This window comes from Nonomuraea sp. KM88 (assembly GCF_052245635.1).
Classification (GTDB): domain Bacteria; phylum Actinomycetota; class Actinomycetes; order Streptosporangiales; family Streptosporangiaceae; genus Nonomuraea.
This window is the reverse complement of sequence record NZ_JBQQCC010000006.1, coordinates 168,799-225,342: the sequence shown is the minus strand read 5'-3', so window position 1 is coordinate 225,342 and position 56,544 is coordinate 168,799. Positions and strand designations below refer to the sequence as shown.

49 protein-coding genes (1 of these 49 only partly in view) are annotated in these 56,544 nt (G+C 71.4%); 31 read left to right on the top strand and 18 right to left on the bottom strand.

The features are described from left to right. Positions 1-10: 10 nt before the first annotated feature. The 3 genes from ACTWPV_RS20415 to ACTWPV_RS20405 all read left to right on the top strand — a co-directional run bounded on the left by ACTWPV_RS20415 (position 11) and on the right by ACTWPV_RS20405 (position 4,706). Positions 11-1,153, top strand: a complete 1,143-nt coding sequence (locus ACTWPV_RS20415) for an RNA-guided endonuclease InsQ/TnpB family protein (RefSeq protein ID WP_443153003.1) — start codon at positions 11-13, stop codon at positions 1,151-1,153. A gap of 187 nt (positions 1,154-1,340) precedes the next feature. Continuing rightward, on the top strand, positions 1,341-1,877 hold the full coding sequence (locus ACTWPV_RS20410) for a DoxX family protein (RefSeq protein WP_443153002.1): 537 nt from the start codon (positions 1,341-1,343) through the stop codon (positions 1,875-1,877). Between the two features lie 171 nt (positions 1,878-2,048). Then, positions 2,049-4,706, top strand: coding sequence for a cellulose binding domain-containing protein (locus ACTWPV_RS20405; protein WP_347646677.1), 2,658 nt, complete (start codon positions 2,049-2,051; stop codon positions 4,704-4,706). A 57-nt stretch (positions 4,707-4,763) separates the two neighbouring features. Here the strand turns inward: ACTWPV_RS20405 and ACTWPV_RS20400 are convergent, their stop codons facing one another. The 3 genes from ACTWPV_RS20400 to ACTWPV_RS20390 form a co-directional block, all read right to left on the bottom strand. Next, positions 4,764-5,870: an NAD(P)/FAD-dependent oxidoreductase gene (locus tag ACTWPV_RS20400; RefSeq protein ID WP_443153001.1), complete on the bottom strand. Its 1,107-nt coding sequence runs from the start codon at positions 5,868-5,870 to the stop codon at positions 4,764-4,766. Positions 5,871-5,943: 73 nt separating this feature from the next. After that, on the bottom strand, positions 5,944-6,849 hold the full coding sequence (gene sigJ, locus ACTWPV_RS20395) for an RNA polymerase sigma factor SigJ (RefSeq protein ID WP_347646679.1): 906 nt from the start codon (positions 6,847-6,849) through the stop codon (positions 5,944-5,946). A gap of 63 nt (positions 6,850-6,912) precedes the next feature. Further along, a complete protein-coding gene (locus ACTWPV_RS20390; RefSeq protein WP_347646680.1) occupies positions 6,913-7,392 on the bottom strand; it encodes a GNAT family N-acetyltransferase in 480 nt (159 codons plus the stop codon). Positions 7,393-7,628: 236 nt separating this feature from the next. On the opposite strand from ACTWPV_RS20390, the gene ACTWPV_RS20385 reads away from it, so the two are divergent. Next, positions 7,629-8,204 (top strand): DUF6506 family protein, encoded by a 576-nt coding sequence (locus tag ACTWPV_RS20385; protein ID WP_347646681.1) that lies wholly within the window; start codon positions 7,629-7,631, stop codon positions 8,202-8,204. A 12-nt stretch (positions 8,205-8,216) separates the two neighbouring features. Here the strand turns inward: ACTWPV_RS20385 and ACTWPV_RS20380 are convergent, their stop codons facing one another. The 3 genes from ACTWPV_RS20380 to ACTWPV_RS20370 form a co-directional block, all read right to left on the bottom strand. Then, positions 8,217-9,221 (bottom strand): LacI family DNA-binding transcriptional regulator, encoded by a 1,005-nt coding sequence (locus ACTWPV_RS20380; protein ID WP_347646682.1) that lies wholly within the window; start codon positions 9,219-9,221, stop codon positions 8,217-8,219. Beyond that, a complete protein-coding gene (locus ACTWPV_RS20375; protein ID WP_443153145.1) occupies positions 9,218-12,016 on the bottom strand; it encodes a glycoside hydrolase family 3 C-terminal domain-containing protein in 2,799 nt (932 codons plus the stop codon). Before ACTWPV_RS20375 ends, ACTWPV_RS20380 begins: the two co-directional genes overlap by 4 nt. 104 nt (positions 12,017-12,120) lie before the next feature. Further along, on the bottom strand, positions 12,121-13,332 hold the full coding sequence (locus ACTWPV_RS20370) for an ROK family protein (protein ID WP_443153000.1): 1,212 nt from the start codon (positions 13,330-13,332) through the stop codon (positions 12,121-12,123). Between the two features lie 223 nt (positions 13,333-13,555). On the opposite strand from ACTWPV_RS20370, the gene ACTWPV_RS20365 reads away from it, so the two are divergent. The 4 genes from ACTWPV_RS20365 to ACTWPV_RS20350 are packed head-to-tail and all read left to right on the top strand — an operon-like array spanning position 13,556 to position 17,458. After that, complete coding sequence (locus ACTWPV_RS20365) at positions 13,556-15,196, top strand: extracellular solute-binding protein (protein ID WP_443152999.1); 1,641 nt, start codon at positions 13,556-13,558, stop codon at positions 15,194-15,196. Positions 15,197-15,221: 25 nt separating this feature from the next. Next, complete coding sequence (locus ACTWPV_RS20360; RefSeq protein WP_443152998.1) at positions 15,222-16,208, top strand: ABC transporter permease; 987 nt, start codon at positions 15,222-15,224, stop codon at positions 16,206-16,208. After that, positions 16,205-17,128: a carbohydrate ABC transporter permease gene (locus ACTWPV_RS20355; protein ID WP_443152997.1), complete on the top strand. Its 924-nt coding sequence runs from the start codon at positions 16,205-16,207 to the stop codon at positions 17,126-17,128. The genes ACTWPV_RS20360 and ACTWPV_RS20355 overlap by 4 nt, the downstream gene beginning before the upstream one ends. A 21-nt stretch (positions 17,129-17,149) precedes the next feature. Beyond that, the gene (locus ACTWPV_RS20350) at positions 17,150-17,458 is read left to right on the top strand and encodes a hypothetical protein (protein WP_443152996.1); all 309 of its coding nucleotides are present in this window, start codon (positions 17,150-17,152) and stop codon (positions 17,456-17,458) included. Here the strand turns inward: ACTWPV_RS20350 and ACTWPV_RS20345 are convergent. The 6 genes from ACTWPV_RS20345 to ACTWPV_RS20320 all read right to left on the bottom strand — a co-directional run bounded on the left by ACTWPV_RS20345 (position 17,431) and on the right by ACTWPV_RS20320 (position 23,531). Then, the gene (locus tag ACTWPV_RS20345; protein ID WP_443152995.1) at positions 17,431-17,991 is read right to left on the bottom strand and encodes a GNAT family N-acetyltransferase; all 561 of its coding nucleotides are present in this window, start codon (positions 17,989-17,991) and stop codon (positions 17,431-17,433) included. The genes ACTWPV_RS20350 and ACTWPV_RS20345 overlap by 28 nt on opposite strands. Positions 17,992-18,072: 81 nt before the next feature. Beyond that, the gene (locus tag ACTWPV_RS20340) at positions 18,073-18,675 is read right to left on the bottom strand and encodes a histidine phosphatase family protein (protein ID WP_443152994.1); all 603 of its coding nucleotides are present in this window, start codon (positions 18,673-18,675) and stop codon (positions 18,073-18,075) included. A gap of 45 nt (positions 18,676-18,720) precedes the next feature. After that, complete coding sequence (locus ACTWPV_RS20335) at positions 18,721-19,230, bottom strand: AAA family ATPase (protein WP_443152993.1); 510 nt, start codon at positions 19,228-19,230, stop codon at positions 18,721-18,723. A 253-nt stretch (positions 19,231-19,483) separates the two neighbouring features. Continuing rightward, positions 19,484-20,737, bottom strand: a complete 1,254-nt coding sequence (locus tag ACTWPV_RS20330) for a hypothetical protein (protein ID WP_443152992.1) — start codon at positions 20,735-20,737, stop codon at positions 19,484-19,486. Between the two features lie 288 nt (positions 20,738-21,025). Beyond that, positions 21,026-22,777 carry an acetyl/propionyl/methylcrotonyl-CoA carboxylase subunit alpha gene (locus ACTWPV_RS20325; protein ID WP_443152991.1) on the bottom strand — a complete coding sequence of 584 codons (1,752 nt, stop codon included), beginning with the start codon at positions 22,775-22,777 and terminating at the stop codon, positions 21,026-21,028. Positions 22,778-22,811: 34 nt separating this feature from the next. After that, entirely contained in the window at positions 22,812-23,531 is a 720-nt protein-coding gene (locus ACTWPV_RS20320; protein WP_347646693.1) for an SDR family NAD(P)-dependent oxidoreductase, read from the bottom strand. Between the two features lie 129 nt (positions 23,532-23,660). Here ACTWPV_RS20320 and ACTWPV_RS20315 point away from each other — a divergent pair, with 129 nt between their 5' ends. From ACTWPV_RS20315 to ACTWPV_RS20305, 3 genes are all read left to right on the top strand, one after another. Further along, positions 23,661-23,933 carry a WXG100 family type VII secretion target gene (locus ACTWPV_RS20315; protein ID WP_165960088.1) on the top strand — a complete coding sequence of 91 codons (273 nt, stop codon included), beginning with the start codon at positions 23,661-23,663 and terminating at the stop codon, positions 23,931-23,933. Positions 23,934-24,094: 161 nt separating this feature from the next. Continuing rightward, positions 24,095-25,240 (top strand): type VII secretion-associated serine protease mycosin, encoded by a 1,146-nt coding sequence (gene mycP / locus ACTWPV_RS20310; protein WP_443152990.1) that lies wholly within the window; start codon positions 24,095-24,097, stop codon positions 25,238-25,240. A gap of 95 nt (positions 25,241-25,335) precedes the next feature. Then, positions 25,336-27,483 carry a serine/threonine protein kinase gene (locus tag ACTWPV_RS20305; RefSeq protein ID WP_443152989.1) on the top strand — a complete coding sequence of 716 codons (2,148 nt, stop codon included), beginning with the start codon at positions 25,336-25,338 and terminating at the stop codon, positions 27,481-27,483. Positions 27,484-27,525: 42 nt separating this feature from the next. Here the strand turns inward: ACTWPV_RS20305 and ACTWPV_RS20300 are convergent, their stop codons facing one another. Genes ACTWPV_RS20300 through eccCa form a run of 3 tightly spaced genes read right to left on the bottom strand, consistent with a single transcriptional unit; the run spans position 27,526 to position 32,871 of the window. Next, positions 27,526-28,602: a transglycosylase SLT domain-containing protein gene (locus ACTWPV_RS20300; RefSeq protein ID WP_443152988.1), complete on the bottom strand. Its 1,077-nt coding sequence runs from the start codon at positions 28,600-28,602 to the stop codon at positions 27,526-27,528. Beyond that, positions 28,599-28,883, bottom strand: coding sequence for a hypothetical protein (locus tag ACTWPV_RS20295; protein ID WP_347646697.1), 285 nt, complete (start codon positions 28,881-28,883; stop codon positions 28,599-28,601). Before ACTWPV_RS20295 ends, ACTWPV_RS20300 begins: the two co-directional genes overlap by 4 nt. Before the next feature lies 1 nt (position 28,884). Continuing rightward, on the bottom strand, positions 28,885-32,871 hold the full coding sequence (gene eccCa / locus ACTWPV_RS20290; RefSeq protein ID WP_443152987.1) for a type VII secretion protein EccCa: 3,987 nt from the start codon (positions 32,869-32,871) through the stop codon (positions 28,885-28,887). 103 nt (positions 32,872-32,974) lie between these two features. Here eccCa and eccD point away from each other — a divergent pair, with 103 nt between their 5' ends. The 10 genes from eccD (at position 32,975) to ACTWPV_RS20240 (ending at position 40,994) form a co-directional block, all read left to right on the top strand. Then, positions 32,975-34,411 carry a type VII secretion integral membrane protein EccD gene (eccD, locus tag ACTWPV_RS20285; protein ID WP_443152986.1) on the top strand — a complete coding sequence of 479 codons (1,437 nt, stop codon included), beginning with the start codon at positions 32,975-32,977 and terminating at the stop codon, positions 34,409-34,411. A gap of 65 nt (positions 34,412-34,476) precedes the next feature. After that, on the top strand, positions 34,477-34,920 hold the full coding sequence (locus ACTWPV_RS20280; RefSeq protein ID WP_443152985.1) for a YbaB/EbfC family nucleoid-associated protein: 444 nt from the start codon (positions 34,477-34,479) through the stop codon (positions 34,918-34,920). Between the two features lie 110 nt (positions 34,921-35,030). Continuing rightward, a complete protein-coding gene (locus ACTWPV_RS20275; protein ID WP_347646701.1) occupies positions 35,031-35,357 on the top strand; it encodes a WXG100 family type VII secretion target in 327 nt (108 codons plus the stop codon). A 4-nt stretch (positions 35,358-35,361) separates the two neighbouring features. Next, complete coding sequence (locus tag ACTWPV_RS20270) at positions 35,362-35,676, top strand: WXG100 family type VII secretion target (RefSeq protein ID WP_347646702.1); 315 nt, start codon at positions 35,362-35,364, stop codon at positions 35,674-35,676. A gap of 65 nt (positions 35,677-35,741) precedes the next feature. Then, entirely contained in the window at positions 35,742-36,149 is a 408-nt protein-coding gene (locus ACTWPV_RS20265) for a hypothetical protein (RefSeq protein WP_443152984.1), read from the top strand. Between the two features lie 5 nt (positions 36,150-36,154). Then, the gene (locus ACTWPV_RS20260) at positions 36,155-37,354 is read left to right on the top strand and encodes a hypothetical protein (protein WP_443152983.1); all 1,200 of its coding nucleotides are present in this window, start codon (positions 36,155-36,157) and stop codon (positions 37,352-37,354) included. A 10-nt stretch (positions 37,355-37,364) separates the two neighbouring features. After that, complete coding sequence (locus ACTWPV_RS20255; protein WP_443152982.1) at positions 37,365-37,838, top strand: hypothetical protein; 474 nt, start codon at positions 37,365-37,367, stop codon at positions 37,836-37,838. 15 nt (positions 37,839-37,853) lie between these two features. Then, the gene (locus tag ACTWPV_RS20250) at positions 37,854-39,095 is read left to right on the top strand and encodes a hypothetical protein (protein WP_443152981.1); all 1,242 of its coding nucleotides are present in this window, start codon (positions 37,854-37,856) and stop codon (positions 39,093-39,095) included. Between the two features lie 85 nt (positions 39,096-39,180). Then, a complete protein-coding gene (locus ACTWPV_RS20245; protein WP_443152980.1) occupies positions 39,181-40,188 on the top strand; it encodes a hypothetical protein in 1,008 nt (335 codons plus the stop codon). A gap of 77 nt (positions 40,189-40,265) precedes the next feature. Further along, entirely contained in the window at positions 40,266-40,994 is a 729-nt protein-coding gene (locus ACTWPV_RS20240; protein ID WP_443152979.1) for a hypothetical protein, read from the top strand. Positions 40,995-41,003: 9 nt separating this feature from the next. On the opposite strand, the gene eccB is transcribed toward ACTWPV_RS20240, so the two are convergent. Continuing rightward, the gene (gene eccB, locus ACTWPV_RS20235; RefSeq protein WP_443152978.1) at positions 41,004-42,410 is read right to left on the bottom strand and encodes a type VII secretion protein EccB; all 1,407 of its coding nucleotides are present in this window, start codon (positions 42,408-42,410) and stop codon (positions 41,004-41,006) included. Between the two features lie 95 nt (positions 42,411-42,505). Further along, positions 42,506-43,924, bottom strand: coding sequence for an alpha/beta hydrolase family protein (locus ACTWPV_RS20230; RefSeq protein ID WP_443152977.1), 1,419 nt, complete (start codon positions 43,922-43,924; stop codon positions 42,506-42,508). Between the two features lie 79 nt (positions 43,925-44,003). Here ACTWPV_RS20230 and ACTWPV_RS20225 point away from each other — a divergent pair, with 79 nt between their 5' ends. After that, on the top strand, positions 44,004-44,576 hold the full coding sequence (locus ACTWPV_RS20225) for an ArsR/SmtB family transcription factor (protein ID WP_443152976.1): 573 nt from the start codon (positions 44,004-44,006) through the stop codon (positions 44,574-44,576). A 736-nt stretch (positions 44,577-45,312) separates the two neighbouring features. Next, positions 45,313-45,864, top strand: coding sequence for a hypothetical protein (locus ACTWPV_RS20220; protein ID WP_443152975.1), 552 nt, complete (start codon positions 45,313-45,315; stop codon positions 45,862-45,864). 458 nt (positions 45,865-46,322) lie between these two features. Here ACTWPV_RS20220 and ACTWPV_RS20215 read toward each other — a convergent pair whose 3' ends face one another. Beyond that, positions 46,323-50,999 carry an FtsK/SpoIIIE domain-containing protein gene (locus ACTWPV_RS20215; protein ID WP_443152974.1) on the bottom strand — a complete coding sequence of 1,559 codons (4,677 nt, stop codon included), beginning with the start codon at positions 50,997-50,999 and terminating at the stop codon, positions 46,323-46,325. A gap of 335 nt (positions 51,000-51,334) precedes the next feature. On the opposite strand from ACTWPV_RS20215, the gene ACTWPV_RS20210 reads away from it, so the two are divergent. The 8 genes in view from ACTWPV_RS20210 to ACTWPV_RS20175 are tightly spaced (at most 2 nt apart) and all read left to right on the top strand, a layout consistent with a single transcriptional unit that may run on beyond the window. Then, the gene (locus tag ACTWPV_RS20210; protein ID WP_347646713.1) at positions 51,335-52,003 is read left to right on the top strand and encodes an SAF domain-containing protein; all 669 of its coding nucleotides are present in this window, start codon (positions 51,335-51,337) and stop codon (positions 52,001-52,003) included. Position 52,004: 1 nt separating this feature from the next. Then, positions 52,005-52,721 (top strand): hypothetical protein, encoded by a 717-nt coding sequence (locus ACTWPV_RS20205; RefSeq protein ID WP_443152973.1) that lies wholly within the window; start codon positions 52,005-52,007, stop codon positions 52,719-52,721. Next, entirely contained in the window at positions 52,718-54,013 is a 1,296-nt protein-coding gene (locus tag ACTWPV_RS20200) for a CpaF family protein (protein ID WP_443152972.1), read from the top strand. Before ACTWPV_RS20205 ends, ACTWPV_RS20200 begins: the two co-directional genes overlap by 4 nt. A 2-nt stretch (positions 54,014-54,015) precedes the next feature. After that, complete coding sequence (locus tag ACTWPV_RS20195; RefSeq protein WP_443152971.1) at positions 54,016-54,867, top strand: type II secretion system F family protein; 852 nt, start codon at positions 54,016-54,018, stop codon at positions 54,865-54,867. After that, on the top strand, positions 54,860-55,780 hold the full coding sequence (locus tag ACTWPV_RS20190) for a type II secretion system F family protein (protein ID WP_443152970.1): 921 nt from the start codon (positions 54,860-54,862) through the stop codon (positions 55,778-55,780). The genes ACTWPV_RS20195 and ACTWPV_RS20190 overlap by 8 nt, the downstream gene beginning before the upstream one ends. Then, on the top strand, positions 55,777-56,013 hold the full coding sequence (locus ACTWPV_RS20185) for a hypothetical protein (protein WP_246083657.1): 237 nt from the start codon (positions 55,777-55,779) through the stop codon (positions 56,011-56,013). Before ACTWPV_RS20190 ends, ACTWPV_RS20185 begins: the two co-directional genes overlap by 4 nt. Beyond that, complete coding sequence (locus ACTWPV_RS20180) at positions 55,994-56,431, top strand: TadE family protein (RefSeq protein ID WP_347646717.1); 438 nt, start codon at positions 55,994-55,996, stop codon at positions 56,429-56,431. Before ACTWPV_RS20185 ends, ACTWPV_RS20180 begins: the two co-directional genes overlap by 20 nt. Next, positions 56,428-56,544 carry the 5' end (the start) of a TadE/TadG family type IV pilus assembly protein gene (locus ACTWPV_RS20175; RefSeq protein ID WP_443152969.1) on the top strand. 276 nt of this gene lie beyond the right edge of the window, so only the first 117 of its 393 coding nucleotides appear in the window; it begins with the start codon at positions 56,428-56,430; its stop codon lies beyond the right edge, outside the window. The genes ACTWPV_RS20180 and ACTWPV_RS20175 overlap by 4 nt, the downstream gene beginning before the upstream one ends.

Below are 56,544 nucleotides of genomic sequence, written 5' to 3'. Positions count from 1 at the left end.
GTGTTCGACTATGCGGCTGGTGGTGCAGGTGAAGCTGCTGCCGACACCCGAACAGGCGGCGGCCCTGGAAACCACACTGCACGCCGCCAACCGGGCCGCGAACCTGGTCGCCCGTACCGCTTTCGAGCAACGCTGCTTCCGCAACTTCGACCTGCGCAAGCACACCTACGAGCAGGTCAGAGCCAGCTTTGGGCTGGCCGCGCAGGCCGCCCAGCATGTGATCAAAAAGGTCTGCGACACCTACCGCACGCTGCACGCCAACCTGGCCGCCGGAAACCTGGGCAAGCCTGGATCGAAGCGGCGCGTCCAGGCGGAAAGCAAACCGATCGTCTTCCGCCCTCTTGCGGCCCACCCGTATGACGACCGGTGTCTATCGTGGCAGTACCAGGCGCGGACGGTGTCGATCTGGACGACCGCCGGGCGGCTGCGCGGCATCGCCTTCACCGGCTCAGCCGACCAGCTGGCGCTGCTGGCCGCGCAACGCAAGGGCGAATCGGATCTGGTGTGGCGCGATGGCATGTGGTTCCTGCACGCCACGGTCGAACTACCGGAAAAGCCGGTGACGGCACCGGATGGGTTCCTCGGGGTGGATCTGGGGATCGCCAACATCGCCACCACCTGTGATGGGATCCGCCACAGCGGCAAGGGCCTGAACGCGGTCCGGCACCGCAATCGTGAGCTGCGCCGACGGCTGCAGGCCAAAGCCACCAAGTCGGCCAAACGGCTGCTGAAGCGGCGTCGCCGCAAGGAGGCCCGCTTCGCCGCGAACGTCAATCATGTGATCGCCAAGCAGATCGTGACCGAGGCAGAACGCACCGGCCGCGGCATCGCCCTGGAAGATCTGGGCGGTATCCGCGACCGGGTACGGCTTCGCAAGCCCCAGCGGGTCACCCTGCACTCATGGAGCTTCCACCAGCTGGGCGGCTTCATCGCCTACAAGGCGGCCAGGGCCGGGGTCGCGGTGATCTTTGTCGACCCTGCCTACACCTCCCAGGAGTGTTCGGCCTGCGGGCATGTGGACAAGGCCAACCGGCCCGACCAGGCCACCTTCTCCTGTACGTCGTGCGGCTTCGCTGAGCATGCCGACGTCAACGCAGCCGGTGTCGTCTCCTCACGGGGCGAGATCGGCTGGGCAGTGAGTCACGCTGCCTGACGCGGACCGACCCGTCGAAGCCATCGACGGCAACGAGCTGCAAGCTCGGTCGTTTAGTTTACGACCGAGAAGCTGACGGGTGACCTGCGGATCAGGGACTTCGCGTTCACCGGTTAGGCGACCGTCTTGTTGGATAGCGCTATTATCCATTCTGTGGGATAGTGGTGCTATCCAAAGGAGGACGCATATGACTGTGATCGTGTTGCTGGTCGCCACGCTGGCGTTCCGGCTGCTGGGAGCACTGGGGGTGCGGCGCTTCGCCACGTGGCGGGTCAGTGCGGCCCACGGCCTGGCCGTCATGCTGGTCATGACCGCCAGCGCGCACTTCGTGCCGGCCGGAGTGACCGTCATGCCGAACCACGCCGACCTGCTGGCCATGGTGCCGCCGTTCGTGCCGTTCCCCGCGCTGATGGTCTACCTGACCGGCGTGCTGGAGCTGGCCGGGGCCGCCGGCCTCGTGCTGGCCGGCACCCGCGAGGCCGCGGGGGTTTGCCTGGCGCTGCTCTTCGTGGCCATGCTGCCGGCCAACGTCCACGCGGCCCTCGCCGACGTGCCGTTCGCCGGCGGGGAGGCCTCGCCGTTGTGGCAGCGGATCCCGGAGCAGGTGCTCTACATCGGGATCGCGCTCTGGGCCGCGCAGCGCCCGGCGGTTCTGCGCAGGCTCGCCGCTCGGCCGCGGGCGGGCGGCGTACAGCCGGTGACCAGGGGTGCCGGGCGGCTTTAATTCGTTGTCTATCCAAACTATTGACCATCGGCTCGGGCGTGTGTGAGCCTTCTGGTGAGCTCATGCGCGAAGGCGCGGCGACGGTCAGGGTCCTGCACTCTGCTCGTGCATGGCGGGTCATCTGAAGCCCTCGGGGCGCCTGCCGGCGTGCCCGGAAAGGAAGAGCCGCGCATGCGAAGAAGACTGTTCGTCATGCTCGCGACCGCCGCCGTCCTGCTCGTGGCGGCGGTCGTGCGGATGTCACCGGTGTCGGCCGTCGCCTCCGATCCGTACGCGTACAAGAACGTCAGGATCGACGGCGGCGGCTTCGTCCCCGGCATCATCTTCAACCCGTCGGAGCGGAACCTCATCTACGCCCGCACCGACATCGGCGGGGCCTACCGCTGGAACCAGTCCACCAGGTCGTGGACCCCCTTGCTCGACTGGGTGGGCTGGGACAAGTGGGGCTACAACGGCGTGATCAGCCTGGCCACCGACCCCGTCGACACCGACCGCGTGTACGCCGCCGTCGGCATGTACACCAACAGCTGGGATCCCAACAACGGAGCCATCCTGCGCTCGGCCGACAGGGGCGACAGCTGGCAGGTCACGCCGCTGCCGTTCAAGCTCGGCGGCAACATGCCCGGCCGCGGCATGGGCGAGGCGCTGTCCGTCGACCCCAACGACAACAGCGTGCTCTACTTCGGCGCCCCCAACGGCAACGGGTTGTGGCGCAGCACCGACCACGGCGCGACCTGGTCGGAGGTGACGAGCTTCCCCAACCCCGGCAACTACGCCCAGGATCCGAACGACCCCAACGGCTACCTCAGCCACGAGCCCGGCGTGCTCTGGGTGACCTACGACCCGCGCTCGTCAGCCGAGGGCAGCGCCACCAGGACCATCTACGTCGGCGTCGCCGACAAGGACAACAGCGTCTACCGCACCACGGACGCGGGCGCCACCTGGCAGCGCGTGGCCGGCCAGCCCACCGGCTACCTGCCGCACAAGGGCGTGCTCGACACGGAGAACGGCTACCTGTACATCGCCACGAGCGACACCGGCGGGCCGTACGACGGGGCCAAGGGCGACGTGTGGCGGTACGCCACCGAGACGGGCGCCTGGACGCAGATCAGCCCCATCCCGTCCTCCAGCGAGGACGACTACTTCGGCTACAGCGGGCTCACCATCGACCGGCAGAACCCGTCCACGATCATGGTGGCCACCCAGATCTCCTGGTGGCCGGACGTGATCTTCTTCCGGTCCACGGACTCCGGCGCCACCTGGACGCGCGTGTGGGACTGGTCGTCGTACCCGAACCGCACCTTCCGCTACACGATGGACATCTCGGAGAACCCGTGGCTGACGTTCGGCGGTAACCCGCAGCCCCCCGAGACCGCGCCGAAGCTCGGCTGGATGACCGAGTCGCTGGAGATCGACCCGTTCGACTCCGACAGGATGATGTACGGCACCGGCGCCACCATCTACGGCACCGAGAACCTCACCCGCTGGGACACCGGCGGGCAGTTCACCATCGAACCCGTGGCCAGGGGCCTGGAGGAGACGGCCGTCCTCGACCTCATCAGCCCGCCGAGCGGCGCGCCCCTGATCAGCGGTCTCGGCGACATCGCCGGCTTCCGCCACACCGACCTCGACGCCGTGCCGCCGATGATGTTCACCTCGCCGACGTTCACCTCCACCACCAGCCTCGACTACGCCGAGCGGAACCCGTCGGTCATGGTGCGGGCCGGCAACTTCACCGACGCCGACCGGCCGAACGACAGCCACGTGGCCTTCTCCACGGACGGCGGCGCCAACTGGTTCCAGGGCACCGAGCCGGGCGGCGTCAACGAGGGCGGCACGGTCGCTGCGGCGGCCGACGGCTCCCGCTTCGTCTGGGCGCCCAAGGGCGTGGCGCCGGTCTACTCGGTCGGCTACGGCAACTCCTGGCAGTCCGCCTCAGGCCTGCCCACGGACGCCGTCGTCGAGTCCGACCGGGTCGACCCGATGACGTTCTACGGCCTGAGCGGCGGCCGCCTCTACCGCAGCACCGACGGCGGCGCCACGTTCGCCGCCACCGCCGCGACCGGCCTGCCGGCCGGCGGCAAGTTCAAGGCGGTGCCCGGCCGCCAGGGCGACCTGTGGCTGGCCGGCGACGGCGGCCTGTGGCACTCCACGGACGGCGGGGCGTCCTTCTCCAAGGTGCCCGGCATCACCAGGTCGGTGAACGTCGGCTTCGGCAAGGCCGCGCCCGGCGGGACGTACATGGCGGTCTTCGCCGTGGCCACCCTCGACGGCGTCACCGGCCTGTACCGCTCGGACGACGCCGGAGCGAGCTGGCTCAGGATCAACGACGACGAGCACCAGTGGGGCAACATGGGCGAGGCCCTCACCGGCGACCCGCGCGTCTACGGCCGCGTCTACCTCGGGACCAACGGCCGCGGCATCATCTACGGCGACCGCACGGGCCCGCCCGTCACCGTCACCCCGACCGTCACGCCCACGGTCACGCCCACGGTGACGCCGACCGTCACGCCCACGGCGAGCGGGGGCTGCACGGCCACGTACAAGGCGGGCAACCAGTGGCCGGGCGGCTTCCAGGCGGAGGTGGCGGTCAAGAACACCGGCGCGTCCGCGATCAACGGCTGGACGGTCACCTGGACGTGGGCGGGTGACGAGAAGATCACCCAGCTCTGGAACGGCACCGTCACCCAGACGGGCGCCGGCGTGAGCGTCGGGAACGCCGGCTACAACGGCAACCTCTCCCCGAACGGGACCGCGTCGTTCGGCTTCAACGGCAGCTCCGGCGCCACCCACACCCCACCCGCCACCCTCACCTGCACGCCGGCGTGACCCGCGAGGCGCCCGCTCCCCGCGGAGGGGCGGGCGCCTCGCCGGCCGTCCGGGCCGTCAGAGCCAGGGGCCGGGATGGCGCATGGCCGAGACGGTGCCGCGGATGATGCTCTCCTTGAACGCGGCGGAGGCACGGCCGGTGAGCACGACGTCCAGCGGGCTGTCGTCGGCGCGGGTCACCTGGGTGACGCCGTCGCGGCGGCCCAGGCTGACGTTGCGCCAGACGTGGCGGAACCTGGCCGGCCCCGGCTCCCGCCCGGCCACCAGGCCGGCCACGGCGTCGCCCGTGCACAGGCCCATGGGCAGCCCGGTCTGGCACGACATCCGCGACCGCTCGCCGGGCGGCGCCGCAGCGTCGCCGACGCCGAACACCTCGGGATGCGACACCGAGCGCAGCGACCGGTCGACGACCATGCGGCCCTCCCCGTCGGTGCGCAGCCCCGACGCGGCGGCCAGCGGGGAGACGCGGAACCCGCCCGCCCACACCACCGTCCTTGCGGGCACCTCGTCGCCGCCCTCCAGCAGGACGCCGTCGGGGCCGACCTTGGCGACGGGTTCGTGCTCGCGGACCGCGACGCCCAGGCGGGCGAAGGCCCGATGGACGTGGCGGCGGGCCCGTACGGACAGGCCCGGCGCGACGGGGCCGGCGCAGAGCAGCTCGACCCGCAGCTCCGGGCGGGTCTCGGCGAGCTCCGCCGCCGTCTCGATCCCGGTGAGCCCGCCACCCACCACGGTCACCGCTCCCGGCCCTGCCAGCCGTGCCCGCAGCCGTACGGCGTCGCCCTCCGTCGCGATCGGGCACGCGTGCTCGCGCACCCCTGGCACGGTGTCCAGGTCGGCGGCGCTGCCGAGGGCGTAGACCAGCACGTCGTAGCTCAGCGTGTACGGCGACCCGTCCAGCTGGACCGTCCGCGCCCGAAGGTCGAGGCCCGTCACCTGGGCCACCACCAGCTCGACGCCGGTGCCGTCGAGCAGGCCGGCCAGCGGCAGGTCGGGCAGCCGCTGCCCGGCCGCGAGCTGGTGCAGCCGCACCCGCTCGACGAACCGGTCGGCCGCGTTGACCAGCGTCACCCGTACGCCCGTCGAGCGCAGGCGGCGGGCGGCGCGCTTGGCCGCCCCCAGCCCGGCGTATCCGGCTCCCAGCACCACGATGTGGTTCGTCATGGTTCCTCCGATCGAGTCCCCACCTGAACCGGCGAGCCGGGCCGTTCGTGACACCGCTGGCCTGTGACGGTGCTCACATGAGCTGCGTGGCGGCGAAGGCGAGCTTGGCCGGGCTCACGATGGTCCTGACCGCGGAGACCCGCCCGTCCGCGACCTCCACGGCGAAGACCGCGAGCAGGCCGCCGCCGGCGTCACGCACGACCACGGCGGGCTCGGCGTTGACGTCCACGATGTCCCACGCGATCCCGGCCGCCTCCGGCCGGTCGGCGAGCCCGCGCAGGTAACGCAGCACCCTCGCCCGCCCGTACACAGGGCGGCGGGCGGCGGTCGCGGTGCCGCCGCCGTCGGCCCAGGCCACCACGTCGTCGGCGAGCAGCTGCTCCAGCGCCGCCACGTCGCCGCCGAGCGTCGCCCGCAGGAACCCCCGCACGATCCGGCGATGGTGCTCGCGGTCGCTCTCGAACCGTTTGCGCGGCTCGCCGACGTGCGCCCTGGCCCGGCGGTGCAGCTGGCGGGAGTGCTCCTCGGTGATGCCGAGGATGCCGGCGACCTCGGCGTGGGCGTACCCGAACGCCTCCCTCAGCACGAACACCGCCCGCTCCACCGGCGTCAGCCGCTCCAGCAGGATGAGCACGCCCAGCGACACCGACTCGCGCTGCTCGACGGTCTCCAGCGGACCGAGGGCCCCGTCGCCGGTCAGCACCGGCTCGGGCAGCCAGGGCCCCGCGTAGCTCTCCCGCCGCCGCCGAGCCGAGGTGAGCTGGCTCAGGCACAGGTTGGTGACCACCCTGGTCAGCCAGGCCGCCGGCACCTCGACCGGCCCGGCCTGGCTCCAGCGCATGTACGCCTCCTGGACCATGTCCTCGGCCTCGGCGGCCGAGCCGAGCAGGCGGTAGGCCAGCGCGAACAGCCGCGGCCGCTGCTCCTCGAACACGGCCACGGGCGCCGGGCGCCGCTCCTCCGCGCCGGGAACCTCCACGCACCCGATGCTAGGACGTCGCCCGGTCGCCGTCCCGAGCGGGAGAGCCGGTGGGGCCGGTCGTCAGGCGGTGCGGTAGCGCACGGTCTCGGCGTCGGCGCTCCACCGCCGCAGCCCCGCCTTCTCCAGCACGCGGATGGAGGCGGGGTTGGACAGCTCGGCGGTGGCGTGGACGGCGTGCACCTCCGGCGCGGTCAGCGCGTGCGTGACGAGGGCCCGGGTGGCCTCCGGCGCGTAACCGCGGCCGCGCCGGGAGGGCACGACGCCGTACCCGATCTCGATGGCGCCTTCGGCGGGCGGCCAGAACAGGCCGATGGAGCCGACCACCCGGCCGCTCTCGCGTTCGACGATCACGCGATGGCCGTGGTCGCCGAGCAGTTCGGGTTGTCCGTCGAGGATGCCGGCGATCACGCGGTCGCCCTCGGCGGGGAAGTCGTCCGCCCAGTGCTCGAGCCGCTCGCCGCCGAGGACGGCGGCGATCTCGCCGGTGGCCCATGGGCGCAGCACGAGCCGGTCAGTGGTCAGAATGGTGTTGGAAGACACGCGACACTCCTGGTCGTCGGTGGGACGACCGGGCCGCGGGCGCTACGCTCGCGCGACCCGGTCAAGGGCATGCTGACGAAGGCCGTGGCGGGCCATATTCATCAACCTCCCCGTCCGGGTGCCGACCGTTCGCGAGCCAGGTTACCCGGTGTGGCGGATCAAGTTGTCGGCGGGGGTTGACCTGAACTTTGGTTGAGGTAGCAGAGTGGAGGGACCGAAAGAAAGGGAGCAGTGCCATGCCGAAGGACACAGTGGTCATTTACGAGGAGACCGGCGCCGACCCGGAAACCGACGTGCTGGTGATCCGGAACGCGAGCGGACGCACCCGCGTACGCGCTGTCGGGGACCCCGCCCAGATGGCGGAGCTGGTGACCGGTCTGGTGGCGGAGGGAGTGGACCAGGTCGAGCTCTGCGGCGGCTTCGGCGCCCTCTGGCACGCGGAGGCCGTCAGAGCCTCCGGCGGGAGGGTGCCGGTGGGGGCGATCTACTACGGGTTCGAGTCGCTGGCCGGCGTGGCGTCCTTCAAGGCCAGGTACGAGGCCGGAGAGGCGTTGTCCGAGGCGTTCATCATCGTGCACGAAGGGGCGGACCCCGAGGCCGACCGGGTCGTGTTCGCCAAGGACGGCGGCGGCAGCACCACCGTGGTCGGGGTGCCGGACACCGCGGCCGCCGCAGAACTGGCCGGGAAGATGGCGGCCGACCTGCAGCTGATCGAGCTCTTCGGAACGCCGGGGCCGTACGCGGCCGAGCCGGTCATCCGCGCCGTGGACCCCGACGCGCTCCCCGTAGGCGTCATCGCCCACCGCCGCTGACAGGACGCGGGCTCAGGTGCTGGCGCGGACGGCGAGTAGCGGGGTGAGCAGGGTGGAGTCGGGCACCGCGCGGCCCTCCAGCTTGTCCATGACCAGGCGGACGGCCTCTCTGCCCACCTCCTCCGCCGGGATCAGCACCGAGGTCAGCGGCGGGCTGGCGCGCTCGGCCACGTCGTCGGGGCAGATCGCCACCACGGCCACGTCGTGCGGCACCCGCCGGTCCAGCTGGCGCAGCGCGGCGAGCACGTGCCCGACCGCGGCCTCGTTGTGCACGACCAGCCCCGACAGACCGGGCTGGTCGAGGAGCAGGTCGCGGACGGTCTCGTACACCTCGTCGAACGTCTCCTCGCAGGCCAGCGCCACCCCCTTGAGCCCGTGGGCGTCCACCGCCTCCACGAACCCCTCCCGGGTGCGCCGGGCGAAGCCGGTGCCCCGCTCGTAGACCACGGACGGCGCCCCCAGCAGGGCGATCTCGTCGTGGCCGCGCTCGGCCAGGTGCTCGACGCAGCGCGCCCCGGCCGCGGCGAAGTCGAGGTCCACGCACGTCAGCCCGGCGGGTTCGGCGGGAAAACCGATGAGCACGCTCGGCTCGGCCAGCTCGCGCAGCAGCGGCACCCGGCGGTCGTCCAGCTCGACGTCCATGAGGACGAGCGCGTCCACCAGCGCGCTGGCCGCCACCCGCCGGATGCCGGCCGTGCCCTCGTCGGCGGTCAGCAGCAGCACGTCGTGGTCGAAGCGGCGGGCGGCGGTGACGACCGCGCTGGCGAAGCGCATGAGGACGGGCACGTGCATGCCGGCCCGCAGCGGCAGCACCAGCGCGATCACGTTGGAGCGCCTGCTGGCCAGGGCGCGGGCGCCGGCGTTCGGGTGGTAGCCGAGGGCGTTGATGCTGTCGAGCACCCGCCGCCTGGTGTCGGCCGAGATCGTCCGCTTGCCGCTGAGCACGTAGGAGACCGTGCTGACGGCCACGCCCGCGTGCTTGGCGACCTCGGAGATCGTGACCGCGCGCCCGCTCAAGCCCCGGCTCCGAAGTCGAGCCGGGACAGCCGCACCCCGTCGTTCTCGAACACGACATAAAGATCGTGCACGCCGTCCGCGTCCGCAAGGGGAGCCGTGACGGCGTGGTAGGTGTAGCGGCCGGTCCGCGGCACGGGAAGCGTGGCCAGGGCGGAGCCGTAGAGCGGGTCGTCGCGGCGGATGGTGATCATGCCGCCTTCCGCGCTGCCCGCCGTCGCCACGCAGGACACGCTGTCGGTCAGATCGACCTGCCGGAACAGGATCCAGGCGCCCTCCGCGTCGGACCGCACGGCGTCGCCGTCCTCCTTCGTCTCGTCCACGAACGTGATCGCGTCGTACTCGTCGTGGCAGGCCGCGCGCAGCGGCCCCGACTGGGGCGGGATGGTCTCGCCCTCGACCTCGAAGGGGGCGCTCAGGCGCAGGTCGGTGGCGCTGCGGCCGACCATGAGCCGGTGCGGCGCGTGCTCCACGACGAACCTGCTCCTGGTCACGTCCCAGAAGGCCAGCTCGGAGACGGGCAGCGCCAGGCCGACCGTACGGCTCTCGCCGGGCGCGAGGTGCGCCTTCTCGAAGCCGCGCAGGCGGCGCAGCGGCTGCTTGACGCGGGAGCGCTGCTGGTGGGTGTAGAACTGCACGACCTCGACGCCGGGCCGCGTGCCCGTGTTGGTGACCGTGACCTCGGCGCGCAGCACGTCACCGTCGAGGCGCACGCGCAGGTCGGCGTAGCCGAACGTGGTGTAGCTGAGGCCGTGGCCGAACGGGTGCAGCGGCACCCCGCGGAAATACTGGTAGGTGGCGTCGGAGGCGATGATGTCGTAGTCGAGCAGGTCGGGCAGCTCCTGCTCCGAGCGGTACCACGTCTGGGTGAGGCGGCCCTCCGGGTCGGCGTCGCCGAAGAGCACGTCGGCCAGGGCGTGTCCGTACTCCTGGCCGCCGTGGGCCGACCACACCACGGCGGGCACGTCCCCGTCGGTCCAGGTGAGCGGGTAGCCGCTGGTGATGACCATGACGGTGCGGGGGTTCGCCGCGCGCACGGCCCGCACCACGGCGTCCTGGGCGGGGGCGAGCGCCAGCGTCATGCGGTCCTCGGTCTCCCTGCCGTTGACGAGGGGATGGTCGCCGACCACGACGACGGCGACGTCCGCGCCCGCGGCGAGCCTCGCGGCCTCCTCCGCGCCGCTCCTGACGACGTCCATGGCCAGCCAGACGGCCTGGTCGGCGTCGTCGACCAGGCGCAGCACGCCGTCGGCTCCCGCGCCGACGTAGCAGCCGGTCGAGATGTGGCGCAGGGCGAGGGTGCCGCGCGGGCGCTCCTCCATGCGGAACGTCTGGCGCACCTCCCACCCGTTCGGCCCCGGCTGGTCGTTGACCAGCGTCTGGCCGTCCACCGACACGAACCGCCCGGTCGCCACGGCCCGCAGCGCGTAGGCTCCGCCACCCCAGTCGAACAGGTCGAACCGGCCCGCGTCCACCACCATCGGCACCCCCGTCGGCGCCACCGTCGGCGCGCCGCCCACGCTGAGCGGCCCGCCGGCGGGGTCGGCGGCGACGGGCCCGGCCTCGGCGGTCAGCGTCACCCGGTCCACGGCCTCGCAGAACACCGTCCGGCAGCGCTCGGCCAGCCCGGCGCGCGCGGTGACGGCGTAGGGCAGGGTGCCGCTGTACCAGTCCTCCATGAGCGCGTCGCCGAGTTGGCCGATCACCGCGACCGTGCCGGTCCCGTCCAGCGGGAGCAGGCCGTCGTTGCGCAGCAACACGAACGAGCGCCGCGCCGCCTCCCTGGCCAGCGCCTGGTGCCCGGGGCAGTTGACCACGTTGTCGGTGATGCCGTCGTACGGCGTCGCGGGGTCGAACTCGCCGAGCCGGAACCGGATGGACAGCGCGTGGCGTGCGGCGCCGTCGACGTCCTCCTCCGTGAGCAGGCCGAGCCGCAGCGCCTCGCGCAGGTGCCCGAGCGTGGCTTCCGCGCGGTCGTCGTCCTGGGTGAAGCTGTCGATCCCGGCCTTGACCGCGTGCGCGTACGCCTCGGGCGGCGTGTCGTGGTAGCCCTGCAGCGCGGTGAGGTTGCCCGGCGCGTACGCGTCGCTGACCACCAGCAGGTCGCCGGGCGCCCAGGCGCGCAGCACCTGCCCGATCAGCGGGCTGAGATGCGCGGGACGCCCGTTGACCAGGTTGTACGACGGCATGACGGCCACCGCGGCGCCCTGCTCGATGGCGGGCCTGAAGGCGGGCAGCTCGTACTCGCGCAGCACCCGGGGCGGCAGGCTGCTGGAGGTGGTGCAGCGGTCGGTCTCGTTGTTGTAGGCGAGGAAGTGCTTGAGGGTGGGGGCGGTCTTCAGCGTTTCGGGAGCGCTCCCACGCAGCCCGAGCGCGAACGCCGTGGCCGTGACGCCGGTCAGCCACGGGTCCTCGGAGTAGCCCTCCTCGTTCCGCCCCCACCGGGGGTCGCGCAGCGGGTTGACCACGGGGGCCCACACGTTGAGCCCCGCGCCGGCCGGATCCTTGTGGTGGAAGGCCAGCACCTCGTCGCCGACGGCCTCGCCCACCCTGCGGACGAGGTCGAGGTCCCAGGTCGAGGCCAGCCCGACGGCCTGGGGGAACACGGTGGCCGGGCCGAGCCAGGCCAGGCCGTGCAGCGCCTCGGTGCCGGTGCGGAACGCCCCGACGCCCAGCCGTTCGACCGGGGCCTGGTACTGGTGGAGCAGGCCCGTCTTCTCCTCGAGGGTGAGCCTGCGCATCAGGTCGTCGATCCTGGCGGAGAGGGGGAGCGCTGGGTCGCGGAAGGGTTGGTGCATGGTCATCCCTCGGAGAGTGTCGAAGCGCTTCGACGACCGGCCTGGCGAAGTTACGCGGACATTTCGGTGGGTTGACTGAAGGGTGCACGTCCCGGTGACCAAGGTCAAGGGATTCGCGACAATCCTCCGGGCAATCTTCCCGAATCGATGGAGTCGAGCACCCGCGCCGCGCCCCCGAGCGCCGCCGCGTCGTGACCCAGCGTCGAGGCCACGACCTGGCATCCGCCGCCCTCGACCGCGATGACGCGCTCGCCCATCTCGCCGTGCACCGCCGGCAGCAGCCAGGGCGCCAGCGGCACGTAGTAACCTCCCAGAACCACCACCTCGGAGTTGAGGAGGTTCGCCAGGATGGACACGCCCTTGCCGAGGTTCCTGCCCACCGCGTCGAGCGTGGCCAGGGTGCCGGGGTCGCCGGCGCGGGCGAGCCGCACCGCCTCCTCGATCTCCATCTGCACCTCGGCGGGAGACACGTCCTTGCGCAGCACGGCGCCGATGCCCGCCATGACCTCCAGGCAACCGCGCCGCCCGCAGGGGCACGCGGGACCGTCGGGATCGAGTTGCACGTGGCCGATCTCGCCGCTGTAGCCGAGGCGCCCCCTGCGCAGCCGACCGTCGAGGATGATGCCCGCCCCCACGCCGATCTCGCCGGTGAGATAGACCAGGTCGGAGGCTCCGGCATGCGCGCCGAAGCGCTGCTCGGCCAGCGCCGCGAGGTTGGCGTCGTTGTCGACCTGGATGGGAAAGCCGGGGTCGCGCAGCACCTTGGCCAGGTCGCCGCCGATGTCGGCGTCACGCCAGCCCAGGTTGGGCGCGATGCGGACGGTGCCCTGCACGTCGACCAGGCCCGGCACGGCCACGGCCAGGCCCAGCACCTGGCGTTCCTCCTTGGTCATGCGGCCGACCACGCGCCTGATGATCGCTCCGACGCCGGCCATGCCCTGGATGACCGAGCCGCCTCCGGCGAACCCGCGCCGCCATGTCAGCAGCCGCTCGCCCGCCAGGCCGGTGGCCACGGCCGACACGTGGTCGACGTTGATCTCGACGCCGATGGCGGCGTACGGGGAGCCGTCGAGCACGAGCATCGTGGCCGGCCTGCCGACCCGGTTCTCCGTCAGGCCCGTCTCGCGTACGAGCCGCCGGTCGATGAGGTCGGCGACGAGGCTCGACACCGTCGCCTTGTTCAACCCGGTGGAGGCCGCGATGTCGGCCCGCGAGCACGGCGCGTGCTCGCGGACGAAGCGCAGCACGACCGCGAGGTTGGTGGCGCGCACGTCGGCGAAGTCGGCCGGCTGCGGGCCGGTCGTAGAAGTGATCAATATCAGCCCCGTTCCCAGATGACCCCAGCATGCCGCATCGCGGGCTCCCTTCCCTAACGAGGAACCCGCTCGCGGGAGGCGCCGCCGCGTAGCACGTTTCCCATCAGTGCCAACCTGTGACCGTCCCGATCCTTGTGGCCTATGCTGACAGTCTACTAATTTGTTTGGCTGAAATACCAACTAATTATGAGGCCCATCCCTCACTCGGAGAAGGGAGCGAGCCATGCCAACCACCACAACGCGCCGCGGGTTTCTCGGCCTGGTCGGAGCGAGTGTTCTGGTAGCGGGCTGCGCCGAGAAGAAAGCGACCTCCAAAGGCACCGCCGTGGCGGCCGACAAGCTCAAGAGCCTGGTGCCGACCCGCGTCCCGTTCGAGATCCCCGGGCTCAAGCCCGACCTGCCCGGCAGCGAGTTCGTCGCGCCCGGCTTCCTGACCCGCCCCGCCACCATGGTCCAGGCCGTCACCACCAAGCCGCTGACCAGCGGCAAGGAGGTGACCGCGATGACGCCGCTCTGGGGCACGGTGCCGCCCGGCCTGGGCGACAACTCCTACTACGACGCCGTCAACGAACGCCTCGGCGGGACCGTGCGCTTCAACATCTCCGACGGCAACACCTACGGGCAGAAGGTCAGCACCCTGCTGGCCAGTGGCGACGTGCCGGAGATGATCCAGATCCCGGGCTGGGAGATCATCACGATCGCGCGGTTCACGGAAGCGGCCAACAAGCTCTTCGCCGACCTGTCCCCCTACCTGGCCGGCGACAAGGCCAAGGAGTTCCCGCTGCTGGCCAACTACGACACGGCGGCCTGGCAGTACGGCGTCTTCGGCGGCATCCTGCAGGGCATCCCCTGGCAGAACGAGCCCTTCCCGTTCGCCACCTTCGTGCGCCAGGACATCCTGGAGGAGCTGGGCCTGGAGCAGCCCAGGAGCGGCGACGACCTGGTCACGCTCGGCAAGGCCATCACCGACGCCAAGAAGAAGCGCTGGGCGTTCGGCGGCGGCATGGAGCAGGAGATGCAGCGGGCCTTCGGCGCGCCGCGCGAGTGGCGCAAGAAGAGCGACGGCACGCTCGAGTACAAGTACGAGACCGCCGAGTTCGCCGCGTCGGTCGAGTTCATGGTCAAGCTCTTCGAGGCCGGCTACGTGCACCCCGACATCGTCGCGAACAAGGACGCCGACAACAAAGGCATCTTCGGCAGCGGGCAGATGATCATCTATCGCGACGGGCCAGGTGCCTGGCACGAGAGCCTCGGCCGGTTCCTGCCCGACAACCCCACGTTCGACATGCAGGCCGTCGACCCCTACCCGGCCAAGCCCGGCGGCAAGGCGATCATGTGGCGCAACGAGCCGGCCGGCATGTTCTGCTTCATCAGGAAGGGCCTCGGCGACGCCCGCACCCGCGAGCTGCTCGCGCTGGCCAACTGGTGCTCGGGGCCGTTCGGCACGCAGGAGTACGAGCTGGTCAACAACGGCGTCGAGGGCGAGCACTACGACGTCGAGGACGGCAAGGTCAAGCAGACCGCGCTCGGGCGCAAGGAGATCGCGCCCACGTACATGTTCCTGTCGGGCCGCCCGCCGGCCAACTCCATGAGCCAGTACGACGGCCTGGTCCAGGCCCAGCACGACTGGCAGACGAAGGCCGCCGCGATCCTCGACAACGACCCGTTCGTGGGGATCCGGGTGGAGACCCCCTCCAAGATGGCGGGCCTGGCGACGCCCACCGAGGACAAGATGAACGAGGTCTTCCGCGGCAAGCGGCCGCTCTCCGAATGGCCCAAGATCGTCAAGGAGTGGCAGGACCAGGGTGGCAACGAGGCGCGCGAGTTCTACATGAAGGTCGCCCGCGAGAACGGCAGGCTGTGACATTCGTGGGCGCTAAGGACCTCCCATGGGGGCCATGACGGCCAAGCGGCCCGTCCGGCGCGGCGCCCGGCGACCGGGGCACGCCGCACCGCCGCACCGGCTGTCCTGGCGGGCCAAGGCGCGCAGGGACTGGCCGCTGCTGGTGATGAACCTGCCGATGTTGCTGGTCGTCCTGGCCTTCTGGTGGATCCCCGCGCTCGGCAACGTCATCGCGTTCCAGGACTACAACCCCTACACCGGCGGCATCACCGGCAGCCCGATCATCGGCTTCACCAACTTCGCGCTGCTCTTCCAGGACCCGCAGTTCCTGCGCGCCATCCTGAACACCCTGTCGATCACCGCCTTCCAGCTCGTCTTCTACTTCCCTGTGCCGATCATGCTGGCGCTGCTGCTCAACAGCATCGTCTCGGCCCGGCTGAGGGCGTTCGTGCAGGGCGTGGTCTACATGCCGTACTTCTTCTCCTGGGTGCTGGTCGTCGCCATCTTCCAGCAGATGTTCGGCGGCGCCGGGCTGCTGGCGCAGATCCTGCGGGACAACGGGCGCGAGGCCGTCGACTGGATGACCGACTCCGACACGTTCATCCTGCTCATCACCTCGCAGACGATCTGGAAGGACGCCGGCTGGGGCGCGATCATCTTCCTGGCCGCGCTCAGCACCATCGACCCCAACCTGTACGAGGCCGCCGCCGTGGACGGCGCCCGCCGGTGGCGGCGCATGTGGCACATCACCCTGCCAGGACTGCGGCCGGTCATCGTGCTGCTGCTCATCCTGCGGCTGGGCGACGCGCTCAACGTCGGATTCGAGCAGTTCATGCTGCAGCGCAGCGCCGTCGGCAGCGAGGCGTCCGAAGTGTTCGACACGTTCGTCTACTGGTCGGGCCTGCGCACCGGCGACCTCGGGTACGGCGCCGCGGCCGGGCTGTTCAAGGGCCTGGTGGGCCTGCTGCTCATCCTGGCGGCCAACCGGGTGGCGCACGCGCTCGGCGAGCGAGGAGTGTATTCACGATCATGACAGTGCTGACGTCCAGACGCCGCAGGGGCGCGCCCGCCAGGCTGGCGCCCTGGGAGGAGCGGCCCTCGCCGGCCGCCCGGCTCGGCAAGGGCACGCTGGTGACCCTGATCGTCCTGGCCGTGCTCGGCCCGCTCTACACGATCGTGCTGACCAGCCTCAGCTCGTCGGCCACCGTCAACCGGGTCGGCGGGCTCGTGCTGGTGCCCGACGGCATCACGTTCGAGGCGTACCGGCAGATCTTCTCCGACACCGTGGTCAGCAGGGCCGTGCTCGTCAGCACCTTCGTGACCGTCGCCGGCACGCTGATCAGCACCGGGGTGAGCGTGCTGGGGGCGTACTCGCTCTCGCGGCCCGGCTCGTTCCTGCACCGGCCGTTGCTGTTCAGCGTGCTGCTGATGTTCGTGTTCTTCCCCGGCATCATCCCCGTCTACCTGATGGTGAGCGGGCTCGGGCTGAAGGACAGCTACTGGTCGCTGATCCTGCCGACGGCCGTCTCGGCGTTCAACGTGGTGGTGCTCCGCTCGTTCTTCATGAACATCCCCGGCGAGATCCTCGACAGCGCGCGCATCGACGGGGCGGGCGAGTTCCGCATCCTGTGGCGGATCGTCCTGCCCATGTCCAGGGCGGTCACGGCGGTCGTCGCGATGTTCTACGCGGTCGGCTACTGGAACGCCTGGTTCAACGCGATGCTCTACATCGACGACACCCGCAAGTGGCCGCTCGCGCTCATCCTGCGGCAGTACGTCGTCGACTCCAACCCGCTGCCCAGCGCCACGGCGGGGGTGACGGGCGACGCACCGCCGACACTGGCGATCAAGATGGCCATCGTGGTGATCGCCGTGGTGCCCGCCCTGATCATCTACCCGCTGGTGCAGCGCCACTTCACCAAGGGCGTCATCGTGGGGGCCATCAAGGGCTGAGCCAGGGGTAGCACCCCGTTCATGCACACCATCGTGAAGAGCCTGGTCGCGGGCGCCGCCGGGACCAGCGCGCTCGGCGCGCTCACCGGCTACGTGACCGGCGCGGGGGCGGCCCTCTGCTACGGGCTGCTCTCGTCGCGGCGCCGGCCCTCCTGGACGGCCGGGGTGGGCGCGCTCACGGCACTCGCCATGGCCGGCTCCAACGTGCCGATGACGGTGCTGGGCGTCACCGACCCGCGCGAATGGCCGGCGTCGTCCTGGATCTCGGACGTCGTCCCGCACCTCGCGTACGGGATCGCCGCCTACGTGGCGTACGAGCTGCTGTCCTGACCCGCCGTCTCCGCGGTGATGGCCCAGCGCTCGTGGTCCCTCCACGCCCCGTCGATGAACTGGAACTTCGGCGAGAACCCCTCGCGCTCGAACCCCAGACGCCTGATCAGCCGCAGGGAGGGCGCGTTCGACGGCTGGATGTTCGCCTCCAGCCGGTGCAACTCCATCTCGCCGAACGCGTACCCGACGAGCAGGCCCAGACCCTCCGTCATGTAGCCGCGGCCGGTCGTGGACGCGTAGGCGGAGTAGCCGATCGTCCCGGACTGGTGGGTGCCCCGGACGATGTTGTTGATGTTGACCCGCCCGACGATCGCGCCGGTGTCCCGCAGGCAGATCAGAAACCCCTCGTGCGCCGGCAGGTCGAAACGGGCGACGTAGGACTCGAAGGAATCGTACGACGCGGTGACCGGGCGGCCGGGCATCCAGGGGGCGAGCATGTCCGCGCTCTCCCGGTGCAGCGCGGCGAGCTCATCGAAGTCCTGCAGGCCGATGAAACGGAGAGCCACGCGCGGGCCCCGGACAAGATAGATCACACCGGACATTCTGCATGCGAGTTCAGCTCTGCTCGCGGGTGCAGCCCGGCCAGATGTCGCACGTCCCTTGTGCCTGCGGGTTCAACCCGGCCACGCCTCGCACCGCCACGACCGCCCGTCCCACTCCACGAGGAACGGCACCGCGTGTGGCAGCGGCGCCCCCCACACCCGCGCGCCCAGCCCGCACAGGGCGTTGAGCCCGGCCGTCAGGCTCGCGACATGGCCCACCACGGCCACCGTCCCGCCGGGGTGGCCCGCGGCGATCGACGTGAGGGCGGCGACGGTCCGCGCCGTGACCGCGTGCCCGTCCTCGCCGTCGCCCGCCGCCGCGTCCAGGTCGCCGTCCACGATCCACGAACGCAGCGTCTCGAGCACGCGCACGCGGACCGCCGGGTCGGCGGAGCCCTCCAGCCGGCCGGCGTGCATCTCGGTCAGGCCCTCCAGGGGCACGACGCCGTCGAGGCCGAGCGCGTGCCCGATGATCCCGGCGGTCTGCCGGGCGCGGACCGCGGTGCTGGCGTACACGTGCGTGATGCCCTCGCCGGCCAGCCGTCGCGCCGCCTCCGCCGCCTGCTCGTGTCCCCTCGGCGTCAGGCGGGCGTGGGGGAGGGCGCCGGCGGCTCGGGCGGTCACGTTCTCCGACTCCGCGTGGCGCATGCAGAGCAGGCGCACGTGATCGCTCATGGCCGGGAGCCTAACCGAACGTCGCGCCGGGTCCCGCGGGGTGCGTCACGGGCCGTCCTGGTCGAGGCGGTGGACGAGGGTGGTGAGGGACTCCTCCGGCGTCCGGCCGGCCGTGTCGAGAACGATGCGCTCCCGGTGCCACGGCTCGTACTCGCGCTCCACCACCTCCTGCCACTCGGGCAGCCGCAGGTCGGAGATGTCGACCGCGCGGGAGATCACGCGGTCGCGGTGCTCGGCGTGGTCGGAGCAGACCACCTCCACCTCGGCGACCGGTACGCCCGCCGCGACCCCGACCGCGCGCCAGGCGTCACGGGTGACGAGGAGCGGGTTGACCGACTCCGCGATCAAGGTCAGCCCCTGGCCGAGATGCTCCTCGGCCAGGGCGTAGCCGACGAAGTAGCCGACGGGCCCGAGCGGCGGGCGGGCCAGGCCCGAGCGCACGATCGCCTGCTCGATCGTGTCGATACGCAGGTGAACCGCGCCCATGCGACGGGCCAGGAGGCGGGCGAGCGTCGTCTTCCCGGTCGCGGGCAGGCCGCCCATGACGATGAGCATGCCCCTCATGCTGCCCGACGGGACCACTCTTCACGCCGCCGCCCGCACGCCTGCCCACGGCCTCCGCGCCCATGCGCTGGGGTCACCGCCGGCGTCCGAGTGTCCGGCGGCCGCGGAGCAGGGCGTCCGCGCCGGGTGTCGGGCGGTCGCGGGTTCTGCGGGAAAAGCGGAGCGCTCCCCCGCGGGAGCCCGTGTGCCGGGCCTCGCGGGGGAGCGCTCCTCCTGCCGAACTAGAACTGTCGGTGGTGTGGCGTCACCAGTCGCCGCCGCCGAAATCTCCGCCGCCGAAGTCGCCGCCGCCACCGAAGTCGCCCCAGCCGCCGCCGGCGTCGCCGCCACCGAAGTCGCCGCCGAGGTCACCGCCGGCGCTGTCGTAGCCGCCGCCCCAGCCGCCGAAGCCGAAGCCGCCGCTGAGCATGCTGCCCATCATGGTGCCGATGAACATGCCGGTCATGATGTCGCCGAAGCCGCCGTAGTAGCCGTAGGCGTACGGCTGGTAGGCCGGGCCCGCGTCGTAGTAGGGGCGGCGCTGGCCGTCGACCATGACCTCGCGCATCTGCGGGTCGAAGCCGCGCTCCACGGCCTCGGCGTCCATCTTGCAGGCGGGCACGTCGCGCACCGCGCCGCCGGGCGGGGCCCAGCGCACGTCACGGGCCGACGGGCCGTGTTGCGGGTTGAAGAAGCAGGGCGCGCGCCGCTCGGGCACGGGGTCGTTGTTGACCTTGGCCTTCACCACGGCCAGCGCGTAGCGGCCGTCCTCGAGGGTCTGGGTGACCTCGCGGACCTGGTCGGCGCGCTCCACGGCGGCGAGCTGGGTCTTGGCCTTCTCGTAGGAGTCGAGCGCCGTCTGCCACTCGTCGATGTGCTTGCCGCTCTCGCCGGACAGCGTCACGTCGGTGTCGAGAGCGGTGATCTCCTCGCCCAGCTTGGTGACGTCCTCGTCGACGGTCTGCTTGACCGCGGCGAGGTCCTTCGCGTCCTGGATGGCCTTCTTCTTCCTCTTGTTGCTGGAGTAGAGGAAGTAGCCACCGCCACCGACGACCACGAGCGTGCCCAGGGCGATCAGCGCGGCGGTGCCGCCGGCGCCGGGGTTGGCCTGGCTGCCGGAGTCGAGCGCGGAGCGCTTGCCCTGCGCGGCCAGGTCGACGCGGTTGGCGAAGTCCTTCATGCCGTCGACGACGTTGCCCTCGTTGGAGCTGACCGCGCGGTTGGCCAGCTCGCCCGCCAGGCCAGGCTGGCGCAGGGCGCTGGAGGCGGCGAACAGCGTCATGCCGTCGAGCACCGCGAAGGTGGCCCTCGGCCGGCCCGCCGCGGTCAGCGCGGAGTTGAGCTGGGTCATGTAGGTCTTGATGGAGGAGTCGTCGACCGTGCCGTCGGGGAGCGCCACAGCGTAGATCTTGGTGTCGGCCCCCTTCAGCGCGTCACGGATCTCACTCTGCTGGTCAGAGGTCAGGGGCGAGCCCGACTCGACGTAAAGCGGGTCCTGCTTGTCCTTCCAGAAGGTCACAACTGACTGTGCGTCAGGTGGAGCGGCCGCCGCGTGGGCGGCAGGGGACAGCGCAAGAACGACGATTAGACCGGCGATCAGAGCCGCGATCGCGGCCCCTGCTCGGCGCAGCGAATGGGTCATTGGCAGCAAGCCTCCTTCGCCCATGAGGACGAACGGGCGGTCGGCAAAGTTCCTCACTCGAACGTTACCCGCCCAAGAGTGCGCGGGTGCACAACGCGGGCGAAGATCCTGGACGGCAGATGCCCCTTTTGCTGCCCCGCGGGGAAAGACGCGGGGCAGCGCCCGTCACGAATCCTTGATCACGCAGATCGTGGCGCCCGAGGTGACCGTCTGCCCCACGTCCGCGGAGAGCCCGGTGATCGTCCCCGGCTTGTGCGCGGTGAGCGGCTGCTCCATCTTCATGGCCTCCAGCACCACGACCGTGTCGCCCTCGGCGACGACGGCGCCGTCACCGGCCACGATCTTGACGATGGTGCCCTGCATGGGGCTGACGAGCGCGTCGCCGCCCGCCGCCGCCTTCTTGGCGCCCCCGCCGCCGCGCCTCGGCGCCTTGCTCGCGGCGGTGGAGGTCGCGGCGGAGGCCACGCCCAGGCCCGCGGGCAGCACCACCTCGAGGCGCTTGCCACCGACCTCGACGGTCACCGACTCGCGCTGAGGAGCCTCGCCGGAGGCGATCTCACCCGAGTACGGGGCGATCGTGTTGTCCCACTCGGTCTCGATCCAGCGGGTGTGCACGGTGAACGGGGAGGAGACGAAGGCCGGGTCGCTGACGACGGCCTCGTGGAACGGCAGCACGGTCGGCATGCCCTCGATCGCGAAGTCGGCCAGCGCCCGCCGCGACCGCTCCAGCGCCTCCCGGCGCGTGCGCCCGGTCACGATCAGCTTGGCCACCAGCGAGTCGAACGTCTGCGGGACCGTCATCCCCGCTTCGTAGCCGGCGTCGAGCCGGACACCCGGCCCCGACGGCGGGCGCATGACGGTCAGCGTGCCGGGCGCGGGCAGGAAGTTGCGCCCCGCGTCCTCGGCGTTGATCCGGAACTCGATCGAGTGCCCGCGCAGCACCGGGTCGTCGTAGCCGAGCGGCTCGCCGTCGGCGATCCTGAACATCTCGCGCACCAGGTCGATGCCGGAGACCTCCTCGGTGACCGGGTGCTCGACCTGCAGGCGCGTGTTGACCTCGAGGAAGGAGATCGTGCCGTCCTGGCCGACGAGGAACTCGCACGTGCCCGCCCCGACGTAGCCGGCCTCTCTCAGGATGGCCTTGGAGCTTGAATAGAGGACGTCGAGCTGCTCCTCCGACAGGAAGGGCGCCGGCGCCTCCTCCACCAGCTTCTGGTGGCGGCGCTGGAGCGAGCAGTCGCGGGTGCTGACCACGACCACGTTGCCCTGCCGGTCGGCCAGGCACTGCGTCTCGACGTGGCGGGGCCGGTCGAGATAGCGCTCGACGAAGCACTCGCCGCGGCCGAACGCCGCGACCGCCTCGCGCACCGCCGACTCGTACAGCTCGGCGACCTCCTCCAGCCGGCGCGCCACCTTGATGCCGCGCCCGCCGCCGCCGTACGCGGCCTTGATCGCGATCGGCAGCCCGTGCTCCTCGGCGAACGCCACCACCTCGGCGGCCCCGGAGACCGGGTCCTTCGTGCCCGCGACCAGCGGCGCGCCGACCTTCTGGGCGATGTGCCTGGCCTGCACCTTGTCGCCGAGCGCGGCGATCGCGGCCGGCGGCGGGCCGATCCAGATCAGCCCCGCGTCGATGACGGCCTGCGCGAAGGCGGCGTTCTCGGCCAGGAAACCGTAGCCGGGATGCACGGCGTCCGCTCCCGAGCGCCGCGCGACGTCGAGCAGCTTGGCGAAGTCGAGGTAGGTTTCCGCCGGCGACTGCCCGCCCAGCGCGTACGCCTCGTCCGCCACCCTGACGTGCAGGGCGTCGAGGTCCTGGTCGGCGTATACCGCCACGCTGCCGATCCCGGCGTCCTTGCACGCACGGGCCACGCGTACGGCGATCTCGCCGCGGTTGGTGATCAGAACCTTCCGCACCGACGTAAGTCCTTCCTGCTGCCCGAGTTGCGGTTCAGCGGCCCAGGTATGCGCCGCCGTTCACGTGAATCACTTGCCCCGTCACGTGCCTGGCACCCGCTGACGCCAGGAAGAGAACGGTATCGGCCACATCGGCCGGATTTCCAGGGCGGCCGTTACGCGTGTTCTCCACGCGGGCCCTGATGCCGTCTTCGGTCAGCCGGCCGCGGAAGAACTCGGTGTCCACGACGAGACCGGGCGAGACGACGTTCGCGGTGATGCCTCTGGGGCCGAGCTCGGCGGCCAGGTCGGCGGTCCAGGACTCCAGGGCGGCCTTCGCAGCGCCGTACGAGCCCGAGCCGGTGCCGCGTGCGGCGATGGAGCCGATCGAGACGACCCGGCCGTCTCCGGCGATGCGCGGCGCGAGCGCGGTGGTGACGAGCACGGCGGACATGAGGTTGGCGTTGAGGTTGGCCCACCAGGCCTGCGCCACCTCCGCCGGCTCGCCCGGCTGGCCCCGGTCGAGGTTGGTGTTGCCGCCGGCGTTGTTGACCAGCACGTCGACGTGCGCGGGCAGGTCGGCGAGGGCTTCGTTCACGGCGGCGGGGTCGGTGGCGTCGAAGGGCACGCAGGAGGCGCCCAGGCGCTCCGCGGCCTCCTTGAGCACGCCCTCGCGGCGCCCGGTGATCGTGACGCGGTCACCGAGCGAGACGAACGCCGCCGCGACGGCGTATCCGATGCCGGTGCCGCCACCGGTGACCACGATCTCGCGCATGGAAGTCTCCGCTTCCGATGAAGATGAACGATCCTCCGCTAGACCATAGCCGCTCGGCATAACAGGGGCGACGGGAGATGGGCCACCTTAGCCTGAGGGCGCTTTCACAGGTTCCCCCAGGAGGTGTGCATGAGTCAGAGCATGCTCGGCGGCGACCCCGCGGAAATGCAGCAGATGTCCACCCAGTTCACCCAGCAGTCCGAGGCGGTCCGCACCACGATGACCGCGCTCGACCGCGAGGCCGCCAAGGTCGGCACCGCGTGGACGGGGCCGGGCGCCCAGCGTTTCCAGCAGGCGTGGCAGAACTACCGCACGGCGTTCCAGCGCATGACCGAGGAGCTTCAGGAGGCTTCGCGGGTCATCGGCACCTACCGCCAGAACATCGAATCCGCCACGAAATGATCACCGGCAGGGGCCCTGGCGAGGGTGCCGGGGCTTCTTCCGTCGAGCGCCCGGATATCAGGGGCCCTTGGCGTGATGGGTGCCGGCCCCTGAAAAAAACTTCCGTACCGCTATGCCGGTTCGCATAGGCCCCTGAAACGGGCAGGCTACGCTCTTTGCCCATGATTGGTCGCGCCCTGGTGGCGAGCGTGCTCGCCCTGCACCTGTCGGCGGTGCCGGCGCTCGCCCGGGCGCCGGAGAAGTGCGCCCCGCCGAAGGCCAGCCCCGCCATCGCGGAGAGCTGGGCTCAGCGGCGCCTCGCGGTCAAACGGGTGTGGCCGCTGACCATGGGCCAGGGCGTCACCGTGGCCGTCATCGACAGCGGCGTCGACGAGCGCCACCCGCAGATCCGCCTGGCGGGCAAGGCCGACCTGACCAGTGCCAAGGCGGATCACCGCGACTGCGTCGGCCACGGCACGGCGGTCGCGGGCATCATCGCCGGCCAGCCCCGGCCCGACGTCCCCTTCTACGGCGTGGCCCCCGGGGTGCGGCTGCTGTCGCTCAAGCAGTCCGATGACACGAACGGCGAGCTCGCCACGCTGGTCAAGGCCATTACGACGGCCGCGGACGAGAACGCCGACGTCATCAACATCTCCATCGAGACGCAGGACGCGCCCGAGTTGAAGGCGGCCGTCGACTACGCGCTCGGCAAGGACGTCGTGATCGTCGCCGCTGCGGGCAACACCAGGAAGGACGACGGCACGCCCGGTCCCTCCTATCCGGCCGCCTACGACGGCGTGCTGGCGGTGGGCTCGGCCACGCCGAACGGCGGGCGGTCGGAGTTCTCCAACCCCAACGCGGTCGACGTGCTCGGCCCCGGCCAGGACGTCAGCTCGACGTGGACGGGCGGTGGCTACCAGAGCAAGCTGGACGGCACGAGCTACGCGGCGCCGTACGTGGCGGGGGTCGCCGCGCTCGTCCGCGCCCGCCATCCTCACCTCGACCAGCTCCGGGTCCGGCGGCGGGTCATGCTGACCGCGGACGGCGCCGCGGGCAAGGGCACCGGCGTCGGCATGGTCAACCCGCTGCTGGCGGTGACCATGGTGCTGCCGTCGGAGGAGGTGGCGGTCGCGCCGCCGGTGCCGTCGCCGCTGCCGGCCTCGGTGGTGAGCAAGGCCGTGCCGCCTGACCAGCGGGCCATGGAGGTGGCGACGGCGGTGGCCGCCGGCGGCCTGATGTTGTCGGCCGTGGTGATCGCCTTCTACGTGCTGGTGCCCATGGGGCGCCGGCGCGGCTGGCGGCCGGGGTCGCGGGCCGGTGTGGATTGACCGCTGTTGTCAGGGTGTGACCGAAACTACTGATGCTGATGATGCCTATTTGGTTAAATGTCCCTCGTTCATGACGCATTCCCGGAAGGACGGTCATGGCGGAGAAGGACTCGCCTCAACCTGAGCGCATCGGCTCCCACGAGATCGTGGGGCAGGTCGGCACGGGCCCCCGCGGCGTCGTCCACCTGGGACGGGAGTCGGACGACTCCGACCAGGTGGCCGTCAAGACGCTGGCCGTCGACCCGGCCGCCGATCCCGACTTCGTCGCCAGGCTCAAACGGGTCACGCGGGTCTCCAACTCGAACATCGCCCGCACCATCGACGCGGGTGTCCACGAGGGCCGGCTGTACGTCGTCCGTGCGCACGTCGAGGGCCGCTCGTTGGCCGACACCGTCGCCGAGGACGGCCCGCTGACCGGCGACGCGCTGGAACGGGTCGCGGTGGGCATGCTGACCGCGCTGACCGCCGTCCACCTCGCCGGGTTCGCGCACCGCGGCCTCACCCCGTCCAACGTGATCCTCACCGGCGAGGCACTGCGCGTCACCGACATCGAGATCGGCGACCCCGCCGGCGAGATCGGCTACCGCGCGCCCGAGCAGATCAACGGGCTGCAGTACGGCCCGTACGCCGACGTGTTCGCCTGGGCCGCGACCGTGGTGTTCGCCGCGACCGGCGCCGCGCCGTTCGGCCACGATGCCCAGGCCGTGCTGAACGGCGCCCCCGAGGTCGGCGACCTGCCCGAGCCGCTGCGGCAGGTGGTGCTCGCCGCGCTGACCAAGGACCCCGGGGCCAGGCCGACCACGTCCACCGCCATGCTGCGCCTGCTCGGGGACGCCAACGCGCCCATGCCCGCGCCGCCGATCGACGGTGTCCCGGTGCTGCCGCCCGCGCCCGCCGGCGGCCCGCCGGCCCAGGAGCCGCCCGCGATCCAGCCCATCCAGCTTTCGATCGAGGGCGTGCGAGGCCCCATGGGCGGCCCCACGCCCCTGCCGCCACCGATGAACCTCGGCCCGGTGCCGCCTCCCGGCATGGGCCCGGTCCAGCACGGCCCCGTACCGCCGGGCGCGATGCAGCAGGGACCGATGGGCCCCGCCCCGCTGCAGGGTCCCGCGCAGCCCGGCCACATGGAGCACGGCTCCCCGCAGGGCCAGGTACCGCCGCCCGCGCCGCCCGCCTGGGGCCCGCCCCCCGGCCAGCAGCCCCCGGCGCAGGACGCGCAGCAGACCTGGCAGCCGCCCACCGTGCCCCGCCAGGCAGGCAACCAGCAGCGCAGGCCGTTCCCCATCGGCCTGGTGGCCAGCGTGACCGCCGTCGTGCTGCTCTCGGGTCTCGGCCTGTGGGGCGCGAGCCACTACTCCAATAACGTCTCGTTCTCCCCGATCGCCGCGGCGAGCGACGAGCCGGCGCCGGGCGAGGTGTCGAGGTCCGCGGGGTCCGTGGGCGTCGTGCCCACCCAGCCGCAGGCCGAGGTGACCGCGCCCTGGGCCACCGCGACGCCGAGCCCTGACGAGAACGGGGTGGGCCCGATGACCCTCCCGACCGATGCCACGACGGCGTCGCCGGAGGTGCCCGTGCTCACCAGCGTGCCGACGCCGCCGCAGGTCACCACGCAGCCGGTGCCCATCCCCACGGTCACGACGACCGCCGCCCCGACGACCGCCGCGCCGACGGCCACCACGCCCAAGAAGACGCCCAAGCCGACGGCGACCGTGACCAGAACCGTCGAGCCGAGCCGCACGCCCACGCCGACCCCCAGCCAGACCCCGACGAAGAAGCCGACGCCGACCAAGGAACCCACCAAGGAACCCACCAAGGAACCCACGCGGGAACCGGAGCCGACTCCGACGAAGGCCCCGACCACCAAGGCTCCGGAGCAGCCGAAGCCCACGAAGTCGAGCGCCAAGCCGGCGCCCAAGAAGAACCCCTACAGCGCCACCCAGGTGTGCGGCAGCGGATTCGTGGTGCAGCGCAGCAGCTCGTTCGAGGGCGGCACGACGTACCAGCTGTGGAGCAACAGCGCCGGGCAGAACTGCGTGGTCACCCTCAAGTCCGGCGCCGACGTCGGCAAGGCCACGAAGGTCAGCGCCACGCTGGAGGTGAAGGGCGGCAGCAGCAAGACCGACTCGGGCAACTTCGAGTATTACGCGGGCCCGGTCAAGCTCTCCGCCAAGGGCAAGTGCGTGCGCTACTCCGGTAGCACCTCCCAGGGAAGCACCAGCGCGGACTGGGCCAACTGCGGCTAGCGGCTGGTGATCCGGCCGCCCGCACGCGCGGGCGGCCGGATCTCAGTAGCCGCGGTAGCCGTCGCCGGTCTTCACCCCGACGACCCCCGGGACTGCGGACACCGAGCCGTAGCGCTCGATCGCGTAGCGCACGCCCGCGATGATGTTGTCCACCGGGTTGTAGATGTCCTTGTGCCCGGGCAGCGAGTGGGAGTCGAAGGTCGGGTCGATGGTCTGCATCAGGCCCTTCGACGGGATGCCTGCGGCGGCGTTGGAGTCCCACAGGTTGATCGCGTTCGGGTTGCCGCCCGACTCGTGCTGGATGATCATATAGATGTCGTTGGGGTTCATCTTGTCGACCGGATAGCCGTGCTCGCGCAGGATCGCGATGGCCTGCTCGATCCACTCCTTGACCCGGCCCGTCGGAGCCGGGCCGCCGCCCGCGGGAGGCAGGCCGCTGGGGCCGTACCCGCCGGGTGTCATGGGGCTGCCGCCGGGCCCGCCGTTGGCGCTCTGCGCCGTGTAGCTCTCGGTGCGCTGCCAGTCGAGTTCGTGTCCCGGCCCGGGCGTGAACTCCTGCTCCCCTGCCGCCTTGATCTTCGCGAACGTGTTCGTGCGGTCGCCCAGATACCTGGCGATGTCGTCCTTGGCACCGGTGACCGCCTCCTTGGCCTCGCGCACCGGCGTGCGCGCATCCTCGATCGCCTCGGTGACCATCGCGCCGATCTCCCGGTCGAGGTCCGCCTGCTCGGCGTCCGGGTGGTTGTCCCGGTACGTGTTCGCGCGCGTCAGCAGCCGGTCGCAGATGCCGTTCACCCTGCGCTTGGACGACTCCAGCACGTTGGCGGCGTTGTCCAGCGACGACGCGCAGTCGACCAGCGCGTCGTTCAGGTCCTGCCCCGCCTTGCCGTAGTCGCGCATGTAGGTCACGAACGCGTCCGCCGAGCCGCCCTCCCAGGCCAGGTCGACCGTGGCCACGGCGGCCCCGAGCGAGCCCGTGTTGCCGAGCACCTTGCCGGCGGCCGAGCGCCAGCGCCTGGCGATGCCGCGGATCGACTCCGGGTCGCCGCTCACCTGGTCGGCCATGTTCGCCAGCCGGCTTCCGTTGGGCAGGTCGCGGATTCCTTCGGGGGCACTCATCCGGGGTTGTTCGCTCTCCGTACGTTGTCCTGAACCAGGTCGAGCGCCCGCTCGACGCCGCTCACCAGGCTCCTGGCCTTGCCGAACTCGCTGTCGGCGGCCAGCTCCACGTCGCGCACGGCGTCCGCCAGCGCCGACGAGTCGCCCAACCGGCCGAAGATCGTCGAGTCCGGCCGGTCGTGCGGGTAGCTCTCCGCCAGGTCGAGGAACTTGCCCGCGACCGTCCTGGCCGACGTGCGGCAGTCGTCGAGAGCGTCGAAATGGATGTCCAGCCCTGCCATGTCAGTCCTCCGCCGGTGGCCAGATCGCCGTCTGCGTCAGCCGCGCGCCCAGCCGTCTGTCCACGAACAGGCCACGTCCGGGCGGCTGCGGCTGCGCCCGGACGTTGCCGAACAGGAACCCCTCGTCCTTGCTGCCGGAAAGCACCACCGCGGGGCTGGCCAGGTCCTTGATCCGTTGGATGATGGGGTCGAACATGGCCCGGCCGAGGCCGCCCATCGCCCGCGCGAGGATCAGGTGCAGGCCGATGTCGCGGGCCTGCGGCAGCAGCTCGGCCAGCGGCGCCAGCGGGTTGCTCGACGTGGCCACCAGCTCGTAGTCGTCGACCACGATGTAGAGGTCGGAGCCCTTCCACCAGTCGCGGGCCCGCAGTTGCTCGGGCGTCAGGTTCGCCGGCGGCAGCCGCTTGAGCAGCGCGTTGCGGGCGTCGTCGATCAGCTCCTTCGCGGCCGAGGCGGAGGCGGCGTAGCCGATGCGGTTCTCGCTGACGGCGGTGTCGAGCAGCGACCGGCGGTAGTCGATCACGAGCAGCATGGCCTCGCGCGGCGTGTTCCTGGCCACGACGTTCTCGGCGATCACCTTCAGCAGGTTCGACTTGCCGCTCTCGGTGTCGCCCACGACGGCGAAGTGCGGGTCGGCCTCGAAGTCGAGCAGCACGGGGGAGAGCGTGGCCTCGTCGACGCCGATGGCGATGCGGTTCTTGCCGGTCTCCTCGACCCCGGGCAGCGACGCGGCGGGCAACATCGAGGGAAGCAGCCTGACCCGCCTCGCGGGCTGGCCGTGCCAGGACTCCCTGACCGCGCGGACCAGGCCCTCCACCCCGGAGGCGAGGTCCTCGGCGTCCTGCACGCCGTCGATCCGCGGCAGCGCGCCGAGGAAGTGCAGCCCGTCCCTGGTCAGCCCGCGTCCCGGCACGCCCTCGGGAACGGCCAGCGACTTCTTCCTGTTGATCTCGGACTCGTACGCGTCGCCCAGCTTCAGCTCGATCCGGGTGCCGAACAGGTCGCGGATGCCGGGCCTGAACTCCGACCACTTGTTGGTCCCGGCGATCACGTGGATGCCGTAGCCCAGGCCGCGCGCCGCCAGGTCGGTGATCATGGGCTCGAGCGCCTCGAAGTCCTGCCTGATCGTCAGCCAGCCGTCCACCACGAGGAAGATGTCGCCCCAGCCGTCGGGCTGCACGGAGCCCTCGGCCAGCCGCCTGCGGTAGGTCGCCATCGAGTCGATGCCCTTCGCGGTGAACTCCCGCTCCCGCTGCTGCAGCACCGACACGATCTCGGCCACCGTACGGCGCACCCGCTCGCCGTCGAGCCTGCTGGCCACGCCGCCGACGTGCGGCAGCCCCTCCAGCGTCGCCAGCACGCCGCCGCCGAAGTCGAGGCAGTAGAACTGCACCTCGGCGGGCGTGTGCGTGAGGGCCATGCTGGCGATCAGCGTGCGCAGCGCCGTGCTCTTGCCGCTCTGCGGCCCGCCGGCCACGCCCACGTGCCCCGCCGCGCCGGACAGATCAAGCCAGTACGGGTCCCGCCGCTGCTCGAACGGCCGGTCGATGATCCCCACCACGGCCTGCAACCGGCCCCGGCCCGGCCACCCGGGCGTCGTCAGCCCGAGCTCGGGGGTGATCGACAGCGGCGGCAGCAGGTGCGCGAGCGTGGGCGGCTCGTCGAGCGGCGGCAGCCAGATGCGGTGTGCGGGAGGACCGTGCCCGGCCAGGCGGTCGACGACGATGTCGAGCAGGGTCTCCTGCGAGGAGTTGTCCTCCTCGGGGGCGGTCTCGGTCTCCTGCGGCTCGTCGACGAGGGGGACGGGCACGAACTCGGTGCTGTACTCGACGACCTCCCTGATGGGGATCGTGCCGTCGGGCGAGGCCACCTGCCGGCGGTCGGCCTGGTACGCGCCGGACACGTACGCGGCCTTGAACCGCGTCATCCCGGTCGTGTCGAACTTCAGGTAGCCGTTGCCCGGCGCCGACGGCAGCTCGTAGGCGTCGGCCACCCCCAGCACCACCCGGCTCTCCATGGCGGAGAACGTTCGCAGGCCGATCCGGTACGACAGGTGCGTGTCGAGCCCGCGCAGGCGGCCCTCCTCCAGCCGCTGCGAGGCCAGCAGCAGGTGCACGCCCAGCGACCGGCCCAGCCGGCCGATCATCACGAACAGGTCGATGAACTCGGGCTTGGCCGTCAGCAGCTCGCTGAACTCGTCGAGGACCACGAAGAGCGTGGGCATCGGCTGCAGGTTGGCGCCCTGCTCGCGGGCGCGTTCGTAGTCGCGCAAGGAGGCGTAGTTGCCGGCCGAGCGCAGCAGCTCCTGCCTGCGGACCATCTCGCCGTGGAGCGCGTCGTGCATGCGGTCGACGAGCGGCAGCTCGTCCTCCAGGTTGGTGATGACCGCGGAGACGTGCGAGAGGCCGTCGAGGCCGAGGAAGGTCGCGCCGCCCTTGAAGTCGACGAGCACGAAGTTGAGGATCTCCGAGGAGTGCGTGACGGCCAGGCCGAGCACCAGCGTGCGCAGCAGCTCTGACTTGCCGGAGCCGGTCGCGCCGATGACCAGGCCGTGCGGGCCCATGCCGCCCTGGGCCGACTCCTTGATGTCCAGCTCGACCAGCCGCCCGTCGGCGCCGAGCCCGATCGGGACGCGCAGCCGGTTCCTGCCGGCGCGCGGCCGCCAGCTGTGCGCGGGGTCGAGCAGGGTGGGGTCGCCGACGCCGAGCAGATCGGTCAGCGTCGTGTTGGTGGCCAGCACGTCCTGCGCCTCGCCGCCGCTGGCGGTGGAGGCCCGCAACGGGGCCAGCTGGCGGGCCAGCCCTTCGGCCCTCAGATAGTCGAGCGCGTCGGGGTCGCCGAGCCGGTTGGTGCTCTCCTTGCCCGCATGGTCGATCTTGACCATGTGGAAGCCCTCATGGTTGATCCGCAACCGCAACGTGCTGCGCTCCTCGACCACGCCGGCCGAGTCGGACAGGTCGATGACGGTGACGCCGTCGATGGCGTCCGCGCCGAGCTGCGAGTCCTGCGGCACGTGCCCGCCGTCCAGGATGAGCACGTGGTACGGCAGCGCGTCCGACGGGGACCCGGGCCGGAACCTGGCCCGCTCCTTCAGCTCGCCGCCCACCAGCTGGTCGAGCTGGGCCAGGTTCTCGGCCATGAGCCTGACCTGGCCCGCGCCGTCGGTCTCGTCGGGGTGCAGCGCGTGCGGGAGCCACTTGACCCACTCCCAGTGGCTCATCCACTGCCTGCTCGCGCACACCATGATCCGCATGTCGTCCGGTGAGTGGAACACCACCATCTGCGCCACCATCGCCCTGACCAGGTCGCGGACCATCGGGAGGTCGCCGTCGAGCTTGATCCTGGCGAACGAGTGCAGCGCCACGGCCACGGGCAGCTGCGAGACCGTCGAATGCGTGCGGATGAACCTGCGCAGGGCCCCGGCGGTCAGCGCGTCCAGGTCCTCGACCGGTTTGGAGTCCGGCGGGATGAGCTGGACGGCGAGCTTCTGGATGCCGGTGCCCAGGCGTACGGTGCTGAAGTCGTCGTCTCGGGGGCGGCGCTCCCACAGCCGGGGGCCCATGGCGGTCCACCAGAGCGTGTCGGGGGCCGGCCCGCTCCATTCGAGGGCCTCGCGCTGCTGGATGGCGGCCCTGCGCACCTTCTTGCGGATCTGGGCGAGGTAGCGGAAATAGTCGCGGCGGGCGCCGTTGAGGCGGTTCTTGCGCTCGCCCGCCTGGCGGCCCATCTGCCCGATCGTCATGCCGACCATGGAGAAGGCGAACAGGCCGCTGGCGACGTACATGATGGGGTTGGCACGGGTGCCGCCCGCGGTGAACATCAGGCCCATCGCCGCCGCGCCGGCCACCATCGGCAGCCAGGTCAGCACGGCCATCATGCCTTGCGACTGGACCTCGGGAATCTCCGGCGGCGGCTCCAGCAGGATCTCGCCACGCGGAGGCTTCGGGCTTGGGCGGCGCTCAGGGCGCCGGACGACGACGATGCTCACCCTTGGTACAGGCCCTTCTGCTGCTCCGGATGTCCCTTCTTACCAGATGTGACAAACGTCCGAGTTGGGGTCCGAGTTAACTCAGGCTGGATATGTTGGTGTTGTGACATCTCTGGCGGAAATCCCGTTCGCGCAACAGGGCGGTCTGCACCAGATGCCCGCTCCACTGCCTCCGTTGTGCCACGTCACCGTGGTCGGGCCGCGCAAGAGGGCCGACCTGGCGCTGCCCGCCGACATCCCGCTGCCGCACGTCCTGCCGGGACTCCTGCGGGCCATGGGAGAGCTGGGGGGCGAAGCCGTCTCCGGACCGGGCTGGACGCTGCAGCGGCTGGGCGGCGCGCCCTTCGACCTCGGGCGGAGCCTCGGCCAGCTGGGCGTGCTCGACGGGGAGATCCTCTACCTGCGGCCGCGCGAGGTGGCGCTGCCGCCCGCGCGCTTCGACGACGTCGCCGACGTGGTGGCCACCGGAGTGCGCGAGGGCAAGGGCAAGTGGGACGGCGCCCACACGCGCATGATGGGCGGCGGTGCCGCCTGCGGGCTGCTCGCCGCGGGGGCGGCGGCGCTGGCGTTCGGCGGGCTGAACCCGCTGCTCACCGCGATCGTGGCGGGCGCGCTGGCGCTGCTGCTCGTCGGGGTGGGCGTGGCCGTGTCGAGGGCGGTCGGCGACTCCGGGGCCGGCGCGCTCGTCGGTTACGCCGCGTTGCCGTACGCGTTCCTGGCCGGGCTGCTCGCCCCCTCAGCGGGCGGGGGGATGCCGGCGCTCGGTTCGCCCCAGATACTCGGCGCGCTCGCCTGCACCGCGCTGGTCGCCACGATCGCCGGCACCGCCGTCTCCGACGGCGTGGCCGGCTTCCTCGGCACGGCTATCGCCTCCATGGTGGGCGCCGTGGGCTCGGCCGTGGTGATGGTGACGGGCGCGCCCGCCGCCGGGGTCGCCGCGGCCTGCGCGGCCGTGGTGATGGCGTTCAGCCCGTTGATCCCCGTGCTCTCCTTCAGGATCGCCCGGGTGCCGCTGCCGGCGATGCCCACCAACGCCGAGGAGCTGCGCAGCGACAACCAGAACCTCGACAGCGCCTCCGTGCTGGAGCGCACGGGAGCGGCGCGGCGTTACGCGACCGGCATGGTCGTCGGGATCACGCTGGTCGGGGCGGGCGCGCACGCGCTGCTGGTCATGGAGGGCCGGTGGATCGCCGTGGCCATGTCCGTGTGCCTGGCGCTGACGCAGCTCCTGCGGGCGCGCGTGTTCCAGGGCGTCGGCCAGCGGCTCTGGCTGATGCTCACGGGTTTCGCCGGGATCGCGGCCGTGGCGGTCGAGATCGGCGTGGTCGTCGGCGGGGTGGCCGCGGTGGCCGTGGTGCTCGCGCTGCTGTGGACCGCGATGATCGTGGTCGGCATGGGCGTGTGGTTGCCCAACGGGCGGCTCTCGCCCTTCTGGGGCCGCGCGGGCGACATCGTGGACTGGCTGTTCATCGTGTCGCTGGTGCCGCTGGCGCTCGGCGTCCTCGACGTCTATACGTGGGTACGCGGCCTGGCGGGCTGAGGTCGGCACACGGTTTGTGCGGATCTGCATGCCGCAATTGGTGCGTATGAGGCAGGATGGCGCCTGTGACGGATTTCGGGGACTTCGGCAACATCGACATCGACAAGCTTCTGAACAGCCTGGAGGACCAGGTCAGCAAGTCGGAACAGGTGCAGAAGTCGATGGGCCGGCTGGTCGGCCGGGGCGAGGACGACGACGGCCTGGTGGTGGCGGAGTACGCGCACGACGGGCTGCGTACGCTCGACATCCGCCCGAAGGCGATGCGCCTGAGCTCGGGCGAGCTGTCGGAGCGGATCAAGGCCGTCCTGCAGGACGCCATCGAGGACCTGCAGCGCCAGATCGACGAGTTCATGACCGAGCTCTACGGCGACCAGGTCAACCCGATGCGCATGATCGAGAATCCGGTCGCGATGCTGAAGGAGACGAGGCGCGCCGAGGCCAGTTTCGATCGGGCTTTCGAGAACGTCATGGGCGAGCTGGCTCGCATCCGCCGCGAACTCGACCTCTAGCTTGACGGCAAGGGTTGCTGATCTGTTACATGTACTTTTTGGGACATCTGTCAACACAGTGGCGTTTGGTGCTTGTATGAGTGCCAAAGCCGAAATACCTGGAGGTGTCAGTGGTTGACTTCTACGGCGCGAGCCCTGGCCAGATCTCGAAGGCGTCCGGACACGTCGTCGACACGGCACAGTACATCGAGGGTCTGCGTACGGCTACCGAGACGACCGCTAACGGTCTGCTCAGCACCGGCTGGCTGGGACCGGCGGCGGCGAAGTTCAGGATCGCCATGACCAACTGGGACGCGTCCATGCGGGCGGTGCGGACCGACCTCGAGGGCATCGCCGACAAGATGGGCGTCAACTCGGTCGTTTACAGCGCCACCGACCAGGACGTGCAGGCCGGTGTCGGCCGTGTCGAGTCCCTGATCAACGTCGACGTCAAGTAGGGGGATGAAGATGGGCGCCGAGCTCGACTTCACCAAGGTCAACTTCGGGCAGATGGATCTCGCCCAAGGTGACTTCGTCAAGATCCTGGGTTCCTTCGAGAGAGCCACCGAAGAGCTTCTGGCCAAGCTGAGGACCGAACTGGCCGGCCACTGGGAAGGTGGTGCCGAGGAGTTCTTCAGGCAGCACGAGCAGAAGTGGAATCAGGCCGAGGCTCAGATGCGGCTGCAGCTGGACGAGCTGCAACGTGCCGTCCAGATCGCCAACGAGAACTACCGGGCCGCGGAGGCCCGTAACAAGTCCATCTGGTACGACGGCTGAAACCTGAGACCACATAATTCCCCCGGCCACCGCACGCGGTGGCCGGATCATGTGAAGGGGGGCACATGGGCGAGTCGTGGCCGGGGCTCGACGACACCGACGACGAGCTCTACTACAACGTGAGCAAGATGCGGGCCGTCGCCGACGACCTCGAGGGCGCCCTGGCCGCCACACAGGGTCCAGGAGGCACGAGGGAGGGCGTGACAGGCTCCGTCGAGTCTCTCACCAGGTATTTCTCGCTCGACGAGAGCCACATCGGCAGCTGGCCCGCGGCAAGCGCGTTCGCGGCGAGCGTGAGCAGCATCATCCCTGACACGAGCACCTACGGCCCGTACTTCATGGGGCGCGGGTACGGCCTCGCCTCTCTCTACGAGGCGTACGTGGAGTGCTGCCAGGAAGTCGTCCAGGCGATCAGGGAGAGCGCCGACGTCTACGAGAGAACCAACCCCCCGCAGGCTGACGCTGGAGAGTGAGCTGAGTGGCAGAGCGGAGCGTCGAAGTCCGCCATCCGTCCGTCAGGCCGGCGGAAGTCTGCATCGCCGCGAAACGCGAGCAGATCCTCGCCTGGCTGGAGAACACCTCGCCGCTGGAAGTCCACGACAGGGGCATGACGTACGGCAAGGTGGCCGAGACCATCAGGTCGGTGGCCGACGCGATCCCCGACGTCGGCACCGCGCTCAACGGCGCATGGAGGTCCGGCAGCGCCGCGAAGACGCAGCAGGCCCTGCGCAAGCTCCAGGCCAGCGGCAGCCGGCTGGCGACGGCCATGCAGGACATGTCCGAGGCCCTCACCCTCTACGGGCGCGACTACCTGCCGCAGGCCATCGAGGAGGCGCGCAAGGACGCGTCCGGCGACCAGGGCGACGACGGCCCCGCCCGGCTGGCGCTGGAGAAGCTCAACCGCCGCATCATCAGCCTGTACGAGAACAAGCTCCCGCAGACCGTGAGCGTCGACCTGCCGGAGGTCTCCCCGGCCGGAAACACCGGCGGCACACGGCGCATGCCGCTCGACACGCAGGCGACCTACCGGCAGGGCGACTACTGGAACGGCGGCTCGGGTTCGTCGGGCGGCTCGACCGGTTCGAGTCCGTTCGGCGGCACCGGCTCGCACAGCGGCACCGGCACCCCGGGGAGCGGACCCGGCTCCGACAACGGTTCGGACAGCGGCAGGGACACCGGTTCGGACGGCGGCACGGGCGACGACCCGGCGGCGGAGTCCCCGGCGTCCCCCGGCGACCAGACCGGCTCCACCGGCGATCAGAACGGCCAGTCGCCGACGGAGCAGAACCCCGGCGACGGCACCGCGCCTGCCGTGATCGACAACAACGCCACCGACACGCCTGGCGACACGAGGGATCCCGGCAGCACCGAGTCGGCCAACGCGCCCGTGCAGAATCCCCCCACCGCCCACACGCCGGTGACCCAGCAGCCCGTCGGCTCCCAGCCTCCGGGCACGCCGGCGGTGATCGGCGGCGGCGGCTCGTACACACAAGCGGGCACCCCGGGCGCCGTGTCGGCGCGGCCGGGGGTGGGCGGCATGGGCATGCCGTTCCTCCCGATGGGAGGTATGGCGGGCGGCGAGCAGTCGCAGGACCAGGAGCGCTCGACCTACCTGACGGAGGACCGCGACATGTGGCATCCGGATGAGCGCTCGACCTCGCCGGTGATCGGAACCTGAAGGAGACGGGATGGTACTCGAACGCGATCCGGACTGGCCCGGTGCGTCGGACAAGGACGAGACGGAAGACCCCTACACCAACCGTACCGAGGTACGGCGCATCGCCGGGGAAATGAACGAGCTGCTCAAGAAGATCAAAGACTTCTCCGGCATCGCGGTGACGGAGCACGCGCAGGAAGTGGGAGGTCCAGCTTTCCACCCGGAACTTCCCGCGGGGGCCGGCTCCTTGGCCGACCTTCAGCGATACTGCGCGCTCAGCGAGCACCAGATGGGCCAGTGGCCGGCGGCCATGCAGTACGGTTTCTCGGCACAGATGGCCTACAGCACGCTGGTCGGGGAGCCGGGCGCCAACAGCAGCGGCCTCTACGCGCAGCTGGTCGCCAGCGCGGAGGCGGCCTTCGACGAGGGGCTGATGGAGACAGCCGCGACGTCGGAGAGAGCCGAGTCCGCGACTGAAGAGGCTGCCACGCAGCGGCACGTCTGATAGGAAAACGCGAACATGCCCGAGCCTGAGACGACCACCACCCCCCTCCACCTCAACGACACGAGGCTGGACACCTCGACGCCCGACGCCTCGTGGATGAAGAGCACCGTCGCCAGCATCGGTTTGACGGACAGCACGATCGACGAGGTCAAGAGGTACATCGACGAGACGGACCCCGGGTCCGTGAAGCTGGCCGGGCTCTACTACGAGGCGGCCGAGCCCTTGCTCAACAGCTTCGCCGCCGACCTGAAGACGAAGGCGGCCGACCTGGCGAAGCACTATCAGGGCCCGGCGGCCTACCAGACCCAGTTGCAGTTGCAGGGGCTGGCTGCCAGCGCCCGTGAGCTGGCCACGAAGCTCGGCGCCATGGGAAGGTCGCTGAAGGGATACGGCGAGACGCTGCGGTGGGCCCAGATGAACGTCGTCGAGTCGGCCTACCGCGACTCACGTTCCGACCAGGACATCGACTACGCCGCCGTGCTCAATCCGTTCAACAGCGCGAACCGCGGTGACCACCGGGCGGCCGACCACATGAAGGCCGTCAACGAGCGGATCGTCGGGCACTACGAGCAGCTGCCCAGCGAGGTGCAGCAGGCGCTCCCGATCGTCGTAACACCTGAGATGCCGGACTTTCAGAACGGTCCGCGCCTGCCCGGCGGCGTGCCGGTGGGCGACCACACGAACCTCGGCGGTTACGACCCCAGCTCGTTCGGTCCCGGCTCGGTCAGGGGCGTTCCGGCGGTGGCGGGGCCGGGTGACGGCGCCTACCCGGGTGCGAACTACCCCGGCGGCGACCGTCCCGGGTCAGGCGACCTGCCCGGCGGAGACGGCCCCGGAGACGGTTCGGTGGGCAACGTTCCGTCGGGCCAGACCGGCATGCCCGACGGCGCGAACCCCGGAGACCCCGGATCCGTCACCGGCCCCACCGCGGCCGGACCGAACTCGGGCGGCACCGACCTGGCGGGCTACGACCCCTCGCTCGGGAACACCACGCCCGGCGGGACCCAGACCACGACCGGAGGCCCCGGCATGGGCACCGGCGTCCCCGGCGGCGGGAGCGCGGGCAACGGCGGTGCGGCTCTCGCGGGCGCGGGGCGTACGGGAGCGGGCGGTATGGGCTTCCCCATGATGCCCATGATGGGCGGCGGCACGGGCGGTCGCGACCAGGAGAACGACAGGGAGAGCACGACGTGGCTCGCCGAGGACGACGACGTGTGGGGCGGCCCCGAGGGCACCACACAGTCCACGATCGCCTGACCCCGTAGTTCGGGCGTGGTGTACGGCTCCGGACCTACAGCGAGAAAGGGCGACCATGGGCGCAGGAGACACCTTCCCAGCCGGTATGCCGAATGCCGGAGCCTTCGGCAACGTCGAGATCAAGTGGGAACACGGCGCGATCGAGCAGACCGGCAAAGACATCGGTGAGCAGGCGCCGCACATGGGCAGGATCGCCCAGCAGACCGGCGGGATCCGCGTGGAGCCTCCCGCGTTCGGCGTGATCGGGATCGGCCTCAACTACGCGCACGACCGGACGAAGGACAGCGCGGCCGAGGCGATAGCCACGGCCAGGAGCGTGCTGGCCGACTACGAAACCGCCCTCGCGTCTTTGGAGAACAACTACCGCAGGGCCGACAAGGACAGCGACGGCGTCATCAAGATCGGTCCTGATGATCCCGGCGGCGGGCCCGACCCGTTCGGCGGCGGTCTGCCGGATGGCGGACTGCCTGACGGCGGTCTCCCGGACGGTGGCCTGCCTGACGGCGGACTGCCTGACGGCGGTCTCCCGGACGGTGGCTTGCCTGACGGCGGCCTGCCATCGGACAAGTTGCCCGGTGCCGACATGCCGTCGCCGGAGATGCCGGACACCGACGTGCCGAAACCGGAGATGCCGGACACCAACGTGCCGTCGCCGGACATGCCGGAGATGCCGGACACCAACGTGCCGCAGGCCAACGTCCCCTCCCTCGAGGACCAGCTCAACCGGGAGGTCCCCGAGCTCGACCCGAACGCGCTCAACCCCAACGGCACCGACCTGGCGGGCTACAACCCCTCGGTGCCGAACCCTTCGGTGCCGAACCCCTCGACGTCCCTCGGCCCCGGATCCGGGCCTGGCATGGGCACCGCCGCGCCGTCGGGCGGCGCCTCCTCCGGCGTCCAGCCCGGCGCGGCCGGCGCCCGCGGCGGCGGCATGAACGGGATGGGCGGCATGCCGTTCATGCCGATGATGCCGGGAGCAGGTGGCCAGCAACAGGAACGCGAACGGGAGAACCCCGAGTACGTGCGCGGCGACGAGGCCGACTGGCTGGACGACATCGACATCGCGCCACAGGTGATCGGCCAGGATGAGTAGAAGGGCGACAGCGCCGGATGGTACTTGATTACCGCGGATATTCGAGCGACCGATGGCAGCTCATCACTGCGGCCGGAATGGCGACCACGGCGTCTGCGATCCTCTACGAGTATCCGGTGGCCAAGCAGATCGCGCTGGGGATCGGCATTCTGGTTTCCAACCCCGGCGGTATGAAGGAGGCCGCCGGGCAGTGGCAGGCCCCCTCGACCGGCGACGGAGAGACCGACTTCGCCGGCATCAAGGAGACGTTGGCCACCATCAAATCCAAGGTCGAGGACCTGTGGCATGGGCCGGCCGAGGAGGCCTTCAGCCAGGCGGTGGACAGCCTGATCGACCAGATGGCCGTGGCGGAGCAGCACTTCAAGGGCGTCGGCGGCAGCATGGATTTCGTCGCTCAGCTCTATCACTACGCCGCGGAAGTGGCCATGGCCGTGGCCACGGTGCTCATGGCCGTGGCCGCCATCTGGCTGGCGATCAAACTTCAGCCGTTCAAATTCGCCTACGTACTCTACGTGGCCATCCACGAGACCATCACCCCGCTGGCGGTCGTGGTGAGAGGGCTGGGCGTCAAGCTGGGCAAGACGCTGATGGTGACGACCGGCATCGTCGCGATGGCCAACTTCATGTGCGCCTCGATGACCGGGACGCTGACGCAGAATCGTCCCAAGCCCGACTACACCCCGACCGGGGTGGAGTACACGCCTCCGGAGGAGGAGGACGGCGTGGGCACCCTGGAGCCAACGAACGGTGGGATGCCCAGCATGCCCAACATGGGCGGCGGCGGAATGATGGGCGGCATCATCTGAGGCTCGCGCCTAAGAGGCCGTCACCTGCAGCGGCGACCGGGCGGCCTCGGGATCCAGCGTCGGGCCCTCGGGCAGCAGGTGTACGAGGTTGCCCGGCATCGGCGCCACGTCCTCCGCTCCGTACCCCAGCTTGTTGATCTGGTCGGCGGACGTGAGCGGATATTTGCGTCCCTGGTCGGAGAGCAGGAAGTAGGTCTGGACTGAGCCCTTCTGCCCGTCTCCGGGCAGGAGGCCGCCCAGCGCCGCCGCCCCCGCAGGCATCAGCACCTGGTCGAAGTGCTCCTGGTCGCCGCGCGAGCTCGGCGGCGGGATCGTCATGGTGCCGCCGACGGTCACCTTGGCGCGCGCCGAGCCGTTCTGCGTGTCCGCGTACACCGAGCAGAGCGGGCTCGACGAGGGCACGACCTTCGGCAGGGTGGTGGGCAACCCCGACACGGCGAGGTTCTGGCGGGAGGTCCTGGCGTTCGCCGTGGCGGCGTCGATCTCCAGCGGCTTGGCGACCTGCCTGCCGTAGGCGCGCTTGATGGCGGGGTCTTCGAGCAGCAGGGTGGCCTGGGTGAGGGTGATGGGCGCGAGCCCGTCGGCGAGAAGGACGTACCACCGGGCCGCGGCCCCGCTCACGCCCTGCACGGTGTACACCTGGCCGATGGCGGCCCGGCCACCGCTCGGCCCGCGTACTTTCCGGCCCAGGTTCGCGATCTTCGGCGGCAGGAAGTCGGGTCCGGGAGGAATGGCGTTGATCCAGGTCGGGGGCACCTTCTTGGGCCGGGCGTTGAGCGCGCGGACGCCGCTGTCGTTCACCTTCATCCGGGTGTCGTTCCAGATGACCCACGACTGCTTGCCGTCCGTGACGACCAGCGCGCCGGCGCCGACATGCGCGCCGCCGACGTTCGTGCCGCCCACCAGCGTGACGTACGGCACGGGCGTCCCCGAGGCGTCGGGCGCCTCGGTCACGCACACCGACCAGGGCCCCTTGACCAGCTTGTCCTTCTCGGGCAGCGAGTCCGGCGCCCCGGCGATGCCCACCAGGGGCCCGCGCGGATACTTGGCCAAAGAGGCGGCGGAGACGCTTCTGACCTCGAAGTTCGACGTGTCGAGCAGCAGCAGGGCGGAGACGTAGTTGGCGACCGGCAGCAGCCGCTGCTGCTCCTGGCTGTAGACGTATTTGGCGCCGGTCTCCTCCTCGACGAGCAACCTGCCGGGCTCATCGAGCTTCGTCGCGTTGCCGGGGCTGAGCAGCCCCCAGATGCCGAACGCGGCCATGATCAGCACCGCGACGATGATGCCGCAGAACGTGGCGACGTTGTGCCGCCGCATCGGCGTCTCGGGCACGTCGGGCTCGGCCTGCAGCAGCGCCAGGCCCAGGCGCTGCTGCATGAGCCGATGCGCCTGATAGAGGTCCTTCTGGGTCTGCATCTCACCTCTCCCGAGTCCCAGGAATCAGCATAGAGCGCTCAGGTGTCATGATTTCCGGTGAATCGGCCAGGAGCCGCTCGGAGCTCCTGGTCCCGCTACGGCAGCGCCAAGCCCCAGTACAGAGCCCACGGCAGGAACACCGCACCGCCGGCGACGAGCACGCCCAGCCGGACCCTCTCGCCGCGGGCCGTGACCCGTCGCCGGCGCACCGCGACGATCAGCGTCCCGACGACGGTCGCCACGGCGAGCGCCTGGAGCACGAGCCAGATCACCGGCCGCCCGGCCAGCACCGGTCCGGGCACGGCCAGCTTCCCGCCGGTCATGATCAGGTAGGTCAGGTAGCAGAACCCGCCGGCCACCGCAGCCGTGCCGGCGCTGCTGACCACCCGCGCGGCCACGAGCGGGGACTCCGGAGCGGCCGACCGCCTGACGCGGCGCACCAGCGCCACGATCGGATAGCCGCCGAACGCCGCCAGGAACACGACGAGCGCGGCCAGCTGGACGGGCGCGGACTCCCACCAGGCGGCCGGCGGAACCTCCACGGTGTCGTCCTCCTGGACCGGCGCGGGCCCGGAGACGTCGGCAGTGGGCGCCCGCCCCGAGGTGGCCTGGCCCACCCAGCTTCCCACCAGGTCCGCGTAGCCGGGGGCGAGCTCGGGCAGCCGGGTGACCCCGCCGTCCGGCGTCAGGTGCGCCGCGTGCTCGGCGTCGGCGAAGAACCGGAAGGAGTACGCCCGGTTGCCGCCCTTCTCCAGGGCCGCGGCCATGATCGGCGGCGTCTCCCTGGGAGGCGTCAGCAGGTCGTGCACGCCCCAGATGGCCAGCACGGGCCGGCGCACCTGGGCGAAGACCGGCCCGGGGTCGAAGTAGGGCTCGGGGAACATGCCGCCGTCGGCGATCGCGCGGTACAGGTTCGGCACGGTCCGTTCGACGAGCGGCCCGTGCACCCCCGCCTTGCGCAGCCCGGCGGCCACCGCCCAGGTCTGCTGCCGCAGCGGCGGCAGCGCGTTGGCCCCGACGAGGATCACGAACGCGATGTCGGCGGATCGTGCGGACGCCATGGGAACCACCCATCCGCCCTCGCTGAAGCCCAGCGCGCCGACCTTGCCGGGATCGACCCCGGGCCGGGTCCTGAGCGCTCCCACTGCGCCGAGGGCGTCCTCGGCCAGTTGCGCGTACGACCTGTCGAACAGCGAGTAGCCCTGGGAGCGCTTGTCGTAGATCAGCACCGAGAGCCCCTGCCGGGCGAGGGCGACGGCCTCGGCCAGCAGCTTCTCCCTCGGCGTTCCGTCACCGGCGCCGTGCACCAGCACGATCCCGGCCCGGCCGTCGCGGGCGCCCGCGGGGGTGATGACGCTGCCCCGCAGGTCCAGCCCTCCGCCGCCGCGGAAGGTCACGTCCTGCGCCACCAGGTCGCCCGGCAGGCCGGGCAGGGGCCCCGTCGCCGCGACGGCGGGGGCGAGGGGCGTTAACAGCGTGGCGGCCACCGTGAGGGCCGCGAGGACGAGTCGCATGTTGCCGAGACTAGTCTGCAGAGAGTTCTCGGCAAACGAATGTCTGCAGATATCGTTCTGGAGTACTAGCCTGCTCCTCATGAAGGATGACGAGCGCCACGAGCCGTACGTGCTCGACGACCCCGAGCGGCTCAAGGCCCTCGCACATCCCATGCGCCGCCGCATGCTCACTCTGCTCAACCTGCACGGCCCCGCCACCTCGACCACCCTCGGCGAGCTGCTCGGCGCCAAGACCGGCACGACCAGCTACCACCTGCGCCAGCTGGAGAAGTACGGCTTCATCGAGGAGATCCCCGAGCGCTCGTCGGGCCGCGAACGCTGGTGGCGCCGTGCCCGCATCCTGCGCGACATGCGCGCTCCCCACCCCGACGAGCTCGCGCCGGGCGACCGGGCGGTCCTGGAGGAGTTCCACCGCGTCGGCTACGAGGAGGACCTCGCCCTGGTGGAGCGCTTCCCCGCCGCCTACCGCGCCGACCCCGACTGGGCGTGGGGCTCGCGAGGGCTGGTCCGCATGACCAAGGACGAGCTGAAAGCGTTCCAGGACGAGTACGTCGCCCTGCTGCTCAGGCACGGTCACCAGGCCGACGACGCCCCGCCGGACGCCCGCCCCCTCTACGTCCGCCTCTTCACCCTCCCCGCCGACGACGGCTAATGGGAGCTACACCTATGTCGTGTCAAGCGACTGCTAGAAGATCGTTTCCGTGAGTTGTCGGGCTGGTCAGGACCTTGTAGAGCTCGCGGGCGACATAGCGCTTCAGGCAGCGGATGATTCAGCCGGTCGGGGTTATCGCCGCAGGTGGACAGCAGCTGGGCGGCGATCTCGGCGGTGAGCGAGCGGTAACGAATGGCCAGGCGACGCAGCGCGACTTTGACCCCCTGGGCCGGGTCGGCCAGATCACCGGCAGGCCGCAATCGGGTGCAAACATTGGCGAGCTTGACCGCTGATCGGGTGGGCAGCTGCTCGCGCAGCTCGGCGGGAGCGGGCCGTCTGGATCATGAACGCGATGTCCTCATCACTGATCAGGCGAGGACGGCTTCCCGCCCACCGAGGGTCCAGCGCGGCCAGCCCTCGCTCGTTGAAGGCATGGATCACATCCCGGAACGGTGTCTTCATACGCCGCGACCAGCCGCGCGATCGCCGGAGCGGGAGTCCCCGACGCCGACGCCATAATGATCAACGCCCGCCGCACCCGGATCGACTCGTGTCTGCCCCGGCGCACGATCTGCTGCAACTGGCTGCCTTCGTCTTCGCTCAACCGTCGTGCCCTGACCGGCTCTGCCACCCACGCACCTCACCCTCGACGCCAACCTGCTGCCATCGAGAGTGACCGATCAGCCCGCCACCGCGCACCCCTGGATCGGTGCGTCACCCGACCCGGTGAACCTTCGTGGTCACCCCACTGGTCGGTCACGACTTCGTCGTCGGCTCATTAGCGATCCTGGCGGTCACCGTCTTCTTCGTCGTCGACCACGATGTCAAGCGTGGACGCGAATTGGACGCGCTCGTGGCAGGCCATTGGGGGAGCGATTTCATCAGCACGCCCAAGCACGGCGTAGGCCCGTCCGTCCCGGTGCCGCTGAAGGGATACCTCGTCATCGACCACGAGCGTGAGCTGCCTGCGTACCTATGGGAGGACGGCACCCTGCACGAAGCCACTCCTCCGGCTGCCGCTGACACACTGGTGGTGGGCGTCTCGGACAGTTGCGCCACCCACCCGGTCACCGCCCAGGAGACACCCACACGTGTGGTGCTCTCGGTAACCGGCCAGCGCGCTGGAGACACGGACAGCTATCTCGTCTCCGACGTGGACACGCTGAAGGAGACCTGCGCCGTGGACACAGGCGTAGCCCTGAGTTATGCCCGGCTGTCGAGCCCTCTGGGCGACCGCGAGATCATCGACGCGGCGACGGGCCAGCCGGTTCGGAGAGTCGGTGGTTGACCGGCGGGCGTTCCAGACTGCCCAGGCCCGTGCAATGGCGCATGAACCAACTCGGCTCGCACCCCAGCCCTGCAGGCAGCACCACCGGGAGGGCCACCTGCAGAAGGAGCCGCCCGGTGGGGTGCAGGACGAGCCGCAAGGCCGACCAGGACGCCCACCGGCGAGCCAGTGGGTCGAAGGGCGGACGCCCGCCCGCCTTCGCCCCGGAGCTCTACCGGCTGCGTCACGCCGTGGAATGCGGCATCAACCTGCTCAAACGCAATCGAGGCATGGCCACCCGCCATGACAAGCTCGCCGTACGCTACGAAGCCGTCCTCACCATCGCTGCGATCAACGAGTGGCTCAGGCCTTATGAAAGACGGCCTAGAACACACACTCGCTACGACCAGGCAACCGCTTGGCCGCACCGACAAAACGATCTCGCTGCTTGACATCCCGGCTCCAGGGATGTCTGACCCCTAAGGGCCGCCGGGGAGCGCCACCTGGACGGGGGTGAAGGTGCCGGTCGTCACCAGGAAGCCACGCCCCGGCGGGCCCCCGGCCGCGCCGCGCGGCAGGCGGATGGAGAACAGGTCGCCGTCGGCCTGGCTCTGCACGGCCAGCAGCAGCCCCGTACGCGACTTGCGCGTCTCCGCCACGAACCCGCGGTAGGCGACGGCCAGGTCTCCGGTCACGCCGGCGATGAGCAGCCCGTGGTCGCCGTCCCTGCCCGACCTGAGCACCTCCTCCAGGGCGGCGCCCAGCGGGCCGTCCGCGTTGACCAGCTCGGCGTCGTCCACCACCACGACGTAGCCGTGCAGGTCCGCGACGATCTCCGGCAGGTCGGTGGCGTTGCCGTCGAGCACCGCCACGGCTCCGTCCAGATCCTTCAGCGGGCTGCGCCTCGGGGCGACGGCGACGACGGGGGTGCCGCGGGCGATCAGCGAGCGGGCGGCTGTCAGCAGCGCCGACGACCGGCCGGAACGCGCCGGCCCTGCGATCACGGCGCCGGGGCCGTGGGCCAGCAGGTCGAGCCCGAGCGGGGCCAGGGCGTCGCCGCCCGCGCCGGCCAGCGCCCACAGCGGCGACGGCGGGCTGAAGGCAGGGTCGAGGGCGAGCGTCTGGGCCGCCGTGATGCGCATCGGGAGCGCGTCCACCCGCAGCGGCGGATCCCCCTCCCAGCGCCAGACACCCCTGCCGGCCTCGTGCGCCGGGCCCGGCTTTAAGCCCGGCTTCGGGTCTGGGGCCGTGCCGGTTCGGCCCGCGGCGGCGCGGGCCAGGGACTGCAGCGCGGCGACCTGCGCGGGTCCGGCCGGGTCCGCGTCCAGGAGGGCGATGTGGTGCTCCACGATGCCGTGCTCGCCCAGCGAGAGCGCCCGGCCCGGCGGCACCGACGAGGGCAGGCCCTTGAGCGGGAACCCCGCCAGGCCGTAGTCGGACGAGTCGGACAACCGCAGCAGCAGCCGGTCGTCGAAGACCGTCGAGACCTGCCCGAGCAGGCCGGAGCGGTCACTGGTGACCACCGCCCGCAGGCCCACCGCCGGGCCCTCGCGCAGGAGCTGGAGCAGCCCTTCGATCATGCGGCCGTAGTCGTAACCCTCGAAGGCGGCGACGAAGCCCTCCCAGCGGTCGAGCATGAGCACCAGCCAGGGCAGCCGGTGGCCCGCCTGCCGGTACTCGGCCAGCGACGCGTGCCCGGCCTCGGCCAGCAGCTGCTGGCGGCGGCCCACCTCCGCCTTGAGGCGGGTCAGCAGGCGCTCCACCCGGTCGAGCTGGTCGCGGGTCACCACGGCGCCGCAGTGCGGCATCGCCACCAGCGGCAGCAGCGCGCCCGAGCCGCAGTCGATCGCGTGCACGTGCACGTCCGACGGGGAGGCGTGGGCCGCGACGGAGCCCGCGATCGTGCGCAGGGCCGTCGACCGGCCGCTGCGGGCCGCGCCCGCGATGAGGAGGTGACCGCCCTGCGCCACGTCGAGCGCCAGCGCATGCCGGTCCTGGGCCCACGGCCGGTCGGTGACGCCGAACGGCAACGGCGCCACCTCGACGAACGCCTCCCCGTACGCGGCGGTGTCGAGGATCGGGGCGGCCAGGACGGGACGCCCGGCGGAAGGCAGGTCGAGCACGAGGCCGGCGGGCAGCGGCTCCAGCCAGGGACTGGGCTGGGCGGGGACGCCCGCCAGGCGGGCGGCCTCGATGAGGGCGTCGGCGACGAGCCCGAGGTCCGTGCCGGTCGCGTCCTCCTCCGGCACCGGCGGCGGGAGCGGACGCCCCAGCGAGCGCCAGCCGACCTCCAGCACCCGCACGTTCCCCGCGCGCGCCGGCCCGCCGGCGGCAGGGCTGCGGCCGCCGACCCTGGCCGTCTGCACGGCGGTCGCCGCCCCCACGCCCGAGCGCACGTAACAGCGGCCGGGCGTCGACTTGGAGATGTGGGCCGCGTCGGGCAGGTCGATGACGTCGGACGACTCCGCGGGCTCGGTCACCCGCAGCGCGATCCGCAGCGAGGTGTTGGCCTGGATGTCGGCGGTGACCACGCCCGCGGGCCGCTGCGTGGCCAGGATCAGGTGGATGCCCAGCGACCGGCCCCTGCGGGCGATGTCGACCAGCCCGGTGACGAAGTCGGGCAGCTCGGCCACCAGCGCCGCGAACTCGTCGATGATCAGTACCAGGCGGGGGAGCGGGGGGCCGGTGTAGTCGTCGATGTCCTTGGCCCCGGCCGCCAGCAGCAGGCGCTCCCTTCGGCGGATCTCGGCCGCCAGCGAGTCGAGGGCGCGCTGGGTCAGGTGGCCGTCGAGGTCGCTGACCATGCCGACGGTGTGCGGCAGGCGTACACACTCCTTGAAGGCGGCGCCGCCCTTGTAGTCGATGAGCACGAACGTGAGCTGGTCGGGCCGGTTGGCCACCGCGAGCGAGCAGATGAGCGTCTGGAGCAGCTCCGACTTGCCCGCGCCCGTGGTGCCGGCGATGAGCCCGTGGGGGCCGTCGAGCTTGAGGTCGACCGAGAAGGGGCCGTCGGGGCCGACGCCGATCAGCGCCTCGGTGGTGCCGCGTTCCCGCCAGCGGGCGGCCAGTTCCTCGCCGGAGGGGTCGGGCAGGCCCATCAGGTCGAGCAGGCGCACCGCGCCGGGCAGGTTGCCCGCGGGGTCGTCCCTGCTGACGTCGCGGATCGGGGCGAGGGCTCTGGCCAGCCGGTCGCACCAGCCGGGTGAGACGAGGTCGGCCAGGACCGGCCCGATGACGTCGAGGCCGCCGCCGCGCAGCTGTGCGAGGCCGTCGTCGCCGCACGCGGCCACCGTCTGGCACTCCTCGGGCAGCAGGCGCTGGTCCTCGTCGAGGGCGAGGGTGTACACGCCGCAGCGCGGCCCCTGGCGCAGCACCTGCGGCATCCCGGGCAGCCCGCGCAGCACCTGGGCGCCGTCCAGCACCACCAGCACGTCGTACGGGCGCACGTCGTAGGAGGAGAACGTGGGCTTCTCGGGCCCGCCGAGGTCGTCCCACCCGGTGGGGATCTTGCCCAGCTCGGGGATCGCGGTGTTCTGGCGTTCGTCGATGAGCTGGGCGAGCTCGGAGACGCGCCGGGCGGCCGACTCGGGATCGGTGCCGGCCAGCGTCACGCATTCCTGCCCCGACTGCGGCGAGCAGTGCGGCAACCAGCGCATCCAGCCCCAGCGCTGCTCGCCGTCGGCGTGCGCGGACACGATCACGACGGCCAGGTCGCGCGGGCTGTGCAGGGTCGCGGCCTGGGCGATCAGCCAGGCGGCCAGGCCGGTCGCGGCCTCGCGGGAGCCGGTGACGCCGGCCACGCCCAGCCGGCGCATGGGCAGCGCCACCGGCACGGAACGGCAGACGGGCGGTTCGATGCGCCCGCCCTGCTCCTCCGACAGCTCCAGGTCGGCCGGCAGGTCGGCCAGCCCCACCCGCAGCCTGAGCGCGTCGTCGTCGTGGCTCCTGCGCTCCCACAACCTCCTGCGCGGGCCGGTGGCCGTCAGCAGCACCTGGGCCGGGTCGGGCGCGTTGGATCTGCGGACCGCCTCGTCGGCCGCCCTGGCCCGCTCCACGGCCTCGTCGTACGCCTGGAGCCGCTCCTTGTGCTCCTTGACGGCCTTCTTGTGCTGCTTCTTGCCGTGGCGCCGGTCGCTCCACCACTGGCCGATCATGATGACCGGCGTCATGAGGGCGACGAGCAGGTAGTACCACTGCTGCAGCGCGATCGCCAGGGTGAAGCCGAGCACGGCCGGGAGGAAGGCGGCGAGCAGCTGGAGGCGCATGCCCTCGTTCCTGGCGGGCTCCTTCGGCCTGACGAACGTGCGGTCGGGCTCCGGGCGCCGGAGCCTCGGCGGGCGGTTGTAGGCCACGCCGCCCTCGCTCCTCGGGGCCAGGTGGGCGTCCTTCGGCTCGATCGAGGTCAGCACGAACACCGACGAGCCGCAGGTCAGCACGGCCTGGTCGGGCCAGTCGACGGGTTCGGTGAGCGGCCGGCCGTCGAGCTCGGGGGTCTCGCCGTAGCCGGCCGTGAGCTCCGCGGCCTCGCGTTCCGCGACCCGCGCCGTGAGCTCGGCGACCTCGTCGGCCCACCGCCCCTTGAGCTTGAGCCTGGGCGCATCCTCAGGCTCCCGCCACGCCCGCTCCACGGTGATCGCGTCGGGTGTCACGCGTACGGCCACCGCCTCGGGAGCCAGCGCGGGATCGTCGACGGCCATCGCGCACATCGGGTCGGAGCCGATGACGTGCACGCCGAGCCCCAGCCGGTGCACCGTGCCCGCGCGGGGGCCGCCGACCACCCGCACCTCGGCGACCCCGCCCGGCTCCTCGACCACGGTGGCGCGGGCGAGGCGGGCGTCGAGCGTGACCTTGTCGCCGTCGCGCAGCACGGCGGCGGCCGGCGCGCGCGGGTCGAGCGGGCGGCCGTCGCGCCAGAGCGCGGGCGCGTGGCCGGCCGGCCCGCGGGTGTCCCGCTGCGGCCTGCGCGGCTGGGGGATGTGGGGGCTGTCGGCGGACAGCCCGTAGGGGGCTCGGGCTCTGGGCAGCCGGACGACGTCGGCCAGCGGCCCCTGATCGCTGAGCGCCTCGCTCACCCTCGCCACCGTGGCGCCGTCGTCTCCGTCGATCACGACGTCACGGTCGCCCTGCCCGCCGAGCACGGTGAGCATGATCCGCATGGTGCCGTCTCCTCGGTCGACCTCGGGCGCCAAAGGTAACGCCCGGAGCGGGAACAGGCGCGTGAGTTGACGGCAATGGCATGGGGAATCTGCAGCGACTTGGACCGATATGTTGCCATAAAGGTGTGAAAAAAGTGGCTGCTGTGATCAAAGTGGCGACTAGCCGGAAAAATCAATACCCGTCAACTCGTTAGAAACAATAGGCATCGATTATTTCGAGTTGACATCCCGCCACCTGCGAAACGAGCATTGGTCCTCGCATTCCGCCCCCGTCACCACGTCAAGCCCCACATAATGGCGTGAATTCCGCAATTCACTTCGGGAGCCCCCCACCCATGAGGACCAGTGAAAAGCCTGCCGCCGACGCGGCGGCGGGGTTGTCCGGCCCGGCCTCGCGCAAGCTCCCCGTGCCACCCCGCGAACGCAAGCCGGCCCTCGCCGCGCTGGCCGTCCTGCTCATCCTGGGCGGCGCGCTGGCCACGACGCTGCTCGTCCTGCGCAGCGGCGACCGCGTCTCCGCCATCCGCGTCACCCAGCAGATCGGCGCAGGCCAGAAGTTCACCGCGCAGGCGCTCGAAGAGGTCAAGATCGCCGCTGAGGGCGTCGACTACGTCAGCTGGTCGCAGCTCGACCAGGTCGTCGGCAGTTTCGCGGCCGTCACCATCCTGCCCGGCACCCTGCTGACCAACCAGATGGGCGCCAAGGCCAGCAGCGAGCTCGGCGAGGGAAAGGCCACCGTCGGGCTGGCGCTCAAGCCGGGTCAAATGCCCGCGGGCCTGAAAGAAGGCGACCGCGTTCAGCTGGTGCACGTTCCGAGCCGGGCGAGCCAAGGAGAAAGCCGGGTCCTGGCCGCGAGCGCGCTCGTCTTCTCCGTCGGCGACAAGTCCCGCACGGGAAATTCCGGCCAGATCACGGTGGTCGTCGATTCCTCGGCGTCGCCGGAAATCGTGGCCTTCGCCTCCGGCGGGGAGATCGCGGTGGCCGAGCTCCCGGGGGCACGCTGACGTGGCGCTCATCGTCCTGGCCGCCGACAAGGGCGCGCCGGGTGTGACGACTGCGGCCACCGCCCTCGCGGCGGTCTGGCCGCGGCCCGTGCTGCTGGCCGAATGCGACCCCGCGGGCGGCGACCTCGCCTACCGGCTGCCCGCCGCCGACGGCGGCGTGCTCAACCCAGGCAAGGGCCTGCTCACGCTCGGCGCCACCGCCCGGCGCGGCCTCGAGCCCGCGCAGATCCACCAGCACACGCAGAAGATCGTCGGCGGGCTCGACGTGCTGGCCGGGCTCACGCACGGCGAGCAGGCCGCCGGGCTCACCTGGTTGTGGGGCCCGCTGGGCCGGGCGCTCGCGGCCGTCCCCAACGCCGACGTGATCGCCGACTGCGGCCGGCTCGGCGCCCATCCCCAGCTCGGTGACCTGATGGCCGAGGCCGAGCAGGTCGTGCTGCTCACCCGGGCCACTCTCGACCACGTCGCCCACCTGCGGGAGCGGCTGCAGATCACCAAGGCGCACGGCGTCGCCGTGATCGCCGACCCGCGCAACTACCGCGCCTCGATCGACGACGTGCGCCGGATCGTCGGCAACAGCGTCCCCCACGTCTACGGCCTCGCCCACGACCCCAAGGGCGCCGAACTCCTGCGCGGGCAGTGGGGCGGCCGGCTCGACCGCTCCCTCCTGATCCGTACGGCACGCGACCTCGCGGGAAGGCTGGTGAGTCACCGATGATCGACCATTCGCTCGTCAAGCGCTTCCGCCAGGAGGTCGGCGACCGGCTGGCCCACCAGCGCCGGCTCGACCAGGCCAACGGCCTGCCCGCGATGACCGGCGAGGACGAGCGCCAGTTCGCCAGGGCGCTGATCTCCCAGGTGCTGGAAGAGCACGCCCGCGGCGAGATCGGGCTCGGCCGCACCCCGCCCACGGTCGAGGAGGAGGAGGCGCTCGCGGCCGGCATCCACGCGGCTCTGTTCGGCGTGGGCCGCCTCCAGCCGCTGCTCGACGACGCCCAGGTCGAGAACATCGACATCAACGGCTGCGACCGGGTCTTCGTCAGCTACGCCGACGGCCAGGAGCTCATGCACGACCCGGTCGCCGACTCCGACGACGAGCTGATCGAGCTGATCCAGATCCTGGCGGCCTACTCCGGGCTGTCCAGCAGGCCGTTCGACACCGCCAACCCGCAGCTCGACCTGCGGCTGCCCGACGGGTCCCGGCTGAGCGCCGTCATGGACGTCACGGTCAGGCCGGCCGTGTCGATCCGCCGCGCCCGCCTCGGCAAGGTCTTCCTGTCCGACCTGACCGGCAACGGCACGATCAGTCCCGACGTCGCGAGGTTCCTGACGGCCGCCGTGGCCGCCCGCAAGAACGTCATGATCGCGGGTTCCACCAACGCCGGCAAGACCACCCTGCTCAGAGCGCTGGCCAACGAGATCCCGCCCAGCGAGCGCCTCATCACCGTCGAACGCGCCCTCGAGCTCGGCCTCGACCAGTTCCCCGAGCTCCACCCCAACGTCGTCGCCTTCGAGCAGCGCCTGCCCAACTCCGAGGGGCAGGGCGAGATCTCCATGGCCGAGCTGGTCAGGCGCTCCCTGCGCATGAATCCCAGCCGCGTCATCGTCGGCGAGGTGCTCGGCGACGAGATCGTCACCATGCTCAACGCGATGACCCAGGGCAACGACGGCTCCCTGTCGACCATCCACGCCAACTCCAGCATGGAGGTCTTCAACCGCATCTCCACCTACGCCCTGCAGGCCGGCGAGCGGCTGCCCATCGACGCCACCCACATGCTCATCGCGGGCGCCATCGACTTCGTCGTCTTCGTCGAGAAACGCAACGACTACCACGTCGGCGGCACGCTGCGCCGCTACGTCTCCAGCATCCGCGAGGTCAACGGCTGCGACGGCCGCGTCCTGTCGAGCGAGGTGTTCGCGCCGGGCCCCGACGGCGCCGCCGTCCCGCACGCCCCGATCTCCTGCATGGAGGAGCTCGCCGCCCACGGCTACACCCTGGGGGGCTGGTGAGCATGGGCGCGTTCACGTTCGACCCGCTGGCGCTGCTCGCCGGCGCCGTGGCGGGCGGCGGCCTCTTCCTGTTCTGCATCTCCCTGTACGGCCTGCGCCCCCGCCCGCCCCGGCCGAGGCGCCACCTGGTCAAGATGCTGACCACCCGCGCCGCGATCGCCGCCGTGGCCGCCGCCCTGGTCCTGATCGTCACCGGCTGGCCGGTCGTGGCGGTGGGCACGGTGCTGCTCGTGTTCGCCTGGCGCGGGTTGTCGGGCGGCGCGGCCGAGGAGCGCGCCGCCATGCGCCGCCTCGAAGGGCTCGCCGCCTGGACCGAGTCGCTGCGCGACACGATCGCCGGGGCGGCCGGGCTCGAACAGGCCATCCCGTCGTCCATCAGGGCCGCCGCGCCCACGCTCAGGCCCCACCTAAGGTCCATGATCGACCGGCTGCACACCAGGATGGCGCTGCCGCAGGCGCTCGCGCTCTTCGCCGACGAGCTCGACGACCCCTCGGCCGACCTGGTGGTGGCCGCGCTCATCCTCAACTCCCGATTGCGCGGTCCCGGCCTGCGCGACGTGCTCGGCGCGCTGGCCGTCTCGGCCCGTGAGGAGCTCGACATGCGCCGCCGCGTCGAGGCCGAGCGCCGCGCCACCCGGCGCAGCGTGCAGATCGTGGTGATCACCGCTCTGGCCTTCGCCGGGATCCTCGTCGTGTTCAACCCCTCCTACGTCGAGGAGTACGACGGCCCCCTCGGCCAGGCCGTGCTCGTGGTCGTGGCGGGGCTGTTCGGGGCCGGGTTCGCCTGGATGCGCCGGCTGGCCAGGTTCGACAAGCCGACGCGGCTGCTCATGGGAGGAGGCGGCGATGGTTGAGGGCGCACTGGCCGGCGCCGTGATCGGGCTCGGCCTGCTCATACTGTTCAGGGCGCTCTTCCCCGCCCGTCCCGGGCTGGTGACGCGGCTGCTGGCGCTCGACGCCGTACGCGAGGACGCGGGCGCGCCGCGCATCCAGCTCCTGCTGCCCGACGAGGAGGTCAGCGCGTTCCGCCGCGGCCTCGGCGTGCGGCTGGCCCGCCTGTACAGCGCCCGCGGCTGGGAGGTCAGGTCGGTCCGATCGGACCTGGCGCTGGTCGGCCGCTCCTTCGAGGCGTTCCTGGCCACGAAGGTGCTGCTCGCGGCCGGCGGCCTGCTGGCCTTCCCGCTGCTGCTCGGCTGGCTGGTGCTCATGGAGTGGGGCACCTCGCTCGCCATCCCGTTCTGGTCCGCCGTGCTCGTCGCGGTCGTGTTCTTCTTCCTGCCCGACCTGCAGGTGAAGAAGGACGCGGCGGCCAAGCGGCGCGACTTCCGGCACGTCGTGGGCGCGTTCCTCGACCTCGTCTCGATGAACCTGGCCGGCGGCCGCGGCGTCCCCGAGGCGCTGATGATGGCCGTCTCGGTCAGCGGCGAGCAGCCCAACTGGGCCATGGGCCGCATCCGCGACGCGCTGGCCGGCGCGAGGATCGTCGGCATCACTCCGTGGCAGGCGCTCGGCCAGCTCGGCGAGGAGATCAACGTCGACGAGCTGCGCGACCTGTCGGCCGCGCTCGGCCTGGTGGCCGACGACGGCGCCAAAGTACGCGCCTCGCTGACGGCCAGGGCGGCCACGCTGCGCCGCCGCGAGCTGGCCGAGATCGAGGGCAGGGCGGGCGAGCGGTCACAGTCGATGCTCGTGGCCCAGCTCCTGCTCTGCGCCGGTTTTGTGATCTTTCTCAGTTATCCCGCCGCTATGAAGATGTTGGGGGCATGATGAACCATCCCTGGATCATCTATCTGACCGCGTACCTCGGCGTGCGCATCCACCGGGCCAGGACCGCGCCCACCCGCGGGGCGTCCGCCGTCGAATGGGTGATCATCACCGCCATCATCGCCGGCGTCGCGCTCGGCCTGGCCACGCTCATCAAGACCCTGGTCGAGCAGAAGCAGAGCGAGATCCAGGGCACCTTCGGCGGCGGTGGCGGCGATGGCGGCGGAGGCGAATAAGCCGGAGGGCGAGCGCGGCGCCACGGTGATCGAGCTGGCCATGCTGATGCCGGTCATCCTCGCCGTCGTGCTGCTCATCGTGCAGGTCGCGCTCTGGTTCCACGGCCGGCAGGTCGCGGAGGCGGCCGCCAGGGAGGGCGCCCGCGTGGCCAGGTCCGCCCCGTTCGACTCCGGCGACTGGGAGGGCGCGGCCACCGCGAAGGCCACCGACATCGTGCGCGCCATCGGCCCCCAGCTGCTCGGCAACGCCACCGCCACGACGTCCGAGAAGGAGCCCGACGAGCGCTTCGTCACGGTGACCGGCAACGCCGTACAGGTCATCCCGCTGCTGCCCGAGCTCTCGTTCACGATCACCGCCACCGCGGGCGGGCCCGTCGAGTGCTTCCGCCCCGACGACGGCGGCGAGGACTGCGGATGAGACGGGCCGAACGCGGCTCCATGGCGGTGGAGACCGTGATGCTGGCCCCGGTCTTCCTGCTGTTCCTGCTCTTCCTGGCCGGAGCAGGGGTGCTGGTCGAGGCGCAGGGACGG

Coding starts and splice junctions, on each gene's coding strand:
- ACTWPV_RS20195 (WP_443152971.1), top strand. CDS start 54,016: ATGGGCGCGTTCACGTTCGACCCGCTGGCGCTGCTCGCCGGCGCCGTG.
- ACTWPV_RS20215 (WP_443152974.1), bottom strand. CDS start 50,999: ATGCGGATCATGCTCACCGTGCTCGGCGGGCAGGGCGACCGTGACGTC.
- ACTWPV_RS20355 (WP_443152997.1), top strand. CDS start 16,205: ATGACAGTGCTGACGTCCAGACGCCGCAGGGGCGCGCCCGCCAGGCTG.
- eccB (WP_443152978.1), bottom strand. CDS start 42,410: ATGCAGACCCAGAAGGACCTCTATCAGGCGCATCGGCTCATGCAGCAG.
- ACTWPV_RS20190 (WP_443152970.1), top strand. CDS start 54,860: ATGGTTGAGGGCGCACTGGCCGGCGCCGTGATCGGGCTCGGCCTGCTC.
- ACTWPV_RS20360 (WP_443152998.1), top strand. CDS start 15,222: ATGGGGGCCATGACGGCCAAGCGGCCCGTCCGGCGCGGCGCCCGGCGA.
- ACTWPV_RS20335 (WP_443152993.1), bottom strand. CDS start 19,230: ATGCTCATCGTCATGGGCGGCCTGCCCGCGACCGGGAAGACGACGCTC.
- ACTWPV_RS20225 (WP_443152976.1), top strand. CDS start 44,004: ATGAAGGATGACGAGCGCCACGAGCCGTACGTGCTCGACGACCCCGAG.
- ACTWPV_RS20415 (WP_443153003.1), top strand. CDS start 11: ATGCGGCTGGTGGTGCAGGTGAAGCTGCTGCCGACACCCGAACAGGCG.
- ACTWPV_RS20375 (WP_443153145.1), bottom strand. CDS start 12,016: ATGCACCAACCCTTCCGCGACCCAGCGCTCCCCCTCTCCGCCAGGATC.
- ACTWPV_RS20230 (WP_443152977.1), bottom strand. CDS start 43,924: ATGCGACTCGTCCTCGCGGCCCTCACGGTGGCCGCCACGCTGTTAACG.
- ACTWPV_RS20185 (WP_246083657.1), top strand. CDS start 55,777: ATGATGAACCATCCCTGGATCATCTATCTGACCGCGTACCTCGGCGTG.
- mycP (WP_443152990.1), top strand. CDS start 24,095: ATGATTGGTCGCGCCCTGGTGGCGAGCGTGCTCGCCCTGCACCTGTCG.
- ACTWPV_RS20255 (WP_443152982.1), top strand. CDS start 37,365: ATGGTACTCGAACGCGATCCGGACTGGCCCGGTGCGTCGGACAAGGAC.
- ACTWPV_RS20405 (WP_347646677.1), top strand. CDS start 2,049: ATGCGAAGAAGACTGTTCGTCATGCTCGCGACCGCCGCCGTCCTGCTC.
- ACTWPV_RS20340 (WP_443152994.1), bottom strand. CDS start 18,675: ATGAGCGATCACGTGCGCCTGCTCTGCATGCGCCACGCGGAGTCGGAG.
- ACTWPV_RS20200 (WP_443152972.1), top strand. CDS start 52,718: ATGATCGACCATTCGCTCGTCAAGCGCTTCCGCCAGGAGGTCGGCGAC.
- ACTWPV_RS20180 (WP_347646717.1), top strand. CDS start 55,994: ATGGCGGCGGAGGCGAATAAGCCGGAGGGCGAGCGCGGCGCCACGGTG.
- ACTWPV_RS20400 (WP_443153001.1), bottom strand. CDS start 5,870: ATGACGAACCACATCGTGGTGCTGGGAGCCGGATACGCCGGGCTGGGG.
- ACTWPV_RS20410 (WP_443153002.1), top strand. CDS start 1,341: ATGACTGTGATCGTGTTGCTGGTCGCCACGCTGGCGTTCCGGCTGCTG.
- ACTWPV_RS20385 (WP_347646681.1), top strand. CDS start 7,629: ATGCCGAAGGACACAGTGGTCATTTACGAGGAGACCGGCGCCGACCCG.
- ACTWPV_RS20240 (WP_443152979.1), top strand. CDS start 40,266: ATGGCGACCACGGCGTCTGCGATCCTCTACGAGTATCCGGTGGCCAAG.
- ACTWPV_RS20295 (WP_347646697.1), bottom strand. CDS start 28,883: ATGGCAGGGCTGGACATCCATTTCGACGCTCTCGACGACTGCCGCACG.
- ACTWPV_RS20265 (WP_443152984.1), top strand. CDS start 35,742: ATGGGCGAGTCGTGGCCGGGGCTCGACGACACCGACGACGAGCTCTAC.
- ACTWPV_RS20320 (WP_347646693.1), bottom strand. CDS start 23,531: ATGCGCGAGATCGTGGTCACCGGTGGCGGCACCGGCATCGGATACGCC.
- ACTWPV_RS20250 (WP_443152981.1), top strand. CDS start 37,854: ATGCCCGAGCCTGAGACGACCACCACCCCCCTCCACCTCAACGACACG.
- ACTWPV_RS20315 (WP_165960088.1), top strand. CDS start 23,661: ATGAGTCAGAGCATGCTCGGCGGCGACCCCGCGGAAATGCAGCAGATG.
- ACTWPV_RS20365 (WP_443152999.1), top strand. CDS start 13,556: ATGCCAACCACCACAACGCGCCGCGGGTTTCTCGGCCTGGTCGGAGCG.
- ACTWPV_RS20245 (WP_443152980.1), top strand. CDS start 39,181: ATGCCGAATGCCGGAGCCTTCGGCAACGTCGAGATCAAGTGGGAACAC.
- ACTWPV_RS20305 (WP_443152989.1), top strand. CDS start 25,336: ATGGCGGAGAAGGACTCGCCTCAACCTGAGCGCATCGGCTCCCACGAG.
- ACTWPV_RS20300 (WP_443152988.1), bottom strand. CDS start 28,602: ATGAGTGCCCCCGAAGGAATCCGCGACCTGCCCAACGGAAGCCGGCTG.
- ACTWPV_RS20350 (WP_443152996.1), top strand. CDS start 17,150: ATGCACACCATCGTGAAGAGCCTGGTCGCGGGCGCCGCCGGGACCAGC.
- ACTWPV_RS20270 (WP_347646702.1), top strand. CDS start 35,362: ATGAAGATGGGCGCCGAGCTCGACTTCACCAAGGTCAACTTCGGGCAG.
- ACTWPV_RS20210 (WP_347646713.1), top strand. CDS start 51,335: ATGAGGACCAGTGAAAAGCCTGCCGCCGACGCGGCGGCGGGGTTGTCC.